Source organism: Pseudomonas sp. Leaf15, from assembly GCF_001421425.1.
Lineage (GTDB): Bacteria > Pseudomonadota > Gammaproteobacteria > Pseudomonadales > Pseudomonadaceae > Aquipseudomonas > Aquipseudomonas salomonii.
The window spans coordinates 1-51,095 of record NZ_LMKI01000017.1; the positions used below are offsets into that span (position 1 = coordinate 1).

The 51,095-nt window shown below is 60.4% G+C and carries 55 protein-coding genes; 35 read left to right on the forward strand and 20 right to left on the reverse strand.

Annotated elements, in window-relative coordinates; all coding sequences use genetic code 11:
- The 4 genes from ASE80_RS14780 to ASE80_RS14795 form a co-directional block, all read left to right on the forward strand.
- On the forward strand, positions 1–887 hold an 887-nt coding region (locus ASE80_RS14780), incomplete at its 5' end, for a ribonucleotide-diphosphate reductase subunit beta (protein ID WP_056859574.1).
- Between the two features lie 358 nt (positions 888–1,245).
- Positions 1,246–1,782 carry a BRO-N domain-containing protein gene (locus ASE80_RS14785; protein WP_177336524.1) on the forward strand — a complete coding sequence of 179 codons (537 nt, stop codon included), beginning with the start codon at positions 1,246–1,248 and terminating at the stop codon, positions 1,780–1,782.
- 99 nt (positions 1,783–1,881) lie between these two features.
- On the forward strand, positions 1,882–2,595 hold the full coding sequence (locus ASE80_RS30180) for an HNH endonuclease (RefSeq protein ID WP_082463626.1): 714 nt from the start codon (positions 1,882–1,884) through the stop codon (positions 2,593–2,595).
- A 72-nt stretch (positions 2,596–2,667) separates the two neighbouring features.
- Positions 2,668–3,312, forward strand: a complete 645-nt coding sequence (locus ASE80_RS14795) for an HAD-IB family hydrolase (protein ID WP_056859577.1) — start codon at positions 2,668–2,670, stop codon at positions 3,310–3,312.
- A gap of 219 nt (positions 3,313–3,531) precedes the next feature.
- Here ASE80_RS14795 and ASE80_RS14800 read toward each other — a convergent pair whose 3' ends face one another.
- Positions 3,532–4,491: a LysR family transcriptional regulator gene (locus ASE80_RS14800; protein WP_056859578.1), complete on the reverse strand. Its 960-nt coding sequence runs from the start codon at positions 4,489–4,491 to the stop codon at positions 3,532–3,534.
- Between the two features lie 193 nt (positions 4,492–4,684).
- Here ASE80_RS14800 and argH point away from each other — a divergent pair, with 193 nt between their 5' ends.
- From argH to ASE80_RS14835, 7 genes are all read left to right on the forward strand, one after another.
- Complete coding sequence (argH, locus tag ASE80_RS14805; RefSeq protein ID WP_056859579.1) at positions 4,685–6,112, forward strand: argininosuccinate lyase; 1,428 nt, start codon at positions 4,685–4,687, stop codon at positions 6,110–6,112.
- 158 nt (positions 6,113–6,270) lie between these two features.
- A complete protein-coding gene (locus ASE80_RS14810) occupies positions 6,271–7,149 on the forward strand; it encodes an amino acid ABC transporter permease (protein WP_017134649.1) in 879 nt (292 codons plus the stop codon).
- 24 nt (positions 7,150–7,173) lie between these two features.
- Positions 7,174–7,938, forward strand: coding sequence for an amino acid ABC transporter ATP-binding protein (locus tag ASE80_RS14815; protein WP_017134648.1), 765 nt, complete (start codon positions 7,174–7,176; stop codon positions 7,936–7,938).
- A gap of 25 nt (positions 7,939–7,963) precedes the next feature.
- Positions 7,964–8,785, forward strand: coding sequence for an ABC transporter substrate-binding protein (locus ASE80_RS14820; protein ID WP_056859580.1), 822 nt, complete (start codon positions 7,964–7,966; stop codon positions 8,783–8,785).
- 204 nt (positions 8,786–8,989) lie between these two features.
- Positions 8,990–10,165, forward strand: a complete 1,176-nt coding sequence (locus tag ASE80_RS14825; protein WP_056859581.1) for an MFS transporter — start codon at positions 8,990–8,992, stop codon at positions 10,163–10,165.
- A 94-nt stretch (positions 10,166–10,259) separates the two neighbouring features.
- A complete protein-coding gene (locus ASE80_RS14830) occupies positions 10,260–11,207 on the forward strand; it encodes a hypothetical protein (protein ID WP_056859582.1) in 948 nt (315 codons plus the stop codon).
- A 105-nt stretch (positions 11,208–11,312) separates the two neighbouring features.
- A complete protein-coding gene (locus ASE80_RS14835) occupies positions 11,313–11,693 on the forward strand; it encodes a transcriptional regulator (RefSeq protein ID WP_081321533.1) in 381 nt (126 codons plus the stop codon).
- Here ASE80_RS14835 and ASE80_RS14840 read toward each other — a convergent pair.
- The 4 genes from ASE80_RS14840 to ASE80_RS14855 all read right to left on the reverse strand — a co-directional run bounded on the left by ASE80_RS14840 (position 11,623) and on the right by ASE80_RS14855 (position 15,772).
- Positions 11,623–12,180: an AAA family ATPase gene (locus ASE80_RS14840; RefSeq protein ID WP_056859584.1), complete on the reverse strand. Its 558-nt coding sequence runs from the start codon at positions 12,178–12,180 to the stop codon at positions 11,623–11,625. The genes ASE80_RS14835 and ASE80_RS14840 overlap by 71 nt on opposite strands.
- 57 nt (positions 12,181–12,237) lie before the next feature.
- Positions 12,238–13,746: an amidase family protein gene (locus ASE80_RS14845; RefSeq protein ID WP_056859585.1), complete on the reverse strand. Its 1,509-nt coding sequence runs from the start codon at positions 13,744–13,746 to the stop codon at positions 12,238–12,240.
- Between the two features lie 125 nt (positions 13,747–13,871).
- A complete protein-coding gene (locus ASE80_RS14850) occupies positions 13,872–14,519 on the reverse strand; it encodes a hypothetical protein (protein ID WP_236708835.1) in 648 nt (215 codons plus the stop codon).
- 194 nt (positions 14,520–14,713) lie between these two features.
- Entirely contained in the window at positions 14,714–15,772 is a 1,059-nt protein-coding gene (locus ASE80_RS14855; protein WP_056859587.1) for an MBL fold metallo-hydrolase, read from the reverse strand.
- A gap of 139 nt (positions 15,773–15,911) precedes the next feature.
- Between ASE80_RS14855 and ASE80_RS14860 the strand changes: the two genes are divergently transcribed.
- The 4 genes from ASE80_RS14860 to ASE80_RS14875 all read left to right on the forward strand — a co-directional run bounded on the left by ASE80_RS14860 (position 15,912) and on the right by ASE80_RS14875 (position 19,966).
- A complete protein-coding gene (locus ASE80_RS14860; RefSeq protein WP_056859588.1) occupies positions 15,912–16,538 on the forward strand; it encodes a TetR/AcrR family transcriptional regulator in 627 nt (208 codons plus the stop codon).
- 190 nt (positions 16,539–16,728) lie between these two features.
- The gene (locus ASE80_RS14865) at positions 16,729–17,787 is read left to right on the forward strand and encodes a diguanylate cyclase (RefSeq protein ID WP_056859589.1); all 1,059 of its coding nucleotides are present in this window, start codon (positions 16,729–16,731) and stop codon (positions 17,785–17,787) included.
- A 263-nt stretch (positions 17,788–18,050) separates the two neighbouring features.
- Positions 18,051–19,370: a methyl-accepting chemotaxis protein gene (locus ASE80_RS14870; protein WP_056859590.1), complete on the forward strand. Its 1,320-nt coding sequence runs from the start codon at positions 18,051–18,053 to the stop codon at positions 19,368–19,370.
- Between the two features lie 77 nt (positions 19,371–19,447).
- Positions 19,448–19,966 (forward strand): DUF1003 domain-containing protein, encoded by a 519-nt coding sequence (locus tag ASE80_RS14875; protein WP_056859591.1) that lies wholly within the window; start codon positions 19,448–19,450, stop codon positions 19,964–19,966.
- A 228-nt stretch (positions 19,967–20,194) separates the two neighbouring features.
- On the opposite strand, the gene ASE80_RS14880 is transcribed toward ASE80_RS14875, so the two are convergent.
- Positions 20,195–21,073, reverse strand: coding sequence for a LysR family transcriptional regulator (locus ASE80_RS14880; protein WP_056859592.1), 879 nt, complete (start codon positions 21,071–21,073; stop codon positions 20,195–20,197).
- An 80-nt stretch (positions 21,074–21,153) separates the two neighbouring features.
- Between ASE80_RS14880 and ASE80_RS14885 the strand changes: the two genes are divergently transcribed.
- Positions 21,154–21,861: a CTP synthase C-terminal region-related (seleno)protein gene (locus ASE80_RS14885; protein WP_056859593.1), complete on the forward strand. Its 708-nt coding sequence runs from the start codon at positions 21,154–21,156 to the stop codon at positions 21,859–21,861.
- Complete coding sequence (locus ASE80_RS14890; protein WP_056859594.1) at positions 21,858–22,178, forward strand: antibiotic biosynthesis monooxygenase family protein; 321 nt, start codon at positions 21,858–21,860, stop codon at positions 22,176–22,178. Before ASE80_RS14885 ends, ASE80_RS14890 begins: the two co-directional genes overlap by 4 nt.
- A 378-nt stretch (positions 22,179–22,556) precedes the next feature.
- On the opposite strand, the gene ASE80_RS14895 is transcribed toward ASE80_RS14890, so the two are convergent.
- A complete protein-coding gene (locus tag ASE80_RS14895) occupies positions 22,557–22,880 on the reverse strand; it encodes a DUF2025 family protein (protein ID WP_056859595.1) in 324 nt (107 codons plus the stop codon).
- Positions 22,881–23,111: 231 nt separating this feature from the next.
- Here ASE80_RS14895 and ASE80_RS14900 point away from each other — a divergent pair, with 231 nt between their 5' ends.
- Complete coding sequence (locus ASE80_RS14900; RefSeq protein ID WP_056859596.1) at positions 23,112–24,239, forward strand: glycerophosphodiester phosphodiesterase; 1,128 nt, start codon at positions 23,112–23,114, stop codon at positions 24,237–24,239.
- Entirely contained in the window at positions 24,240–24,917 is a 678-nt protein-coding gene (locus ASE80_RS14905) for a helix-turn-helix domain-containing protein (protein ID WP_056859597.1), read from the forward strand. It begins immediately after the preceding gene.
- Here ASE80_RS14905 and ASE80_RS14910 read toward each other — a convergent pair.
- Positions 24,909–25,772, reverse strand: coding sequence for a sterol desaturase family protein (locus ASE80_RS14910; RefSeq protein ID WP_056859598.1), 864 nt, complete (start codon positions 25,770–25,772; stop codon positions 24,909–24,911). The genes ASE80_RS14905 and ASE80_RS14910 overlap by 9 nt on opposite strands.
- 154 nt (positions 25,773–25,926) lie before the next feature.
- On the opposite strand from ASE80_RS14910, the gene ASE80_RS14915 reads away from it, so the two are divergent.
- From ASE80_RS14915 to ASE80_RS14925, 3 genes are all read left to right on the forward strand, one after another.
- Entirely contained in the window at positions 25,927–26,232 is a 306-nt protein-coding gene (locus ASE80_RS14915) for a PepSY domain-containing protein (protein WP_017137880.1), read from the forward strand.
- A gap of 228 nt (positions 26,233–26,460) precedes the next feature.
- Positions 26,461–27,483: a transporter gene (locus tag ASE80_RS14920; RefSeq protein ID WP_017137881.1), complete on the forward strand. Its 1,023-nt coding sequence runs from the start codon at positions 26,461–26,463 to the stop codon at positions 27,481–27,483.
- A 250-nt stretch (positions 27,484–27,733) separates the two neighbouring features.
- Entirely contained in the window at positions 27,734–29,350 is a 1,617-nt protein-coding gene (locus ASE80_RS14925) for an inorganic phosphate transporter (protein ID WP_056859599.1), read from the forward strand.
- A gap of 120 nt (positions 29,351–29,470) precedes the next feature.
- Here the strand turns inward: ASE80_RS14925 and ASE80_RS14930 are convergent, their stop codons facing one another.
- The 3 genes from ASE80_RS14930 to ASE80_RS14940 all read right to left on the reverse strand — a co-directional run bounded on the left by ASE80_RS14930 (position 29,471) and on the right by ASE80_RS14940 (position 32,148).
- A complete protein-coding gene (locus tag ASE80_RS14930; RefSeq protein WP_056859600.1) occupies positions 29,471–30,445 on the reverse strand; it encodes a biotin-dependent carboxyltransferase family protein in 975 nt (324 codons plus the stop codon).
- Positions 30,442–31,320 (reverse strand): 5-oxoprolinase subunit B family protein, encoded by an 879-nt coding sequence (locus ASE80_RS14935; RefSeq protein ID WP_056859601.1) that lies wholly within the window; start codon positions 31,318–31,320, stop codon positions 30,442–30,444. Before ASE80_RS14935 ends, ASE80_RS14930 begins: the two co-directional genes overlap by 4 nt.
- Before the next feature lie 69 nt (positions 31,321–31,389).
- A complete protein-coding gene (locus ASE80_RS14940; protein ID WP_056859602.1) occupies positions 31,390–32,148 on the reverse strand; it encodes a 5-oxoprolinase subunit PxpA in 759 nt (252 codons plus the stop codon).
- Positions 32,149–32,766: 618 nt separating this feature from the next.
- Here ASE80_RS14940 and ASE80_RS14945 point away from each other — a divergent pair.
- Positions 32,767–33,684, forward strand: a complete 918-nt coding sequence (locus ASE80_RS14945) for a LysR family transcriptional regulator (RefSeq protein ID WP_056859603.1) — start codon at positions 32,767–32,769, stop codon at positions 33,682–33,684.
- On the opposite strand, the gene ASE80_RS14950 is transcribed toward ASE80_RS14945, so the two are convergent.
- On the reverse strand, positions 33,681–34,577 hold the full coding sequence (locus ASE80_RS14950) for a LysR family transcriptional regulator (protein WP_056859604.1): 897 nt from the start codon (positions 34,575–34,577) through the stop codon (positions 33,681–33,683). The genes ASE80_RS14945 and ASE80_RS14950 overlap by 4 nt on opposite strands.
- 107 nt (positions 34,578–34,684) lie before the next feature.
- Here ASE80_RS14950 and ASE80_RS14955 point away from each other — a divergent pair, with 107 nt between their 5' ends.
- Entirely contained in the window at positions 34,685–35,443 is a 759-nt protein-coding gene (locus ASE80_RS14955; RefSeq protein WP_056859605.1) for an SDR family NAD(P)-dependent oxidoreductase, read from the forward strand.
- Positions 35,444–35,493: 50 nt separating this feature from the next.
- On the forward strand, positions 35,494–36,399 hold the full coding sequence (locus tag ASE80_RS14960) for a LysR family transcriptional regulator (protein WP_056859606.1): 906 nt from the start codon (positions 35,494–35,496) through the stop codon (positions 36,397–36,399).
- Here the strand turns inward: ASE80_RS14960 and ASE80_RS14965 are convergent.
- Complete coding sequence (locus ASE80_RS14965) at positions 36,386–36,826, reverse strand: multidrug/biocide efflux PACE transporter (RefSeq protein ID WP_056859607.1); 441 nt, start codon at positions 36,824–36,826, stop codon at positions 36,386–36,388. The two genes, ASE80_RS14960 and ASE80_RS14965, sit on opposite strands and share 14 nt — an antisense overlap.
- A gap of 88 nt (positions 36,827–36,914) precedes the next feature.
- Between ASE80_RS14965 and ASE80_RS14970 the strand changes: the two genes are divergently transcribed.
- Complete coding sequence (locus ASE80_RS14970) at positions 36,915–37,769, forward strand: LysR family transcriptional regulator (RefSeq protein ID WP_056859608.1); 855 nt, start codon at positions 36,915–36,917, stop codon at positions 37,767–37,769.
- A gap of 129 nt (positions 37,770–37,898) precedes the next feature.
- Here the strand turns inward: ASE80_RS14970 and ASE80_RS14975 are convergent, their stop codons facing one another.
- The 4 genes from ASE80_RS14975 to ASE80_RS14990 are packed head-to-tail and all read right to left on the reverse strand — an operon-like array spanning position 37,899 to position 40,430.
- Positions 37,899–39,119 carry an RNA polymerase sigma factor gene (locus ASE80_RS14975; protein WP_056859609.1) on the reverse strand — a complete coding sequence of 407 codons (1,221 nt, stop codon included), beginning with the start codon at positions 39,117–39,119 and terminating at the stop codon, positions 37,899–37,901.
- Positions 39,116–39,592 carry an SRPBCC family protein gene (locus tag ASE80_RS14980; protein ID WP_056859610.1) on the reverse strand — a complete coding sequence of 159 codons (477 nt, stop codon included), beginning with the start codon at positions 39,590–39,592 and terminating at the stop codon, positions 39,116–39,118. Before ASE80_RS14980 ends, ASE80_RS14975 begins: the two co-directional genes overlap by 4 nt.
- A gap of 31 nt (positions 39,593–39,623) precedes the next feature.
- Positions 39,624–39,968 carry a YciI family protein gene (locus ASE80_RS14985; protein ID WP_056859611.1) on the reverse strand — a complete coding sequence of 115 codons (345 nt, stop codon included), beginning with the start codon at positions 39,966–39,968 and terminating at the stop codon, positions 39,624–39,626.
- A 42-nt stretch (positions 39,969–40,010) separates the two neighbouring features.
- Positions 40,011–40,430 (reverse strand): YybH family protein, encoded by a 420-nt coding sequence (locus tag ASE80_RS14990; RefSeq protein ID WP_056859612.1) that lies wholly within the window; start codon positions 40,428–40,430, stop codon positions 40,011–40,013.
- A gap of 147 nt (positions 40,431–40,577) precedes the next feature.
- Between ASE80_RS14990 and ASE80_RS14995 the strand changes: the two genes are divergently transcribed.
- Both ASE80_RS14995 and ASE80_RS15000 read left to right on the forward strand, forming a co-directional pair.
- Positions 40,578–41,066, forward strand: a complete 489-nt coding sequence (locus ASE80_RS14995) for a GNAT family N-acetyltransferase (RefSeq protein ID WP_056859613.1) — start codon at positions 40,578–40,580, stop codon at positions 41,064–41,066.
- A 20-nt stretch (positions 41,067–41,086) separates the two neighbouring features.
- On the forward strand, positions 41,087–41,692 hold the full coding sequence (locus ASE80_RS15000; RefSeq protein ID WP_056859614.1) for a pyridoxamine 5'-phosphate oxidase family protein: 606 nt from the start codon (positions 41,087–41,089) through the stop codon (positions 41,690–41,692).
- Positions 41,693–41,735: 43 nt separating this feature from the next.
- On the opposite strand, the gene ASE80_RS15005 is transcribed toward ASE80_RS15000, so the two are convergent.
- The gene (locus tag ASE80_RS15005) at positions 41,736–42,218 is read right to left on the reverse strand and encodes a GyrI-like domain-containing protein (protein WP_056859615.1); all 483 of its coding nucleotides are present in this window, start codon (positions 42,216–42,218) and stop codon (positions 41,736–41,738) included.
- Positions 42,219–42,413: 195 nt separating this feature from the next.
- On the opposite strand from ASE80_RS15005, the gene alaC reads away from it, so the two are divergent.
- Positions 42,414–43,625: an alanine transaminase gene (gene alaC / locus ASE80_RS15010; RefSeq protein ID WP_056859616.1), complete on the forward strand. Its 1,212-nt coding sequence runs from the start codon at positions 42,414–42,416 to the stop codon at positions 43,623–43,625.
- Between the two features lie 128 nt (positions 43,626–43,753).
- Here the strand turns inward: alaC and ASE80_RS15015 are convergent, their stop codons facing one another.
- On the reverse strand, positions 43,754–45,106 hold the full coding sequence (locus ASE80_RS15015; RefSeq protein ID WP_056859617.1) for a GntP family permease: 1,353 nt from the start codon (positions 45,104–45,106) through the stop codon (positions 43,754–43,756).
- A gap of 84 nt (positions 45,107–45,190) precedes the next feature.
- Positions 45,191–45,724 carry a gluconokinase gene (locus ASE80_RS15020; RefSeq protein ID WP_056859618.1) on the reverse strand — a complete coding sequence of 178 codons (534 nt, stop codon included), beginning with the start codon at positions 45,722–45,724 and terminating at the stop codon, positions 45,191–45,193.
- Between the two features lie 211 nt (positions 45,725–45,935).
- Here ASE80_RS15020 and ASE80_RS15025 point away from each other — a divergent pair, with 211 nt between their 5' ends.
- The 6 genes from ASE80_RS15025 to ASE80_RS15050 form a co-directional block, all read left to right on the forward strand.
- Entirely contained in the window at positions 45,936–46,967 is a 1,032-nt protein-coding gene (locus tag ASE80_RS15025; protein WP_162238850.1) for a LacI family DNA-binding transcriptional regulator, read from the forward strand.
- A gap of 302 nt (positions 46,968–47,269) precedes the next feature.
- A complete protein-coding gene (locus ASE80_RS15030; RefSeq protein WP_056859619.1) occupies positions 47,270–47,509 on the forward strand; it encodes a DUF6124 family protein in 240 nt (79 codons plus the stop codon).
- A 189-nt stretch (positions 47,510–47,698) separates the two neighbouring features.
- Positions 47,699–48,331, forward strand: coding sequence for a glutathione S-transferase family protein (locus tag ASE80_RS15035; protein ID WP_056859620.1), 633 nt, complete (start codon positions 47,699–47,701; stop codon positions 48,329–48,331).
- A gap of 15 nt (positions 48,332–48,346) precedes the next feature.
- Positions 48,347–49,084 (forward strand): NAD-dependent epimerase/dehydratase family protein, encoded by a 738-nt coding sequence (locus tag ASE80_RS15040; RefSeq protein WP_056859621.1) that lies wholly within the window; start codon positions 48,347–48,349, stop codon positions 49,082–49,084.
- A 9-nt stretch (positions 49,085–49,093) separates the two neighbouring features.
- Positions 49,094–50,503: an MFS transporter gene (locus ASE80_RS15045; protein WP_056859622.1), complete on the forward strand. Its 1,410-nt coding sequence runs from the start codon at positions 49,094–49,096 to the stop codon at positions 50,501–50,503.
- Between the two features lie 133 nt (positions 50,504–50,636).
- Positions 50,637–51,095, forward strand: a 459-nt coding sequence (locus tag ASE80_RS15050; protein ID WP_056859623.1) for a hypothetical protein, incomplete at its 3' end; no start/stop codon positions are given.

Consider the following 51,095-nt stretch of genomic DNA (forward strand, 5'->3'; position numbering starts at 1 on the left):
GATCGGCACAGCGGTCGGTGCCCGCCCTGTGGAAAAACCCCGAAGGCCTCACCGACGACGAACGCCGCATCGTCATGCGCAACCTCGGCTTCTTCTCCACCGCCGACTCCCTGGTTGCCAACAACCTGGTGCTGGCCGTGTACCGCCTGATCACCAACCCGGAGTGCCGCCAGTACATCCTGCGCCAGGCCTTCGAAGAAGCGATCCACACCCACGCTTATCAATACTGCATCGAATCGCTGGCCATGGATGAAGGCGAGATCTTCAACATGTACCACGAGATCCCATCGGTCGCTAAAAAAGCCGCCTGGGGCCTCAAATACACCCGTTCGATCTCCGATCCGAAGTTCGAAACCGGCACCGTCGAGACTGATAAAGAGCTGCTGCGCAACCTGGTCGCCTACTACTGCGTTCTGGAAGGCATCTTCTTCTACTGCGGCTTCACCCAAATCCTGTCCATGGGCCGTCGCAACAAAATGACCGGCGTGGCGGAACAGTTCCAGTACATCCTGCGTGATGAATCGATGCACCTGAACTTCGGTATCGATGTGATCAACCAGATCAAAATCGAAAACCCGCATTTGTGGGATGCCGAGATGAAGGAAGAAGCGACCCAGATGATTTTGCAGGGCACGCAGCTGGAGATCGAGTACGCGCGTGACACTATGCCGCGTGGGGTGTTGGGGATGAATGCGGCGATGATGGAGGATTACCTCAAGTTCATCGCGAATCGTCGTTTGTCGCAGATTGGTCTTAAAGAAGAGTACCCAGGGACGACTAACCCGTTCCCTTGGATGAGCGAAATCATGGACTTGAAGAAGGAGAAAAACTTCTTCGAAACCCGCGTGATCGAGTACCAGACGGGTGGTGCGCTGAGCTGGGATTGATTCCTAAGCCTCGCAACATTAAGAAGCCCTGAATTGTTCAGGGCTTTTTTATGCCCCCTTGATCTGTATAGGAGCCGTCTTACACCAAAATCATCCATCGAAAGGTTGATACGAATTTCGATGCTGACTAGCCTCGTCTACCGGTGCCTAAGAAACGCCCAACGTAGCTGCTAGCCTCACTCACACAGTCGAGAAATCGCATGGCTAATCATGCGAAATGAACACTGTATCGAGGCCAAGCAAGTTGGAGCTTCTTAAAACCCGCTCTCTACGTTGGGTTTCCACCCTTCTTTAAATCACGTAGAGGTCATAGGAAGTGTCTAGTCAATATCTACTCAACTTGCCTAACGCTGAAGGTATGCTCACATCCGAGCTTTCAATCGCCTTAGTTTTTACTCGTCATAATCTTCAATTACATGCCCTCCTTCTAGAAAACCAAGCGTGGTTCTGTGCGCGTGACCTTGGACGTTTGATGGGGTGGTTCTTAGATGAGCGCACGACTCGCAAGCTTGATGAAGACCAACGAAAAACCGTCAAACTGCTATTCCATGGTCAACCGGAAGAAATGCTGATGATCAGCGAATCCGGTGCTTACGCGCTGTTGGTCTATCACTACACACCGGGGAATCGCCTTCTGCGTAGTTGGCTCACTCATGAAGTCGTTCCGACGCTGCGGGACGAACGTCAGCCAAGGACGGTGGAACGCCCATTGTTGAGCATGCTGGATTGGCCGGAGATGTCGTTAAACCTGCTGCATTGGCAGGATGAGGGCTGGATACGGCTTCGGGATATGCCGTATTTGCTGGTTAATCGGACGTATCGTAGAGAGTCAGCAAAAAATCCGTGGTGGCGAAAGCTCACCCAACCTTTCCGAATGAAGCAGCGAATGTACTGACGCAAACGAACGGCAAATCCCACCGACTCGTAGGAAATTTCATAGACGCATTAATGGCTACTCAGTATCGTCCGAGGGTTTTCAACCCTCGGCGGCTGTATGGATACGAAAAGAAGTAATACCGGATGGAGCGATCAGGAGCTTGAAGCGTCCGTCGATGCCTACCTGAAAATGTGGACGCTTGAACGAAGTGGGCAAGCCTTCAAAAAGTCAGATGAGAACCGGTTACTGCGAGAGGGTCCACTCAACCTGCGCAGCGCTTCGTCAATTGAATATCGCATGCAGAATATCTCTGCGGTATTTGAACAGCTGGGTTTGCAACGTATCACTGGCTATATGCCTGCGAAAAACATCGGCGCCGGTGTGAGTGAACGTATTCGCAAGGTGCTAGCAACAAAACCTGGCCTGCACGCTGAGCTTGGTCTGGCAGCCGTAGATAAGCCACTGCCCGGCGAGCGCCCGACTTTTTCGAAGCCTTTCCTTGTAATCGAGCCACAAGGCATTCTGAATCCACGGCAGTTGTTTACTGTCAGTCTTTCTTACGCACGCGCCGATCATGTACGTAAGCTGGTTCGACAGTTTGCGAACGGGGTCTGCGAAGGTTGCGATTCGCCAGCGCCTTTCGCTGGGATTGATGGCCAGCCATTTCTTGAAGTACATCACGTCAGGCACCTCGCCCAGAAGGGTTCGGATCGCACGACCAATGCTGTAGCCTTGTGCCCCAATTGCCATCAGCGTTGTCACCGGTCGAGTGACCGGGAGGATTTCACTGAGGGGCTTTACTCCAAAGTCGGAAGATTGGCACGGGAGTAAACTCCAGTGGTCACACCTGATGAACGCTCAAAAAACACTAGATAGGACCGAGGCCAACCCGTGAACCCAGACATGCTCGAAGCCGGCCCCATCGACGCCAAAGTACTCTCCGTCTTTGACTTCGACGGCACCCTCACCCACCACGACAGTTTCGTGCCCTTCCTCAAATTCGCCTTCGGCCCCGGCGAGTTTTACGGCCGGATGGTCAAACTCGCCGTGCCTGGGCTGCGCTTTTTGCTGCAGCAGATCAGCCGGGATGAGTTGAAGGCGCAGTTGATCCGCACCTTTATGACGGGCTTGGAGAAGGCGTGGGTGCAGCAGCAGGCTGAGGCGTATTGCCAGCGTTATTGGACCAAGCTGATGCGTCCCAAGGGCTTGCAGTCGGTGGAAGATGAGGTGAAGTCCGGGGCGGTGGTGACGCTGTGTTCGGCGTCGCCGGCGTTGGTGTTGCAGCCGTTTGCGAATCGACTGGGGATCAAGTTGATCGGCACTGAGCTTGAGGTGGTCGACGGGGTGTTGACGGGCAAGCTCACGGGGAATAATTGCCGTTGTGAGAACAAGGTGCTGCGTCTTGAGGCGGTGTATGGGGATTTGGGCGAGTATCGGCTAAGGGCCTGGGGCGATACGCGTGGGGATCGGGAGTTGTTGGCGGCGGCGCAGGATGCGCATTTTCGGCATTTTCATTCGAAGAAGAAGCGCGCCAAGTTGCAGCGGTGATGCGGGTGGGTGGGGTCGGCGGGTGGACCGAGGCGATCCTATCGCTGCCTCGCTGGGGCTCGAGAGCCCCCACATTGGGATCGGCTTCAGGCTGGGAAGCGCACTAGCATGGGGTGCTAGGGGTCGATGCAGATGGATGTGCTCGAAGGCTGGACCGAGGCGATCCCATCGCTGCCTCGCTGGTGCTCGAGAGCTCCCACATTTGAACATTGTTGAGGCTTAGGCCGGCGTCTTCAGGTCCACGCCCAGCGCTGTTGCAAAGGCTTTTACCATCGGGCTTCTCGGCGCGTTATGGCGCAGGATCAGGTTGAATGCCGTGCTCAGGTGAACCTGTTCCGGGCACAGTGCGCGCAGGCGCCCTTCCCTGACCAATGGCGCGGCGTAATGTTCCGGCAGGAAGCCCAGGAAGCGGCCGGTGAGGATCAGGATGGCCACGGCTTCCACCTGGGAGGCCGAGGCGGACTGGCTGTCGTAGGTGACGAAGTTGGCTTTGTCGCGGTGGATCGCGTACCGGTGGTTGACCACTTCGTATTGGCGCAGCACCTCTGGCGTGAGGTCGCTCGCGTTGAACAGCGGGTGTCCTACGGCGCAGTAGGCGTGGGTCTTTTCTTCATACAGCGGGAAGTAGTCGAATTCTTCGCGGCGCTGGTACACCGGCACGATGCCGACGATCAGCCGCCCTTCCACCACGCCGCGCTCAACTTCGTCCAACTGCGAGGCATGCAGGCGCAATCTAATTTTTGGCGATTCGCTGTGTAATTTGCCCAGTGCGGTTATTAGCGGGGAATTAACGTCGGACACGGTGTTATCAATAACGCCGACACTAAGGTCACCAATCAGCTCGTTTTGCGCCGAACTAAGCTTGTCGCGAAAACTGTCTACCGAGGTAAATAACTCGATGGACGCTTGATACACCAATTTGCCTTCTTCGGTCAGGCCGAACCCTTCGCGGCCCCGCGTACACAGGCGCATGCCAATGCGAATTTCGAGGTCGGAGATCTGTTTGCTGATGGCCGCCAGGCCCACATTCAGCTCGTTTTGCGCGGCGCTGAAGCCGCCGGCTTCGACCACGGCCATGAATACGCGCAGCAGTTTGAAGTCCAGCCCACTCAGTTGCAGGGGCGGTCGTGTACCGGGTTTGGGCGGTATGTTTCCAGAAGTGGAAAGTGGAGTTTCCATAATACGCGTTGACCTCAAGTGCCATATTCAACAGGCTTCAACCCAGTCCTTGAACATAGCCAGGCGGCGATAATGAACATAAACATCCGCCCTTGGCAACCTTGAATACGGCGCGTCAGACGCTGGTTCAGTCTAGTTGAAATCTTATTTTTACTGCCTCCGACTCTTCTAAAAACAAGCGTGAGGAATACCGATGTCCCAGCCCACCGACCGCCTTTGGGGCGCTCGTTTCAAGACCGGTCCGTCTGCTGCCTTGGCGGCGTTGTCCCGCTGCCCCGAGCGCTATTTCCGCCTGACGCCCTACGACCTGGCCGGCTCCCGTGCCCATGCCCGTGAGTTGCAGCGCGCCGGTTTGCTGGATGAGTCGGAGACCTTGCGCACCCTCGAGGCCCTGGACCGTATCGGTGACGATTTCGCCGCCGGGCGCCTGCATCCAACCCTGGATGACGAGGACGTACACACCTTTATCGAACGCGTATTGACCGAGCGCCTGGGCGCCTTGGGCGGCAAGTTGCGCGCCGGGCGTTCGCGTAACGACCAGACGGCCAATGACCTGCGCCTTTTCCTGCGCGACCATGCGCGCACCCTCACCACCGAGGTGTTAGGTTTGCAGCAGGCACTGGTGGAGCAGGCCGAGCAACACATCGACAGCATCTGCCCAGGGTTCACCCATTTGCAGCAGGCGCAACCGATTGTGTTCGCCCACCACTTATTGGCGCACGCCCAGTCGATGTTGCGTGATGTGCAACGGTTGGTGGATTGGGACGCGCGCACGGCGTTGTCGCCGTTGGGTGCGGCGGCGATGGCCGGTTCTGCCATTGCACGCCAGCCGGAGCATTCGGCCAAGGAAATGGGCTACACCGGGCCGTGCGAAAACTCCATTGATGCTGTCGCCAGCCGTGACCATGTGGCGGAATTCCTGTTTGTGGCGGGCATGCTCGGGGTGAATATTTCGCGGCTGTCGGAGGAGTTTTGCCTGTGGTCGTCGCGCCAGTTTCGCTGGGTGGTGCTGGACGATGCCTACGCCACTGGCAGCTCGATCATGCCGCAGAAAAAGAACCCGGACATTGCCGAATTGGCGCGGGGCAAGGCTGGGCGTTTGATTGGCAACCTGACCGGGTTGATGTCGACGCTTAAATCCTTGCCGCTGTCGTACAACCGCGATTTGAGTGAAGACAAACACAGCGTGTTGGACAGCGTCGACACCTTGCTGCTGGTGCTGCCGGCGATGGCTGGGATGGTGGCGACCATGCAGGTGCAGGTCGAGGAGCTGCGCAGGCAAGCGCCGATGGGCTTCACCTTGGCGACCGAGGTGGCGGATTGGTTGGCCACCCGTGGCGTGCCGTTTAAAGAGGCGCATGAAATTACCGGCGCGTTGGTGCAGGCCTGTGAGCAGCATGAGATTGAGTTGTGGGAAGCCTCGCCGGCGATGTTGGCGCAGGTGGATGCTCGTTTGTTGCCTGAGGTGCGTGAGTGCCTGACCCTGGAGGCGGCGATTGCGGCGCGCAGTGGGTGGGGTGGGACGGCGCCGGAGCGGGTTCGAGAGCAGATTGGGCGGTTGAAGGTGGCGCTGGCGGCTCAGCAAAAATGGGCTGAGAGTTACACCGGATTCCGAATCTGATCGTTCCCACGCTCTGCGTGGGAATGCCGCCCAGGACGCTCCGCGTCCCGTTGCATGGCTCCAATTCTGCGCAATGGTGACGCGGAGCGTCACGGGATGCATTCCCACGCAGAGCGTGGGAACGATCGTGCAACACCTATATTTTTTGGAGTAGCACCATGAACCAAACCCCGGCGGAGCGCTTGGAAGCCGAGCGCAAGTTGTCCGAGAACCAGTTTGATATCACCCAGTACGAGCACGTGCCGCGGCGGTATTACGGGCGGATGTTTTTTGCCACCTTGATCGTGATCGCCCTGGCCGCGCTGCTGCGCGCATTTGCCAATGGCCAGATCGAATGGTCCTACATCGGCCAGTTCCTCACGTCTGAAGCCATCCTCTGGGGCCTGGTCAACACCATCGTCATGTCGATCCTGGCGATGGCGTTGGGCGTGGTGATCGGGGTGATCACGGCGATCATGCGCATGTCGGCCAACCCGATCCTGCGTTATGTGGCCATCACTTACACCTGGCTGTTCCGGGGCACGCCGCTGATTTTGCAATTGCTGCTGTGGTTCAACCTGGCGCTGATTTTCCCGGTGATCGCGATTCCCGGCCTGTTCAGCATCGACACCGTCGACCTGATGACGCCGTTCGTGGCCGCCCTGCTCGGCCTCAGCATCAACCAGGGCGCGTACACCGCCGAAGTGGTGCGTGCCGGTTTGCTCTCGGTCGACACGGGCCAGTATGAAGCCGCCAAGTCCATCGGCATGCCGAGCCTGCAAGCACTGCGCAGGGTGATTCTGCCGCAGGCCATGCGGGTGATCATTCCGCCTGTAGGCAACGAGTTCATCAGCATGGTGAAAATGACCAGCCTGGCCAGTGTGATCCAGTACTCGGAGCTGCTGCACAACGCGCAAAACATCTACTACGCCAACGCACGGGTCATGGAGCTGCTGATTGTGGCCGGTATCTGGTACCTGGCGGTGGTGACTGTTCTTTCATTTGGTCAAAGCCGCCTTGAGCGTCGTTTTGCCCGCGGCGCCGGCAAGCGTTCGTAAGTTTGGGTTGAGGAGATTTGCCCCATGAGAAGCATCGTCAAGGCCGTCAACCTGAACAAGTATTACGACCAGTATCACGCGTTGCGTGACATCAATATCGAGGTCGAGCAAGGCGAAGTGATGTGCATCATCGGCCCGTCCGGCTCGGGCAAAAGCACGCTGCTGCGTTGCGTCAACCAGCTGGAAAAAATCGACAAGGGCGGCCTGTGGGTCGACGGCGAGCTGGTCGGTTACCGGGTGGTCGGCAACAAGCTGCATGAGATGAATGAATCGCAGATTGCCCGCCAGCGCCTGGCCACCGGCATGGTGTTTCAGCGCTTCAATTTGTTCCCGCATATGACCGTGTTGCAGAACATCATCGAAGGTCCGGTGCAGGTGCTCAAGCGCTCGCCCAAGGAAGCCATCGAAGACGCGCTGGAGTTGCTGGCACGCGTGGGGCTGGCAGACAAGCGCAATGCATACCCGGTGGAATTGTCCGGCGGCCAGCAACAACGAGTGGCCATTGCCCGCGCCTTGGCGATGCGCCCCAAGCTGATGTTGTTTGACGAACCCACGTCAGCCCTCGACCCGGAGCTGGTCGGCGAAGTGCTGTCGGTGATGCGCGACTTGGCCACCACCGGCATGACCATGATCGTGGTCACCCATGAGCTGGGCTTCGCCCGCGAAGTGTCCAACCGCATGGTGTTTATGGATGCCGGCCAGATTGTGGAAGCCGGCAGCCCCGAAGAAATTCTAATAAGCCCACAAAACCCGCGTACCCAAAGCTTTATTTCTGCCGTTCGCACTTAACTAAAAAACTAACGAGAACGCCCCCATGAAAAAATTGTTTATCCCCACGTTGCTCGCAGGCCTGATGGCCTCCACGTTTGTGTTCGCGGCATTGCCGGCGGCAATCAAGGACAAGGGTGAGATCAGCGCGGCCATCGTGCCGAACTACCCGCCGATGGACTTCAAGGACACCGCCACCAACAAGCTCACCGGCCTGGACTTTGACCTGGGCAACGCCCTGGCCGAGCGCCTGGGTGTGAAGATCAAGTGGCAGGAGACCGGCTTCGAGCAGATGCTCAGCGGCCTGACCACCAAGCGCGTCGACATTGTGCTGTCGGGCATGAGCGACACCGCCGAACGCCAAAAGGCCGTGACCTTCATCGACTACTTCACCAGTGGCCCGCAGCTGTACACCCTGGCCAAGCGTGAAGACCTCCAGGCATTGACTGACCTGTGCGGTAAAAAAGTCGGCACCAGCCGCCGTACTACCTGGCCATCGGAAATTGCCGCGTGGAGCAAGGAAAACTGCGAAGCGGCCGGTAAGCCAGCCATCGTGGTGATCGGCACCGAAGGCTCGGCTGATGCGCGGGCGCAGTTGCAGCAGAACCGTCTGGATGCGGCGATGCAGGGCAGCGAGACGATTCCTTATTTGATGTCGCTGGATAAGGGCAAGTACAAGCCGGTGGGTCTGGCGATTTCCAAGCAGTTCACGGGGCTGGGGATTGAGAAGAGCAACACTGAGCTGGTGACGGCGATCAGTGAGGCGCTGCAGGGCATGCTTGATGATGGTACGTACGGCAAGATCCTCAAGAAGTGGGATCTGGAGCAGGGTGCGGTGGAAAAAATCAGCATCAATGCCGGCCAATAAACACAGGATCTAAAAATGTGGGAGCTGGCTTGCCTGCGATAGCGGTGGGCCAGTGAGAAATACTCAAGCTGACCCACCGCTATCGCAGGCAAGCCAGCTCCCACATTAGCTCTGTATTCACATTGGCTCTGTGTTCACTGTTGATCTGTTCTCACCGTAGATCTGTGTTGTCTTGAAGCAATAACAAGGACGCTCACCCCCACCGTGGCCACCTACTCCCTGGTAATCCGCCGTCTGATGATCTGCTCGGTGACCATTGTGGTCAGCCGCGCCATGACCAGCCCATTGCTGGCCTTGCTCTTGAGTACCCGCTTGGGCCTCAACCAGCAGGACATCGGCCTGTTGATGGGCATTGCCGTGTTTATCGCCACGTTGCTGGGCCTGTATGGCGGCTACATCATCGACCGCCTGGAAAAGCGCAAGCTGCTGATCCTGGCCATGCTCTCCAGCTCCATCGGTTTTCTGTTGCTGACGTTTGCCAGCAACCTCTATCTCACCACCCTGACCCTGGTGATTACCGAAGCCGCCTCGGCGCTGTTCCTGATTGGCTCCAAAGCCATCATCAGCGAGAACCTGCCGGTGGGTGATCGCGCCAAGGTGTTTTCCCTGCGTTACACCCTGACCAACGTTGGCTACGCCACTGGGCCGATGATCGGCGTAGTGATTGCCGGGCATATGCAATTGGCGCCGTTCTTGATCGCCAGCGCCATTGCGTTTGGCAGCCTGTTCCTGATGATCGGCATCCCACCGACGCAACGCGATGACAGCCACAAACCTTTGAGTTTCCTCAGCACCCTGCGCACCTTGCGCAGCGACCGCACGCTGATCCTGTTCACCAGTGGCAGCCTGTTGAGCACCATTGTCCACGGGCGCTACACCCTGTATCTGTCGCAGTTTCTGCTGGTGGCCTACAAACCCGCCGAGGCGCTGAAGATTTTGTCGGCAGTGCTGGCCTGCAACGCCATCACCGTGATTGTGATGCAGTACCAGATTGGCCGGTTTCTCAAGCGCGAACAGTTGCGTTACTGGATCGTACTGGGCACGTTGCTGTTCATTGCCGGGCTGGTCGGTTTCAGCCAGGCTCACAGCCTGCTCACGTGGTGCCTGGCGATGTTCGTGTTTACCCTGGGCGAGATGATCATTTACCCGTCGGAATTCCTGTTTATCGACACCATCGCCCCTGACGCATTGCGCGGCAGTTACTACGGCGCACAAAACCTGGCGGCGTTTGGCGGAGCGCTGAGCCCGGTGATTTGCGGCTATTTGCTGATCAACGCTGCGCCGACCAGCATGTTCTATGCGTTGGGTGCACTGACTGCGATGGGCGGCACTTTGTGTTTCTTGAGCGGCCGACGTGTAGCTGGCACACCGCTTATCTAAGGTGGGAGCTGGCTTGCCTGCTCCCACATTTTGCTCTCAGTAATGTCTGATATTTGCGTAGTATCCAGCTATTCAACTCACGGACCCGAGCCCCATGAAATTCGACACGGCCTACAGCCTGAGTCTCGACGACAAGCTGTCGATCTACGACGTTCGAGACCTGAATTTCGACGAAACCGCCGACTTCGACTCCGATAAGGACAGCTTCCTGTGCCCCAACGATGAATGCCGCGCAGCATTCGAAACGGGCAATACGCTGAGCACGTTCAACGCGAAAAACGTCAATTATCAGCGCACGCCCCACTTCAAGAACAAGACCAGCACCCGGCATATCGACGGCTGCCGCTATGCCAGCACGCATAAGACGGCAACCGGTGAAAATGACGACGAGCGCGAGGACAACTTCCCATCGGAATTTGTACTGACCCGGCGTCAGTACCCGCGCAACACTGTGCTTGTCGGCAGCGAGGGAAGCGTCCCACAAGATTCAGCGAAGGCGCCTTCGACAAGTACCCGCTCATCCCACGTCGCCAGCGACACAACCCCAGACAAAACCAGCGTCTTCGCACACCCGGTCGAGTGCTATGTGTCCAATATCGACGACAAGGACAAGCTCAAGTCCATGCCGCTGAAGGTTGGCGAGCACTCCGCTACCTATTGGACGTTTTTCAAGAAAATCGAATACCTGCAAGACAATAAAGGCCTCATCTACTGGGGCAAGATCAAAGCGATCAAGGATTACACCAGCAGCTTTCGCATCGACTTCGAAAAAAAGGTGTGGCTCGACAAAAAGCCTTATTCAGTGAATGTCTACCTGAGCAAAAAACTCATCGAGAACTACCGCAAGCGCACGGCGTTCCTGGAGCAGATCAAGGCGGCCGCCAGTAGCGAACGGGCCTTGTATTGCTTCTTTTACGGGGTGACGCCGGCGCTTAAACAGGTGCCGAGCAAGAAGAACCCCGAGCAGACATTCGGGGTGTTCAGCGCCAATATCGAGAACCTGGACCACTTGATCATTCGTGAGGCACCGGGGTTGGAGTAATGGCTCGCTTGGCAGCCATCAAAAAATCCAGTTGATGAACGGCGCAAACAACTGTACAAAAACACAGTATAGTTTGCCTTCCCCCGTCGAACCTGGAGAAACCCCATGTCCTCTCTGGCAATGAGCTCTTTCGTAGAACAGCAGATCGTCCTGCACCAATTCACCGCCAAACACAGCGCACAGGCCCGCGTGATGCTGGGCTGGAGCCGTGAAGACCTGGCCCGTCAGGCCGGTTTGGCGGTGGAGGTGGTTCAGCGTTTTGAAAGCCTGGGTGAGGTGGAGGATCAAGCTCGGCTAGCCCTCGCGTTCCGGCTGGAGGCTGAAGGCCTGGTGTTTTTTCCAGGGTTTGCGCCGGGCTGGGGCATGAGCGCACGCAGGTTTGAGGCCGCCCCAGCCGAGCCCGCCGCACCGGGCCTCATCTCGCGGTTGATGGGCTCAGCAGCGGCATCAAATGACTCACCAACACCTCAGCCGAATGGTGCGTAGAGTCCAGCCGGATCACCGGGCAGGTCAACGGTTTCAACCAGCTTTCATGCCGACGCAGGCTGCGTAGGCTGTGGTTGCCGCCATCGTAACGAGCGGCCCAGGCCAGGAATGCGACACTGTTGGCGTGGCGGCTGCCGCCTTCCAGAATCTGCTCGCCGTAGCGTTGCACTTCGCGCAGTTGCAAGCGTTTGAGCCGCACGAGTGGGTCCAGGCGCAGGAACACCACATGGGTGAACTGCGCAATCATGGCATCGCCCCACCCGCACAAAGAGCCGGACAGTACCCAACCTTCAAGGCCGGCAGTCTGTTCCTGCAGCAGGCGGATGCGTTCATCCTTGGGCCGGGCGACCGTGAAAGGCTCTGATGTTTGTTGCCAGTAGAAATAGTCGGAGTCGAAATAGGCGACACCCAGGCGTTTGGCCAGGGCCTGGCCCAGGGTTGAGGTACCCGCGCCAGCAGCGCCGAGAATGTGAACTTTGTAAGCCATGCATGCCCTCCATGGCATTGAGTGTAATCGCTCGGATGTGCACTGCGCCGTGAGCCGTTAAAGCCCAGGTCTTGTGCCCGCCTGGGCCGCCTGCTCGTACCCATAAGCCAACGCCAACAGGGTGGGTTCGGCCCAGCGGGTGCCGAAGAAGTAGGCGCCGGTCGGCAAGCCCTCCTCAGTTGTCCCCGAAGGCACGGTGAGCCCAGGGTAACCTGCGGCGGCAACCCCGAAATAGCTGTTGGTATCGAAGTCCGACACCATGGCATCCAGGTTTTGCGCTTTGATCGGGTCGTCGATGGTGCTGCGAAAATCCTGGATAAGCGCCTCCCACAGCGTCTTGCGTTGTTGCGGTGTGAGGTGGGAGGCGTTGACGTCCTCAAGTACCGGCTGGTGATCCGATTCCGTTCCATCACGGTCCTGGTTGAAGGCAATCAACTCGGCCAGTGATTTGACCGGCAGGCCGGGGCGCTTGGCCAAGTAGGCATTGAATGCTTCTTTCACGTCCGAGAGCAGCAACTCGTCATAACGTGAAGCATCTGCCAGCCGCACGTTGATCGGCACCAGAATGGCACCCTGCTCGCGGAGTACTTCCAGTGTTTTGCCAAATTGCACGCTGTTTTCCACCGTCAAGCTTTCACCGTTGGCTGTAAACATCGCAGGATAGCCAATACGTTTACCCTTCAATGCACCCGGCACCAGCAGTGCGGTGTAGTCGATGCCTTGCGGCGCCCCTTGGCTTTCGGGGTCGCGTGGGTCATGGCCCGACATGGCGTTGAGCATCAATGCCACGTCATACACCGAACGCGCCATGGGGCCAGGTGTGTCTTGCCGTGGGCTGGCGGGAATAATCCCGTTGCGATCCAACAGGCCGACGCTGGGTTTGAGCCCCACCACCCCGTTGAGCGCCGCCGGCACGATGATCGAACCATTGGTTTCCGCACCGACCGCCAAGGGTGCCAACCCGGCCGCTATCGCTGCGGCAGAGCCTGAGCTGGAGCCGCCGACGTCGGCCTGCGGGTGGTGAGGGTTACGTGTTTGCCCGCCCCGGCTGCTCCAGCCATCGGGGCCACCGCGAAAGCCTGCCAGTTCGGTCATATTGGTTTTACCCAGGATCACCGCACCTTGCCTGATCAGGTAATCCACAAGCGGGGCATTCCTGTCGGCAGCCATCCCCACCAGCCCGAAGGCACCTGCACTGGTTTGCATACCCGTGGTTTCGATGGTGTCTTTGAGCAAAACAGGGATGCCATGCAGCGGGCCGCGCACCTTGCCACTCGCGCGTTCACGGTCCAGCTCGCGCGCGGCCTCGAGTGCCTCGGGGTTGAGTTCGATGACCGAGCGCAATTGAGGGTCGAGCGTGCGGATGCGCTCTTGCAGGAAATTCACCAGATCGACCGACGTGAGCCCCTGCGGCCGAGCCATGTGTTCGCCCAGTTCGCGAACGCTGGCGTATTCAACCCCTGGCGCCACGGGTTTCGGCGCTGCTGGCTCCTCAGCCGGGGGCTGCGCCGACACGGTTTGCGCAGCCTGTCGGATAATCGAATACACGCCGTAAGCAACCGTCATAAAGGTCTCTCCTGAGTTCAAAAATCATGCGGGATAACGTCCGCCATTCTAAGAACCCCGGCTGCTCAAGACCTTCAGCCAACCTCTACACACATCGTAGGAGCGTTCTGTGCACTCCGTAGCTGTTACGCGCGCCCAGGCGCGCAGGCGTTGATCTGGCGATAGGCACGCAACAACAGCGGCAATGCATCACGCGACCACTGCGCGCCGTAAAACCACAGCTTCGCCCCGCCCCCCAAGGGTTCGCAAAGTGAGGGATAGCCGCTGACGCAAGCACGGTGAAAGGCGACGCTCTCGCTGTCAGACACCAGCGCATCCAAGCGATGTGCAGTCACCAGATCATCTATTTCGTTGCTTTGCAGGGTAAATTGCAGGGAATGGTTTTCGCGACGCGCGTCCACCGGCACCAGTTGTGCGCCGGCCTGGCGCAGGATGTCAAAGGCTGCACACAAGGCTTCGCTATGCTCGACGCCTTCGCGGTGCTCACCCTGCACATAGCGGTCAGCAAAGCCGATACGCCAACCCGATAGCAACTGGCTAGCCGCGACGCTGGTGTTATTCAGCACCAGGGGCACTTCCACCATCACTGGCCCAGTGGGGTCGATACCGCTTAAAGCCGTGAGTGATAACGCGGGATCCCGCGCGGGTTTTGCCGGCAGTGCCGGCGCGTTATAGCCGGGAATGGGCGCAACGCCCACCGCGTGCGCGGCGCCGAACACAATACCTGCGGGGCTCGGGCTCTCGGGTTTGGCAGGGGCCGGCTCGGGCTTCACACAGCCCCCGTCCCCAGCCACAAGCAAGGAAAGCTCCGGGCGACAAGGGCTGCCCAATCGCCAATGTTCCCTACAGTTTTTTTCCATCAAAACCCGATCCCCAACAATTAATTGCGCGGGATCATCGCACCCTTATCTGGCGTTTGTCGCAGCCCTGAAACACCCTGAAAATCCTTTTTCCAGGCGGCAATGCTTCAACCCGCGGCGTGTTCTTTTACACCTTGAGTTTCCACCTCCAGCCACCACGCATGCCCGCGCTCCGGCTGGTTCAGGCTGAACGCCTGCCCCATCGCCGGCGTGGTGATCGACACGTTGCGCTCCCAGGCCAGGGCCATGATGCGGTCGAACGGTTCGTGCCAGGCGTGGAAGGCCAGGTCGAAAGTGCCGTTGTGGATCGGCAGCAGCCAACGACCTTTGAGGTCGATGTGTGCTTGCAGGGTTTGCTCAGGCTGCATATGCACATGGGGCCAGTCGACGTTGTAAGCACCTGTTTCCATCAGCGTCAGATCGAACGGGCCGTAGTGTTCGCCAATGCGTTTGAAGCCGTCGAAATAACCGGTGTCACCGCTGAAAAAGATCCGCCGGGCGCCGTCGATCATCACCCAGGAACACCACAAGGTCTGGTTGCCGTCAAACAGGCCACGCCCGGAAAAATGCTGGGCCGGCGTAGCAATAAAACGGATGCCGTCGACCTCGGTGCCTGCCCACCAATCCAGTTGGCGGACTTTGCTGGCATCCACACCCCACTTGACCAACGTGTCGCCCACACCCAGCGGCGCGAGAAAATAGCGGGTCTTGTCGGCCACTTGCATCACCGCATTGCGGTCAAGATGGTCGTAGTGATTGTGGGAAAGGATCACCGCTTCCAGTGGCGGCAGCTCTTCAAGACTGATCGGCGGCTGATGAAAGCGCTTTGGCCCGGCCCAACTGAAAGGCGAGGCACGTTCAGCAAACACCGGGTCGGTGACCCAGAACTTGCCGCGCATTTTCAGCAGCACGGTGGAATGCCCCAGGCGATACACACTGTGATCGGGCGCCGCCAACAGTTGCTCACGCGTCAGCGGTTGCACCGGGATCTTGCCTACCGGGCGCGTGCTGCGTGGCTTGTTGAACAGCATGTTCCAGAAAATGCGCAAGGTTTTGCCAAAGCCACCATGCTGCACCGGAGCATCGTTGCTGAAATGCCCTGGCGCTTGCTCGGCAGCCTTTGGCGCAGCAGGCGCGGGATCGAGACGGGTTGAGATCGTGGCCATTGCAGAGTGGCTCCAGGGTCGGCTCATAAAATACACCGCGCAGACCAATTACACTGCACAGTGTAGTTTCTAGATTGCAACAAAACCCTGAGCAAGTAAACTACCGAGTGTAATTTCCTTTAGAGCCTTAGAGCCGACCATGACTGCACCCCTGCGCCTCACCGACCGTAAACGCGAAGCCATTGTGGCAGCCGCTATCGCCGAGTTTCGCGCGAATGGGTTCGAGGTCACCAGCATGGACAAAATCGCCGCCACCGCCGGCGTTTCCAAGCGCACGGTGTACAACCATTTCCCCAGCAAGGAAGAGTTGTTTGCTGAAATCCTCCACCAGTTGTGGGCCAGCAGCGTTGCCCAACTGGACGTGAGCTACGCCAGCGACCGCCCGCTGCGCGAGCAATTGCGCGGGCTGCTGGAGGCCAAGATGCTGATGATGTCGGACGCCAACTTCCTCGACCTGGCCCGTGTCGCGATTGCCGCCACCATCCATTCGCCGGATCGCGCACAAGACATGGTCAACCGCCTGAGCAAGCGCGAAGAAGGCTTCACCCAGTGGGTGCGCGCTGCGCAGGAAGACGGCCGGCTGTCCTGCACCGACCCCGCCTTCGCCGCCCACCAGATACAAAGCCTGCTCAAGGCCTTCGCGTTCTGGCCGCAGATCACCCTGGGCCAACCTGTGCTGGACGCTGCCTGCCAAGCCAGCGTGATCGAGTCGGCCATCGACCTGTTCCTGGCCGGTTACGAAGTGCGCGCACCCGGGCCGCAATAAACCCTGTTGCAGGCGCGACATTCCAGGTCGCTTTTGGCGTATTCCCACGCGGTGCTGCGCAAATGGCCTGGAAGGACACTGATTATTCCCACGCGAATAACTGACAATATTCACCGTTAATATCCGATCAACGGTTCTACCCGCTGACGCACGCTGTCGTACCCGCAAAACAGAGCTGACCCGGAACACTATGGAAAACAGACGAGGCAAAGGGCTTTCATTTGCCAGACGTATCTACAAGCCAAGGATCATCGGCCTGGGTATCGGTTGTATCAGTGTGGCCGGCGCCCTTTACCCCCTGGCGATGCCGGGCTGGGTGTGGGCGTTCCTGCTGTTCAATGGCTTTGTCTGGGCGCATGTGGCGTATCAACTTTCAGCCCGATCGCAGTTTCCCTATCAGGCTGAACAGCGCAACCTGCTCTATGACTCGTTGTTCGGCGGCTTCTGGGCCGCCGCCACCCAGTTCACGCCCCTGACGGCCGTGACCGTGCTGTCGATGATGACCATGAACAACGTCGCCGCCGGCGGCAAGCGCCTGTTTCTGCGCGGGCTGCTGGCGCAAGCGGCGGGTATCGCGGTGGCATGGGGCCTGTTCGGGGTCAAGTTCAACCCCACTGTCAGCCTCAGCCAGGTCTACACCTGCTTGCCGATGCTGACGCTCTACCCGATGGCCATTGGTCTGGTCTGCTATCAGTTGGCAATCAAGCTCTCGGAACACAAACGCGCCCTCAGCGCCCTGAGCCGCATCGACAGCCTCACCGGCCTGCTCAACCATGGCTCGTGGAAAGACCTGCTCCACCTCAAGTTCCATAAGTGCCAGCAGCAAGGCAGCCACGCCACCGTCGCGCTGATCGACATCGACCACTTCAAGCAGATCAATGACACCTACGGCCATATCGTCGGTGATGCGGTGTTGCGCCAACTCAGCCAGGAATTACGCCGGCACCTGCGGGAAAACGACTTGGCCGGCCGCTATGGCGGCGACGAGTTCTGTGTGATTTTGCCGCAAATGCCGCTGGAAGAAGCCGCGCAAGTCATGGAACGCATGCGCGAAACGTTCGGAAACTATCGCAATACCCAGATCCCGGAACTGCGCGTGAGCCTGAGCATTGGCCTGGCCGATTTTCAACGGTTGTTCAGCGATGCCGCGATGTGGCTCAACGCGGCGGACCGTGCGCTGTACACCGCCAAGGAAACCGGGCGTAACCGGGTGAATGTCAGCGATTACGTGGTCGCCCATTCCGCCTGAGTTGTCTGATAACACCTCGTCTGAATCTTCCGCTCGCGCCTCGCAGCGATAGCATAATGCCGCCACTGGTCGCCTGCCCAATAATGGTCCTGCCCTAACGGCGAACTTCTTGGCAGGCTGATCACTCTGAACCCCTTGTTCCGCCCCCTCTGTCAGCACCAGGAAGCTGACAATGAGCAAGTCAACCGTAAGGCCCAGGGCCATACGGGGTCAGGCGCCTATTCATGGATACCTCTGACGCGTGCTTCCCCGAGCTCTCGAACATGCTATTCAACGCCCATAAAAAAACTATCAGTACCCTGCAACACACCAATGCCCAGCAGGCCAGCCTTCTCGACGCGATTGAGCGCTCCATGGCCGTGATTGAATTCGACCTGCAAGGCAGCGTGCTGCGCGCCAATGACAACTTCCTCAAGACCATGGGCTACCGCGCCGAGCAGATCCTGGGGCAGCCCCATCGGATGTTCTGCACACCCGCGTTCGCCCGCAGCGCCGAGTACAACCAGTTGTGGACGCAACTGCGCAACGGCCAATTCCAGTCCGGCACCTTTGAGCGGCTGGCCGGCAATGGCCATTCAGTGTGGCTGGAAGCCAGCTACAACCCGGTGCGCGACGAGGCCGGCCAAGTGGTCAAAGTGGTGAAGTACGCCATGGACGTCACCCCACGCCTGCAAGCCGAAAGCGAAGCCAACGCCAAGCTGGGCGCCATTGACCGGGCCATGGCAGTGATCGAGTTCAACCTCGACGGCACCATCATCACGGCCAATGACAATTTCCTGCAGCGCATGGGCTACAGCCTGGCGCAGATCCAGGGCAAACATCACCGCCTGTTCTGTACGCCGGAACTGGCCAACAGCACGGCGTACAGCGAGTTCTGGAAACGCCTGAACCAGGGTGAACTGTTCAACGGCCAGTTCGAGCGTGTCGATAAACACGGCCAGATCCTGTGGCTCGAAGCCAACTACAACCCGGTATACGACGCCAGCGGGCGCCTGTGCAAAGTGGTCAAGTTCGCCTCGGACGTCACCGCCAGGGTGCAGCAGCACGCTGCCGACGCCGCCAGCGCGGCCCAGGCTTATCATATTTCCCTGAACACCCGGGATGTGGCGGAAAAAGGCGCCGACGTGATCCAGCAAACTGCCAGCGGCATGCGCGAAATTGCCGCCGACATCGACACCTCCTCGCAACTGATCGCCAAGCTGGGCGAGCGTTCGCAGCAGATCACCGCTATCGTCAACACCATTCGCGGCATCGCCGACCAGACCAACCTGCTGGCCCTCAACGCCGCCATCGAGGCGGCACGCGCGGGTGAGCAAGGCCGTGGTTTTGCCGTGGTGGCTGACGAAGTGCGGCAACTGGCAGCCCGCACCAGCGGCTCGACGGCGGAAATCTCCAGCATGATCGCGATGATCCAGGACGAAACCCGCCAAGCCATCGAGAGCATGGACAGCACCCGCGACCGCGCGGCGCTCGGGGTCGACCTGGCCAACCGTGCGGGCACGGTGATCCTGCAGATTCGCGAAGGCACCACCGAGGCGGTGCAGGCGGTGAGTGCGTTTGCCAACGAGCGCGGCAACACCTGACCGGTTCTTCATGTGTCTGTCGGGGGGGCGCGGTCTATAGTGCTAGCTTGTCTTAACGCTTAGGATTCGAGCCCGCCATGACCCCCGACAAGCCAGAAGCCGTACCTGTCGATCACCTGCGCTTCCACCGCGGCCACGCCCATCTGGCGCCAACCTTTGGCAACGACACCTTTGCCCTCAAGGCCGAAGCCTTCGCACGCTTCTTTGGCACGCCGACCTTTCTCGGCGCGCAAACCGCGATCGTGGTGTTGTGGGTGGTGCTGAACATCACCGGCGTCACGCACTTTGACGTGTACCCGTTCATCCTGCTCAACCTGGCATTCAGCCTGCAGTCAGCCTACGCCGCGCCGCTGATCCTGCTGGCCCAGACACGCCAGGCCGCCCGCGACAAAGCCCAGTCCGACGCCGATGCGCAGCACCGCGAAGCCCTGGCCATCGCCAATACCGAACGCCAGGCCCAGGCCGCGCAAACCACCAAACAGTTGCTGGAGTTGCTGGAGCAGAACACCCGGCTGACAGAAATGACCAAGCAACTGACCGAGCGTATCGAGACGTTGACGTGCGAGATGCATGAGCAGTTTGTGCGAAAAACCTGAAACGTCTGCCAGAGGAGCTCTCCTGGGGCTGGTAGGCTTGTTGTGGCGAGCGGGCTTGCCCCGCGTTGGGGCGCGCAGCGGCCCCAAAACCAGACGCCGCGTTTTTTGCTTTAAGGACCGCGTCGACTTTATTGGGGCTGCTGCGCAGCCCAACGCGGGGCAAGCCCGCTCGCCACAACAAGCTCCCTCGCCACAGGTATCCGGTTCATCCTTGGTTGATAGCCCAGTTCAAGGCAACCGAATATGCCGCCCCAACTCATCAAACAAGGTCACCACCGAGCGCAGTGCCCGGCAGTCCGGGCGTGTCAGCAACCATAGCGCGGTCTCACGCCCTGCCAGTGTGGGGCCGATCGGTTGCAAACCCTCTTGCAACAGAAAGTCCGGCAACGCTGCCACGCCCAGACCTGCCCGCACCAACTCGGCGACCGACAACATGCTGTTACAGCGATAACTGGGGCGCACGCCCGGCAGGTGCTCACGCCGCCAGGCCACGGTGGAGTGATCGGGCAAAAAGTCATCCGGCGCGATCCACGCCAGTTCGGCCAACTCACGCCCCTGGTTTTGGCGGGCATAACCGGCGCTGGCGTACACCTGATAAGCCACGCTGCCCAGGCGGCGGCCTACCAGGTGCTCCGGCGGCGTCTTGGTCAGGCGCAGGGCAATGTCCGCGTCGCGGCGGCTGAGGTTGGCAAAATCATTGGACGTGCTCAATTCCAGGGTCAACGCCGGGTAGGCCGGCATGAACTGCGCCAGCGCCGGCAACAGCAAACCCTGCAACACCGAGTCGGTGCAGGTCAGGCGCACGGTGCCGCTGATCACTTCGCCGCCCTGCTCCACCCCGATGCGCGCAGCTTCCAGCGCCTGCTCGGCCTGTTCCGCCTGCTGCGCCAGGTGGCTGGCCAAACTGGTGGGCAGGTAGCCGGCGCGGCTTTTTTCGAACAGGGTCTGGCCCAGGGCCGCCTCCAGCCTTCGCACGGCACGGAACACCGTGGACACGTCCACCCGCAGCAGCGCCGCCGCCCGCGCCAGGGTGCCGCCACGCACCAGGGCGAGAATCAGCGACAGGTCCGGGTAATCGAGTTGATAGTGCGTGGCTGCATTGAGCATGTGGGCAAACGCCAATTTTGATTGCGTGAGCGCCAATCTATAGTGCACCTCAGGACACCACAAGCCATGGGACGTACACGATGAAAACCACCCTGCTGCAACTCGCCCTGATCGGTGATTACAACCCTGACGTAACGGCCCACCAGGCCATCCCCGTGGCACTGCAACAGGCTGCCGACACCTTGGGCCTGAGCGTGCAGTTGCACTGGCTGGAGACCGACTCGATCACCCCGGCCACCGAGCTGCATGCCTTCGACGGCTTCTGGTGCGTGCCCGCCAGCCCCTACCGTGATGCCGACGGCGCACTGCGGGCGATTCGTTTTGCCCGCGAGCAAAAACGCCCATTCCTGGGCACCTGCGGTGGTTTTCAACACGCGGTCATCGAATATGCCCGCAACGTGCTGGGCTGGACGGATGCGGAGCATGGCGAACTGGCGCCCGCGGCCAAGCGCGCGGTTATCACACCGCTCGCGTGTTCCCTGATCGAGGCCACCGGCAGCATCCGCCTGGCGCCCTACACGCGCATCGCCGAGGCCTACGCCAGCCTGGACACCCACGAAGGTTACCGTTGCAGCTACGGCATCAACCCCGCGTTCGCCCATGCGTTGCTCGAAGGCGACCTGATCCCCAGCGGCCACGATTCGGCGGGCGATCTGCGCGCCGTCGAACTGCTGGACCACCCGTTTTTCGTCGCCACCTTGTTTCAGCCCGAACGCGCGGCACTTAAGGGGCTCACGCCGCCACTGGCGATTGCCCTGCTCAACGCCTGCCGGGCGCAATCGGTATGATCGCCAACACGCCCGCCCCACCCTACTACGCGGTCATCTTCAGTTCCTTGCGCACCGAGGGCGATCAAGGTTACGGGCAGGCTGCCACGCGCATGCTGGAACTGGCGCGCGAGCAACCGGGTTTTTTGGGTGTTGAGTCAGCGCGGGAAGACGGCTTGGGCATCACCGTTTCCTACTGGGCAAGCGAAGCGGCGATTCTGGCCTGGAAGCAACACGCCGAACACAGCCAAGTACGCGAACAAGGCCGCGCCCATTGGTACTCGGCGTTTAATACCCGCGTATGCAAGGTCGAGCGGGCTTACACCTTCCAGCGCTGAAACACAGCCTCAAGCCCCCCTGCAAAACCCTGTGGGAGCTGGCTTGCCTGCGATGACCATAGGTATCTACACAACCGGTTAACACGAAGTCTGTGGCCAGTGGGCTGTTGTGGCGAGCAGGCTTGTCCTGCGTTGGGCTGCGAAGCAGCCCCAAACCCAGACACTGAGTTCTTTCAGGAAAATTGCAGTGCCTTTACTGGGGCCGCTTCGCGGCCCAACGCAGGACAACCCTGCTCGCCACAGGAGAAATTGGCTGCCTTCAGAAGTTGTGTAGATACCTATGCTGCGATGACGGCAGGTCAGTCAGCCTTGTGTTGCCTGGCACACCGCAATCGCAGGCAAGCCAGCTCCCACAGGTGGATATTCACTTGCCTGGACCTAACTCACCAAACTGCGCAACGCGCTGATCTGCGGGATCTCCACCCGGCGCATATACACGCGCAACGGCTCGGTGATGTTGATACGGTCATCGATATTCTGGTCCAGCAGCAACTGCAGGCGCTCGCGCGACAGGGTCATGGTGTGGTCGGCGGCCGGCAGCCAGACGAATTCTGCGGTGGGGATGATGCCGTCATCGGCCACGTCCATGCCGAAGGCGTCTTCGCTGAAACGCACGATGTAGTGGCCGGTTTTGCGGTTCAGGCCGACAAAACCCTGGAGTTGGTCGGCGGCCTGGCAGATAAGTTCGGAAGTGATGCGCATGGTAAACCTCACTGAAAAGTCCCACAGGGACTGGAAAGATGGTTTACACGCGTGGCAGAAATTACTGCCCTCTGACGGGGCAGCTTCAGCCAAGAATACTGCAACGCAGCACAAAAAAGCCCAAAAATAGCCTCGTGAGTACCTTAATGTCGGTTTGGTGATAGCGCCTTTCGCAATCAATTGTTAAAAAGGACGCCTTCTCAAAGTTACCTCCACGAAAGGACTTCGCATATGCCTGTAACGTTTACCAAGAGCGCCCTGCTGCTCGCTCTGATGCTCGGCCTTGGTCAGGCACAGGCTGCCGACCCGATCAGCCCGGCTGAATTGGCGACAAACGAAGGCATTCCGTACCCGGCTGTCATTGCTCACCGTGGCGCATCCTACGACGCCCCCGAATCCACCGCCGCTTCCTACAAGCTCGCCCGCGACCTGGGTGCCGACTACCTGGAAATGGACCTGCAACGCAGTAAAGACGGCGTGCTGTTCGCCTTGCACGACAACAACCTGCAACGCACCACCGACGTGGCCACCAAGTTCCCCGAGCGTAAAGACGCCCCGGCCAACGAGTTCACCTGGGCCGAACTGCGCACCCTGGACGCCGGCAGCTGGTTCAACGCCGCTTACCCGGACCGCGCCCGCCCGGCGTTTGTCGGCCTGAAAATCCAGAGCCTGGACGAGATCATCAAGATCGCCGAAGGCAACCCGCAGCACAAACCTGGCCTGTACATCGAGACCAAGGAGCCCAAGCAGTTCCCGGGCATCGAAGCCGATCTGAAAAACAAGCTGCTGGATAAAGGCTGGTTGAGCTCCGCCGGTTCCAAGCTGGGCAAAAGCAACACCGGCGTGGGCCAGGGAAGAGGCCGCGTGGTGCTGCAGACGTTTGAAAAAGACAGCTTGAAAGAGCTGCAAAAAGAAATGCCCAACACCCCGAAAATCCTGCTGTTGTGGGTCGGCCCAGGCAGCATCGAGCCTAAATCGGCACAAACCTTCGCCGAATCCGGCGAAACCACCAAGGCCGCCTACTACGCCAAGCAAGAGCCAAAAGACGCCGCCGAGTTCGAAAAATGGGTGGACGAAGCCAAGAGCCTCGGCGCCATCGGCACCGGCCCTTCGGCCGAGCTGACCAACCATGGCGACCAGAGCTACACCGACCTGGTCAAACCTGAAATGAACAAGCTGACCCACGACAAGGGCCTGCTGGTGCACGTCTACACCGTCGATGAGCCAGTAGACTTCGAAAAAGTCATGAAGGCCGGCGTTGACGGCATCTTCACCAACCGCGCCGCCGAACTGCTGAAGTTCTACAAGCGCTGGCCTTCGTCGAGCGTGCAGGACCTGCTCAAGGACAACGGCTACTGAGTGAAACCCGAATGGTCAGGTCGCCTGTGGTTGGGGCATGACTACGGCCTGATCTTCGGCGAGCTGGGGCGTACCGCGCCCCATGCGCACTATGCCCATCAGTTGGTGTTGTGCCCCGGCAAGCCGGTCACGGTAAGCCTTGATGGCCGTGTCACCACGGCCCATCGCCTGTTTATACCGTCACTCCAGCCCCACGCCATTCTCGCCAGCGACGGTGACGTGCTGGTGCTGTATGCCGAACCCGCCGCCTTTGCCGCCCCGATCCTGGAACGTCTACTGCTGGACGCGCAGCCGTGCCTCGAGACGCTGCAATCGCAACTGGGCCAGCTACCCCGGCGTGCCTTCATCGACCCGCGCGTGGAACGGGCACTGGCGGCCCTGGATCAACAGCTTGCCGGCAAGGTTTCAGCCCAGGCATTGGCCGAAGCCGCGCACCTTTCATTGAGCCAGTTGGAACGCCTGTTCACCCATCAGTTGGGCGTGCCCGTGCGCCGCCTGGTGGTATGGCGGCGCTTGCGGGTAGCGCTGCAATTGGCCCTCGGCGGCAGCACGTTGACCGAGGCCGCCCACGCGGCGGGGTTTGCCGACTCGGCGCACTTTTCGCGCACCATGAAGCAGTTGTTTGGGGTGACGGCCGGCGCGTCATTGCGTCAGTTGGACGTGCGGCTGCTAACGTAGCGCGTCCGGCAACGGCGGTTCTTTGCTCAAGCGCGCCGGCATGAACGGGTCACGTATCTGCGCCGCATACGCCACCGGAAAGTCCGGCCGGCTGCCAATACCGAGATCGCCAGGCCCCATGTGATAGTGCTCGCGATAAAACGCCGTGCCCAACAACCAGTCCCATAGATTGAAGAACAAACCGAAATTCACATCCCCGGCCCGCCCGTACTTCATGTGATGAAAACGGTGCACCGGCGCCCAGGCGAATACCCAACGCAATGGCCCTAGACGCATATCGACGTTGGAATGCTGCAACAACAGCTGGATCGCAATCGCCAGGGCCAGCAACTGCGCAACCTCCACTGGAATACCCAAGAGCACCAGCGGCAGCAACCCCGCCGTCGCCTCCAGCATCTGATGCAAAGGGTGTTTCATCAGCCCATTGAACCCATAGAGCCTTTGCACACTGTGGTGCACCGCATGCAGGCGCCAGAGGGGCGCAACGCGATGGCTGGCGTAATGCATCAGGGTAATGCCGGCATCGGCCAACACGATCGACAGCAGCAGTTGTGCCCACACCGGCCAGCCGCGTGGCCAAATGCCTTCGAACGCCAACAGCGCCGTGAGCCCCGGCAGCATCAACAGGCCCAGGGCATTCAGGCTCTCGTTGACCAACGCGTGGAGCGTGTCCCGGCGCCGGTCCCCGAGGCTGCGATTCCATTGCGGTTCATAGGGCAGCCATTGCTCCATCACAAATGACACGGCCACGGCTGTCGCAAATACCACCACCAGCCAACCGGGTTTCCACAGCCCCCAGGCTAAAAAACCCACCAGGAATACAGGCGCGTAAAGCCAAGCCACTAAACGTTTCATCCGAGTCTCCCTTCCAGTGAGCCCCCAGCATGAAACCCGCCACACGCAGCGAATTGAACAAACGGCGCAACCGTTTGAATTAATTAAGGGTGAATTAAGTTGCGCTCGATAACCTGAGGCCACTTAAACAGCTCACCGAAGAAGGACACACACTATGAAAACCCTGACCGCCCTGTTCGCCGCCACCGCCCTGACCCTGACTGCCGGGTTGGCCCAGGCGGATGTTCGCCCGGACCACATTGAAGGTTTGCTCAAGTCCGGCGCCGTGATGCCGTTCGAAAAACTCAACGCCGCCGCCGTGGCCAAACACGCCGGTGCCAGCATCACTGACACCGAGCTGGACCACAAAAATGGTGTACTGGTGTACGAAGTTGACCTGACCGACACCGCCGGCAAACGGTTTGAAGTGAAGCTCGACGCCAAGACCGGCGCCGTACTGGAAGACAAACTGGACACCTGAGTCATAGTTTAAAAAAACCGCGCCACGTTTAAAGTGGCGCGGTTTTTTTATGCCTGCTCGCCAGCCATCACGGAGGGTTAATCAAATTACACCGACAAAGCGCAGGCCTGCGCCTGGAAACCCGCTGAGCGAGTTTTCAAACTGTCACAAAATCGTCATCCCAGCTTGCAATGATTCGCCCACGCGAACCTGTGAAACGTCCTACAGGCGCTTTCTCTGCGAGCCGCCATGAACCACAGCATCGACCACAGCCACCAGGATCCCGATCTGTTTGGCTTGCTTTACGGTTTTCGTTTTCGGCCCGGTGAAAAGGGCGAGCAGATTGATTCAGCGACCGCGCTGGCCGCGTTAAAAGCGCCGCAAGACCCGGAAGAATTCCTGTGGCTGCACCTGAACCTGGCCCACGCCGCCTGCGAGCGCTGGATGCAGGCGAACCTGTCATTGCCCGACGAGTTTTTCGAAGCCCTGCACGAAGGCTCGCGCTCCACGCGTATCGAACACGTCGACTCGGCCTTGCTGGCGGTGGTCAACGACGTGGTGTTCAACTTCAGCAGCATGGTTTCGTCGGATATCTCCACCCTGTGGGTGTGCGCTCGCAGCCGTTTGCTGGTGAGCGCACGCCTGCAACCGTTGCACTCGGTGGATAAACTGCGCTCGTCGGTAAAGGCCGGTGAACGCTTTCGCTCGCCATTGGAGCTGCTGGTGCATTTGCTGCGCGACCAGGGCGAAGTGCTCACGCAGATCGTGCGTAAAACCAGTATCAGCGTCGACCATATCGAAGACCAGTTGCTGTCCTCACGCCTGTCCACCAACCGCGCCGAACTGGGGGCTGCGCGCCGGGTGCTGGTGCGCCTGCAACGCCTGCTGGCACTGGAGCCGGGCTCGCTGCTGCGCCTGCTGAACCGCCCGCCGCAGTGGCTGCAAAAAGAGGACGTGAAGGAGTTGCGCAAATCCACCGAGGAGTTTGCGCTGATCATCAACGACCTCACGGCCCTGGGCGAACGCATCAAGTTGTTGCAGGAAGAAATCGCCGCCAACCTCAACGAACAAAGCAACCGCACGCTGTTCACCCTCACGGTGGTGACGGTACTGGCGTTGCCGATCAATATCATCGCCGGTTTTTTCGGCATGAACGTGGGCGGCGTGCCGCTTTCCACCGACCCGGAAGGGTTCTGGATCCTGGTAGCGCTGGTGGCAACGTTCACCTTGATTGCCGGGCGCTGGGCGTTCCGTAAACGCAAAGATTACTAACCCTGAAATACGGTCAAAATGTGGGAGCTGGCTTGCCTGCGATAGCGGTGTATCAGGCATTGAAAAGTTGGCTGATAGATAGCCATCGCAGGCAAGCCAGCTCCCACATTGATTGCACTCTGCCATTAGCTTTGCGGGGTTTTATAGATCAACGGTAGGCTCAATTCCTTAAACACTGACCTGCCGCAGCATCTCTGTAACATTCTGCAATGATCATCAGGAGCATCCTCAACACACTGGATGCTCCGGCATGGCCACCCCTTCCCTGACTGCTTCCAACACCGCCACACCCGCAGACCCCAAACCACGGCTGGATACGAAACCCGGCCTGCTCACGGTGATCATGTTCTTCGCCGTGCTCGCCATGGGCTTGTTGTTCACCGCCTACAGCCTGATGCACGACATGCACGAACTGGGCACGGTGGTCACCACCTGGACGCCGTTCCTGCTGCTGGGCGTGGCGCTGTTGATCGCCCTGGGCTTCGAGTTCGTCAATGGTTTCCACGACACCGCCAACGCCGTGGCGACGGTGATCTACACCAACTCGCTGCCGCCGCATTTTGCAGTGGTGTGGTCGGGTTTTTTCAACTTCCTCGGCGTGCTGCTGTCCAGCGGCGCGGTGGCATTCGGCATCATCGCCTTGTTGCCGGTCGAGCTGATTTTGCAGGTCGGTTCCTCGGCCGGCTTCGCCATGATCTTTGCGCTGCTGATCGCGGCGATCCTGTGGAACCTCGGCACCTGGTGGCTGGGCCTGCCGGCCTCGTCGTCGCACACTTTGATCGGCTCGATCATCGGCGTCGGCGTCGCCAATGCCCTGATGCACGGGCGTGATGGCACCAGCGGTGTGGATTGGGGCCAGGCGACCAAGATCGGCTATGCCCTGCTGCTCTCGCCATTGATCGGTTTTGCGTTTGCCGCCCTGCTGTTGCTGGCCCTGCGCGCCTTTGTCAAAAACCGTTCGCTGTACAAGGCGCCCAAGGGCGACACCCCGCCGCCGTGGTGGATTCGCGGCGCGTTGATCGCCACCTGCACCGGTGTGTCGTTCGCCCACGGCTCCAACGACGGGCAAAAAGGCATGGGCCTGATCATGCTGATTTTGGTGGGTACGCTGCCGATGGCTTACGCGCTGAACCGCACCATGCCTGCCGACCAGTCCCTGCAATTTGCGGCAGTCGCGGAAGTCACCCAGGCCGCGCTGGTCAAGTCGGCGCCGCAACCGGCCCCGGCCGATTCACGCGCGGTCCTCTCGACCTACGTGCGCACCAAGGAAGCGACCCCGGAACTGGTGCCTGCACTCGCCGCCATCACCGGCCATATCGGCGCAGAAGTAAAAGGCTACGGCTCCCTCGCCGCCGTGCCGGCCGAAGCCGTCGGTAACGTGCGAAACGACATGTACCTGACCAGCGAAAGCATCCGCTTGATGGACAAGGGCAAGGTCGGCAACTTCGACGCCGACACCCAAGGCAAGCTCAAATTGTTCAAAGACCAGATCGACGCGTCCACGCGCTTTATCCCGCTGTGGGTGAAGATCGCCGTGGCCATCGCGCTCGGGCTGGGCACCATGGTCGGCTGGAAGCGCATCGTGGTCACGGTGGGCGAAAAGATCGGCAAGACCCACCTGACTTACGCCCAAGGCGCTTCGGCCGAGACGGTGGCGATGCTGACCATCGGTGCGGCGGATATGTTCGGGTTACCGGTGTCGACGACCCATGTGTTGTCGTCGGGTGTGGCAGGCACCATGGTGGCCAATGGCGGTGGCTTGCAGATGAAGACCATCCGCAATCTGCTGATGGCCTGGGTGCTGACGTTGCCGGCGGCGATTCTGCTGTCGGGCAGCCTGTACTGGCTGTTCACCAAACTGTTCTGACCTGACACCGTTGATCGTTCCCACGCTCTGCGTGGGAATGAAGCCCCGGACGCTCCGCGTCCCAAAGCGTGACGCAGAGCGTCACAAGAGGCATTCCCACGCAGAGCGTGGGAACGATCCTTAGTGGCTGAACAGCCCAGCCATGGCCTTCAAGCGCTTTTTGTAGATCCGCCGCGCCTCCAATGCTTGCTCCAACGTCACCGCCACAAACCCCGCCCGCTGGTTCGGCTGCATCTGCCCGATCAAGTCCAGGTCGGCACTGATCACTGTGCCGATCATCGCGTAGCCGCCACCCGACACCGCATCGCGGTGCAGCACAATCGGTTCCAACCCCGCGGGCACCTGGATCGAACCGATCGGGTAGCAACTGTCGACGATATTCGAGGGATCCGAGCCCGCGCCAAACGGTTGTTCGCGCGCCTGAAAACTCAAGGCACTGCCACCCTTGAAGCGATAGCCGATGCGATCCGCCTCGGAGCCCACTGTCCACGGTTCGGCGAAAAAGCTGCTTTTTGCCGCATCCGTCAGGCGCTCGTAATACAGCCCCGGCACCACGCGCAGGGTCACGTCGCCACCGACCGAACGGCGTAAGGCCATGGGCAAACTATTGCCCGCGCGGCCTGTTCCACTGGCGTCACCGATCGGCAGCTCATCGCCTTCCTGCAAGCGTCGCCCTTCAAACCCACCGAGCGCGCCGAGGGTGTACGTCGAGCGGCTGCCGAGCACCAGCGGCACGTTGATGCCACCGGCCACCGCCAGGTACGTGCGCGCACCGGCCTTGGGAAACTCAAAGCGCAGCACTTGCCCGGCGCGGACCTGAAAGGCGGTGTCCTGATGCACCACTTCGCCGTCCAGACGCGGCGACATCAGCGCACCACTGAGCGCCACCAATGCATCCTGGCGAAACTCCAGTTCCGGGCCGATCAGCGTGCATTCCAGACCCGCCGCACCGGCTGGGTTGCCGACCAAATGGTTGGCCGCACTCAACGCGTACTGATCCAGGGCGCCCGAAGGCGGAATGCCCAGGTGGTAATAACCTTCACGGCCCAAGTCCTGCACGGAGGTGGCGAGGCCGGGTTTGAGCACCTTGATCATGCCAGCGCCTCCTGCAGGGTTTTCGGGTAGCCGATGGGGTCGGCGAGAAACGCATCCAGGGAAAACTCCACCGGGCGGATACGCAGGTCGAAACGCCCTGCCTCCACTTCGGCCACCGCCAGGTCGTAGGCGTCGCGGTCCATCGGTTTGAACTGCACGATGTCACCCGGGCGGAAAAACACCATGTGTTCCTTGAGGTACGCCAACTGCTGCGCCGGGTCGTAGATCGGCGCCGGGGTCACGCCAAACATCTGGTAACCACCCGCGCCGCGCACCGAGTAAATACATCCAAAACAACCGCCATGGCCGAGGGTCAGTTTGGGCGTGTCGGTGCGCGGGCGCAGGTACTTGGGCACCTGCAATTGTCGCTCGCGCTCGACCATCTGGAACATGAACGGCAGGCCCGCCACAAAGCCGACCATCGACACAAACCACGGCGCGCCACTGTGAGCGGCGATAAACGCGTCCACATCGGCCAGGCCGTTGATGCGTGCGGCGTATTCCAGGTCGGTGCCGCTGGGGTCTTGGTGGCGGTCGCGAAAGCGCATCAGGGTTTCGTGGGTCCAGGGATCGTTGTAGAGCACCGGAATTTCGATGATGCGCGTGTGCAAGGTGCGTTCGGCCACGGCCTGGGCTTCGGCGCTTTGCACCGCGTCAAGCAACACATGCGGCGCGATGCGGTCGGGGTCGAAGCGAATCTGGAACGATGCATTGGCCAGGCACACGTCCAGCACGCCCTCCAACGCCAGGCGCTCCACGGCGCGGGTCACGGCCATGCCTGTGAAAAAGGCTTCCAGGGACATGCTGTCGCTGACCTCGGCAAACAGGTGTTCATCACCGCCGAAGCTGTAGCGGATGGGGGACGTTTGAGCCATGTCTGTTCCTCTTGGAATCATTGTAGAAAGGCAGGCAAAAAGTGCTGTTTGGATATCTTTATTGGGTTCTTATTGAGGTGATCTGACTTCAATCCCGGCCTGGTCGAGGGCTTCGCGGGTGGCTTCCACCAACTCCAGCGCACCGGGCGTGTCGCTGTGCAGGCAGATGGAATCGAATTCGATCAACAGGTCTTCGCCTTCTACGGTTCGCACCCGGCCGGTCTGACAAGCACGCAGGACACGCGCCGCAACGGTTGCAGGGTCATGTGCGCGCACATTGCGGGTAAACACGATGGAGCCGCTCAAGTCGTACTCACGGTCAGCGTAAAACTCGCGCACCACCGGTTGCCCCAACTCCTTGGCCACGCGCCAGATCACCGAGTTGGGCATGCAATAGAGCAACAGCGTCGGCTCGATGATTTGCAGGTTCTGCACCAGCAGCCGCGCGGCTTCTTCGTCGCGGGCCAAGTGCATATAGAGCGCGCCGTGGGGCTTGATGTGTTGCAAGACCAAACCTTGGGCGCGGGCGATTTCGCGCAGCGCGCCGAGCTGGTAGAGGATGTCGTCCACCAGTTCGTGGGCCGGGGCGTTGATGTGCCGACGGCCGAACCCCACCAGGTCACGAAAGCCCGGATGCGCGCCAATGCCCACACCCAGTTGCTTGGCGCGCTCGACGGTGCGGCGCATGGTGCCGGGGTCGCCGGCGTGGAAGCCGGTGGCGATATTGGCCGAGCTGATATAGGCCATCAGGTCAAAGTCGACGCCATCGCCGATGGTCCAGGGGCCGAAGCCTTCGCCCATGTCCGAATTGAAATCCACTGCCTGCATCGAGGTCGCTCCGCCAAAAGAAGATGACTGAAAGTAGGCTGGGGCTTGACCCCTTGGGAAGATCTATTATCAGATGGCCCATCTTCTGAAAATCAGATACCCAAAGATCGTTCCCACGCTCCGCGTGGAAATGCAGCCCGGGACGCTCCGCGTCCCAAAGCGTGACGCGGAGCGTCACAAGAGGCGTTACCACGCAGAGCGTGGGAACGATCGGAGACCCAAAGAGCGTTCCACAAAGATCGTTCCTACGCTCTGCGTGGGAATGCAGCCCAGGACGCTCCGCGTCCCAAAGCGTGACGCAGAGCGTCACAAGAGGCGTTACCACGCAGAGCGTTGGAACGATCGGAGACCCAAAGAGCGTTCCACACAGATCGTTCCCACGCTCCGCGTGGGAATGCAGCCCGGGACGCTCCGCGTCCCAAAGTGTGACGCAGAGCGTCACAACAGGCGTTACCACGCAGAGCGTGGGAACGATCGGAGACCCAAAGAGCGTTCCACAAAGATCGTTCCCACGCTCTGCGTGGGAATGCAGCCCAGGACGCTCCGCGTCCCAAAGTGTGACGCAGAGCGTCACAACAGGCGTTACCACGCAGAGCGTGGGAACGATCGGAGAAAGCCATGTCCCTGACCCTGCGCCAAGTGCGCTACTTCGTCGCCACTGCCGAAATCGGCCAGATTTCCCAGGCCGCCATTCACCTGAACATCTCCCAGTCGGCGGTGACCACCGCGATCAAGGAGCTGGAGGCGATGCTTGGCGTGCAACTGTTCGTGCGCTCGGCCCAGGGCATGAACCTCACCGACGCCGGGCGGCATTTTCTCAACCGCGCCTATGTGATCGTGCGCAGCGTGGACGACGCCCTCAACAGCCCGCTGCCCGACTACCGCGCCAGCGGCGTATTGCGCATAGCGGCCAGCTACACGGTGTTGGGTTACTTCCTGCCCCACCACCTGCAACGCATGCAGCACTGGCACCCGGACGTGACCATCGACGTCTTCGAGCAGGAACGCCAGGCCATCGAACACGGCCTGCTCGACGGCCAGTTCGACATGGCCGTGGTGCTCACCGCCAACCTCACCCACCCGGATATCATCTCGGAAATTCTGTTCAATTCGGAACGCCGTCTGTGGCTGCCCAGCCATCACCCATTATGCGAACGCGGTGCCGTGAGCCTGGCAGATGTGGCGCAAGAACCTTACATCCTGCTGACCGTCGACGAAGCCGAGCACAGTGCCATGCGCTACTGGGAACAGGCCGGGCAAACGCCCAACGTGCGGCTGCGCACCAGTTCGGTGGAGGCGGTGCGCAGCATGGTCGCCAATGGCAGCGGCGTGGCGATTTTGTCGGACCTGGTGCACCGGCCGTGGTCGCTGGAAGGCAAGCGCATCGAAACCCTGACCGTTACCGACCCGGTCACGCCCATGAGCGTCGGCCTGGCCTGGCACCGCGAGCGCGCATTCACCCCGGCGATGCAGGCGTTCCGCGATTACTTCCACGACGCCTTCCTGGCGCCGCAGCAGTTGTCAGCGCGGCGTTAAATATGGGCCTGCAAGGTCGCCGCCAGCCACTCCATGAACACCCGCACCCGCAACGGCAAATGCCGCTGGCCGGCGTAGAGCATGGAGACGTCCAGGGGCGGCGCGAGGTAGTCCGCCAACACCGAAACCAACTCGCCACGGGCCAATAAATCGCGAACGCCGAGCAGCGGCACCTGGATAATCCCCAAACCGCCCAGACACGCCGCCTGGTAGGCATCGGTGCTGCTGACGGTCACGCGCCCGGCCATGGCCACGCGCAGCACCTTGTTGCCTTGCAGGTATTCAAACCCGGCCGAGCGCGCACCGAGCGGGCGCACGTAGTGCACCAGTTGATGCTGCGCCAGGTCGGCAAGGGTTGCGGGCATGCCATAGCGTTGCAGGTACGCGGGGCTTACGCAGTTGACCATCGGCATGCTGCAGACCTTGCGTGCAACCACGCTTTGGTCGGGCTGCGCGCCCACGCGCACCACGCAATCAAAGCCCTCAGCAATCACGTCCACCTGGCGATCCGAACTGCTGATTTCCATCTCCACCAGCGGGTGGCGCGCCATGAACGACGGCAGCTGCGGCATCACCACGCCGCGCGCCATGGCATTGGGCATGTCCACCCGAATGCGCCCGGCCAATTGCGCTTCATCCTGGCGAAACAGGCCTTCGAGCTCTTCCATGTGCGCGAGCAAATCCTTGCTGCGCTCATACAGCACGCGGCCGTCCTGGGTGGCTTGCACGGTGCGCGTGGTGCGCTGCAACAGGCGCGCGCCCAGCAACGCTTCCAGCGCCTGCACATGCTCGGACACGGTGGAGCGCGGCAGGCCCAGGCTCTCGCCGGCCTGGGTGAAACTCGACAGCTCGGTGACGCGCACGAAGGTGCGCAACAGCTCAAGTTTGTTCATGGGATTGTTCGCCTTATCCGGCCAGTGATTCCGATATCAGCCTGTTTATCACGTTACGGGCGGACAAATACACTCAGTCCCACTGATCACCCAATGAGGACTACCCCATGACTCGTAAAATCGCACTTATCACCGGCGCCAGCCGTGGCCTGGGCAAAAGCGCCGCTTTGCACCTCGCCGCCCAGGGCGTGGACATCATCGGCACCTACCACAGCGCCGCAACCGAGGCCCAAGCGGTGGTGGCACAGGTTGAAGCGCTGGGCGGCCGCGCCGCCATGCTGCAACTGGACGTCAGCCAGAGCGGCAGCTTCGAGGCTTTTGTCGGGCAAATCGCTACGGTGCTCAAGGACGTTTTCGCCCAGCAACGTTTCAATTTCCTGATCAACAACGCGGGCATCGGCGCTCACGCCAGCTTTGCCGACACCACGGAAGAGCAGTTCGACAAACTGGTGGCCATTCACTTCAAGGCGCCGTTTTTCCTCACCCAGAAACTGCTGCCGCTGATCAGCGATGGCGGGCGCATCATCAACATCTCCAGCGGCCTGGCGCGATTCAGCCTGCCGGGCTACGCCGCCTATGCGTCGATGAAAGGCGCCGTGGAAGTGCTGTCGCGTTATCAGGCCAAAGAACTCGGCCCGCGTGGCATCACCGTCAACACCCTCGCACCTGGCGCGATTGCCACCGATTTCAGCGGCGGCGCAGTGCGCGATAACCCGCAGCTGAATGCGATGGTGGCCAACAATACTGCCCTGGGCCGTGCCGGTTTGCCGGACGATATTGGCGGCGCCATTTCGAGCCTGCTGGCCGATGGCAGCAACTGGATCACCGGGCAGCGCATCGAAGCCTCGGGCGGCATGTTTCTGTAAGCATTCTGCGCTAGCATCAATGCCTTCAGATCACTGACGGGCAATCACCGATGAGTTTTGATCCAGGCTTGGCCGGCGGCATGGGCGTATTGGCCGCCGTAGTCGACAGCGGCAGCTTTGCCCGCGCCGCCAACAGCCTGGAGATGACGCCTTCGGGGGTCAGCCGGGCAATTTCCCGCCTGGAAAAACGCCTCGGCATTCGCCTGTTCGACCGCACCACCCGCTCGGTGCAATTGACCGACGAGGGGCGACGTTTCTACCAGGAAATCGCCCCGCTGTTGGCCGGGCTGCAAGAGGCGGCCAATTCGGCGGCCGACAGCGCCCTTACCGTGCGCGGGCGTTTACGGGTGAACATCGACCCGTATTTTTCGCGACTGGTACTCGGTCCAGTACTCGGCGACTTCATGCGCCAATACCCGCAACTGCAACTGGACCTGCACACCCGCGACCAACTCGGCGACCTGGTGGCCGACGGCTTTGACTTGGCCATTCGCTTCGGCATCCCACAGTCCTCCTCGCTGATCGCACGCAAGCTGATGGAAGTGCGCGTGCTCACCGTGGCCTCCCCCGCTTACCTCGAGCAATACGGCCGACCGACGATCCCGCAAGACCTGGAAACCGGGCACATGTGCCTGGATTTTCGCGACTCGCAAACCGGTCGCCCGTTTGCCTGGGAATTCCATCGCCCCGGCGAGCAAGTGATGGTGCGCACCAACGGTCGCCTGGTGGTCAACGACGCCAGCACCTTGTACAGCGTGTGTGAACACGGGCATGCCGTGGCGCAGATGCTCGACCTCGGCCTGGACTCGGCAATCCAGGCCGGCAGCCTGGTGGAGCTGTTTCCCGACTGGCCGGACGAGCGTTTCCCGTTGTACGCCTATTACCCGTCGCGGCACTTGCCCGCCGCCAAGGTGCGGGCATTTCTGGAGTTTGTGGCCTCGCTCAAGCTTGGCTAGGTACACGGGACTGTACGAATTTTTCCCGCAGCACGTCATACCCCCAGTGGTACAGGTAGGTGTACGGCAGGAAGAACAACAGCACACCGATGTCGAGGATGAAGGCTTCCAACAGGCTGATCTTCATCAACGCAGCAATTAATGGCACCGCCAGGATGATCAGGCCGCCTTCGAACAACAGCGCATGCACCACACGAGTCCAGCCACCGCTGGTCAGTTGCAGGCGGGTTTTGAGGCGGTCGAACAAGCTGTTAAAAATCACGTTCCAGCTCAGCGCCAACAGGCTGATGCCCAGGGTCACCGCGCCCATTTCCAGGGCCGGCCTGCCGGTGATCCAGACCAGCAGCGGTGTACAGATCAACAAGGCCAGCCCTTCAAAACCAATGGCCTGGCACACACGTTCAGTAATCGACTTGGTAGGGTTCATGACCCGGCTCCTTGAGTGACGATGGTTGCCATGATTACCCGTTGACTCGATACTTCATAACTAATAACCATCGATAAAGGCGATAGTCATGGCCTCCAATGAAGTGCTGCAGGCGTTTGTGCAGGCGGCTACCCAAGGCTCTTTTTCGGCGGCGGCGCGCAAGCTGGGTAAAAGCCAGTCCACCGTAAGCGCGGCCGTGGCGAGCCTGGAGATTGACCTGGATGTGGTGCTGTTTGACCGCAGCAGTCGCAAGCCGACGCTCACGCCAGCCGGCCATGTGTTGTTGCAGCGCGCCGAGCAGGTGCTGGAGGCCAGTAGCCGCCTGGAGCTGACGGCGAGCCAGTTGTCACAGGGTTTGGAACCCAAGCTGACCATCGCCATGTCCGATACTTACCAGTCCGACCGCTTTGAAGTCGCCCTCAAGGCCTTTGAACAGCGCCACCCGGACCTTGAGCTGGAATGCCTGATCGCCGAATGCGAAGACCTGATCGCCCTGGTGCAAAGCGGCCGGGCGCAGATTGCGTTTATCGAAAAACAAGACACTTACCCGCCCGACCTGACCGGCGCGCCGGTCGAAGAACGTACCGAAATTGCCCTGTTCGCGGCGCCCACGCACCCGTTGGCCAAGCTGAAGAACATCCCGGCGCAGACCTTGCAGCAACACCGCGAATTGCGCCTGGCCAGCATCATCAACCCCACCGAAACCCGACCGAGCGGGCGGGTATGGTCGGCGCCCAGTTACTTGATGCTGATGGAGATGGCGCAGCTGGGGTTTGGCTGGGCACCGATTCCGCGCTGGTTGGTGGAGCGTTTTGGCGGCGACCACCTGGTCGAACTCAAGGCCCGCAGCTGGCCGCGCTCGGTGGCGGTGGATGCGCTGTGGTCAAGGCACCACCCACCGGGGCCGGCGGGGAGTTGGTTGCTGGGCAAGATGCTGGAGTGATGACCTCCAAACAATGAAGATCAAAACTGTGGGAGCGGGCTTGCTCGCGAATGCGGAGTGTCAGTAGATACATCTGGCACTGAAACACCGCATTCGCGAGCAAGCCCGCTCCCACAGTTTGCCCTGCGCTTATCCGGGAGATTTGAGTTCGGCCAGGCGGCGTTCGAGGAAGCGTTTTTCTGGGGTTTGCTGGGTGAGTGAGAGCGCTTTTTCATAGGCTTCCCGCGCGTCTTCAACCCGCCCCAACTGCCGGCAAAACTCCCCGCGTGCCGAGTGCGCCAGGTGATAATCCAGCAACTCCCCGCGCTGCAAAATACCCTCCACCAATTGCAACCCCGCCAACGGCCCCTGCCCCATTGCCACCGCCACCGCCCGGTTCAGCTCGATCACCGGCGACGGCACTTCGCGCAGCAACACATCGTAAAGCCCGACAATTTGCAGCCAGTCCGTGTCTTCAGCGTCGGGCGCTTCGGCATGCACCGCCGCAATCGCCGCTTGCAGGCAATACGGGCCAAAGCGTCGTGTATTCAATGCCTGCTCCACCAGCGCGCAGCCTTCAGCAATCAAGGACGCGTCCCACACTGCGCGGTTCTGTTCATGCAATAACACCAACTCACCGTCGGCCGAGGTGCGCGTTGCTCGGCGCGACTCATGCAGCAGCATCAGCGCCAGCAGGCCCATGACTTCCGGTTCGGGCAGCAACTCCAGCAGCAAGCGCCCCAAACGAATGGCTTCGCGGGTCAGGTCTTCGCGGGTGAGGTCGGCGCCCATGGACGCCGAATAGCCCTCGTTGAACACCAGGTAAACCACGCGCAATACGCTGTCCAGACGCTCGGGCAACGCGTCCAGGGTTGGCACCTGATAGGGGATTTTTGCTTCGCGGATCTTGCCCTTGGCGCGCACGATGCGCTGGGCAATGGTGGTGGGCGTGGCCAGAAAGGCGTGGGCGATTTCTTCGGTGGTGAGGTCGCAGATCTCGCGCAAGGTCAGCGCCGCTTGGGCGTCGGGCGCCAGCGCCGGGTGGCAGCAGGTGAAGATCAGGCGCAGGCGGTCGTCTTCCACGTCTTCCTCACTCCATTCAGCCGCTTCCAGCGTGTCGGCCTGCTCCTGTAATAACGGGGTGAAACGTGCCTGACGGCGCAGGCGGTCGATGGCTTTGAAGCGGCCGGTGGAGACCAGCCAGGCCCGAGGATTGTCCGGCACACCGTCTTGCGGCCAGCGCTGCATGGCAATTAAAAACGCCTCGTGCAGCGCCTCTTCAGCCAAGTCGAAATCACCCAGCAAGCGAATCAGCGTCGCCAGTACGCGGCGTGATTCACTGCGGTAAATCGCCTCGACCTGCGGGGTCAATCGGGCATGCCCTGGGTCACCAGCGTCACCAGGCGGTCGAGGCTCTGGCCCCAGCCGTCGTGAAAACCCATGGCTTCGTGGGCCTGCTTGTCGGCTTCGCTCCAATGCCTGGCGCGGGCGGTGTAGCGGGTCTTGCCGTCGACGGCTTCGAAGGTCACTTCGGCGGTCATGAACGGCTTACCCGACGGGACCCAGCCAGGCGCATAGGCATCGGTAAACACCAGCCGGCTCGGCGCCTGGATTTCCAGGAACACGCCGGAGGTCGGGTACTCGGCGCCATCCGGCGCACGCATCAAGGTGCGAAACAGGCCACCGACCCACAGGTTCATTTCGCACTCCGGCGTGGTCATGCCGTGTGGCCCCCACCATTGCTGCAACAGCTCGGGCGTGGTCCAGGCGCGAAACACCTTGCTTGGCGGTGCGTCGATCAGACGGCTGATGGACAGTTCAAATTCAGCGGGTTGGGTATTCATGGGTAAACCTCCTGTCTTGTGGTTGTTGTGTTCAGAGATTCAATTGACGCACGGGGCGCACTTCCACACTGCCGACCCGCGCCGCCGGTATGCCGCCAGCGACCTGGATCGCTTCGTTCAGGTCCTTGGCCTCGATCAGGTAAAACCCGGCGAGTTGCTCCTTGGTTTCGGCAAACGGCCCGTCGGTGATCGACAGCTTGCCATTGCGCCTGCGCACGGTGGTGGCGGTGCTCACCGACTCCAGCGGCTCGGCGGCGAGCATGCGGCCGCTGGCCTGGACGGCCTCGGCGTAGGCAAAACACTCCGGGTCCGCAGGGCTGTCGGGCGAGGTGTGCAGCACCTCTTCGTCGCTGTAGATCAGGCAGAGGTATTTCATGGCGCTCTCCGTTTTCGGACTACTGACTATAGTTCGTGGCGGTCAAGGTTTCAGGTCGAACAATGCCGTGCCGCTTTCCATGTCGAACGGCGCCGACCAGTGCTCATGCACCACCTTCCACTGCCCGTTGATACGCTGGTAGCCGGCAGTCACGCGCATCCAGCACGCCTTCACCACACCCTCCGGCCCGGCGCCGCCGCAGTGCGCCAGCCAGTGGGCAAACGCGCTGTCGGGCGCCTCGACGATATGCAGCTCATGAAACTCGAAAATGCCTGGGCCAGGGCAATGCTTCATACATTCATCCCAATGGGCGCGGTAGGCGGCTTTACCTTTGAATTGCAGTGCGGTGACGGCATCGAACGAGACGATATCGTCGGCGTAATAGCTGACAATTTTTTCGATATCACGATCAAGTATGGCTTGTTTCCATTGCTCGATCAGGGTGGTGATTGCAGTGCTCATGGCGATACTCCTGGGGGTTGGAAATCACAAAGGACACCCTTAGTCGAACGGCCTCAGCGCAAATCGACAGGCCACTGAAAAATAATTTTGCCTGCGGCAAACCCGCTAGAATCCCCACCTCTTTGTAGGATTTCGGATGCGCCCCCGATGGAAACCCGCCTCGTCGCCTATGAGACGCTGAGCCTTGTGCAAAAACAGCAGCTCGACACCCTGCAAGTGCACCCCGAGCAACTGGCGTATTCCGGCGATATCTACTGCGCGCTCAACAGCCTGCTGGTCAACCCCAAGCCCGGCGCAATCAAAGGCTTTGCCCTGCTGGCCGACGAAACGCCCGTGGCCTTCCTGCTGCTCAAACGCCCGCCCTGCCTGCCCCATTGGGCCGATGAACACAGCGCCACGCTGCATGCGTTGCAGGTGGACCGGCATCAGCAGGGGCGCGGGTTTGGCAAAGCGTGTTTGCAAGCATTGCCGGCGGCGGCCCTGCAGGCGTGGCCGCAGATCAAGGCGCTGGAGTTGTCGGTGGACACGGACAATGTGGCGGCGATGGGGTTGTATCTGGCGGCTGGGTGGGTGGACAGCGGGGAGGCGTATAAGGGGCGGGTTGGGTATGAGCGCCGATTGGCGTTAGTGTTTTGAACGATAAGGAGGTGGTGAAGATGCTGACAACCCTCGAACAACTCGAAACCCTCTACGGCCTCCCCCACGAGCGGGCGGTGCGCAAGGAGATCGCGTTTCTCAACGAGGATTACCAGGCCATGGTGCGGGCGTCGCCCCTGGTGGTGGTGAGCTCATCCGGGCCGGACGGCATTGACGGCTCGCCGCGCGGTGATGTGCCGGGGTTTGTGCGGATTGTGGATGAGCGCACCCTGGCGATCCCGGATCGGCCGGGCAATAACCGGGTCGATACGTTGCGCAATCTGCTGCAAGACCCACGCATTGCCTTGCTGTTCATCATTCCGGGCATTGGCGAGACGTTGCGCGTCAATGGCCGCGCGCAGATTTCCATCGAGCCCGAGTTGCTGGAGAGTTTTGCGGTAAATGGCAAACCGGCGCGCTCGGTGATTCTGGTACAGGTGGAGTCGGCGTTTTTCCACTGCTCCAAAGCCTTTGTGCGCTCGGATTGCTGGAACCCCGAGAAGCACCTGGACCGCTCGGCACTGCCGTCGGCCGGGGCGTTTCACAAGCGGCTCAATGCGGGGCAGTTTGATGCCGAGGCCTATGACCGAGAGATGCCGGAGCGGGTCAAAAACACGCTGTATTGATACGTCTGGCGGCGCCGTCTTGTCGGCGCCGCCAGCACCGCCGTCAGCCCTTTTCGCCAACCGGCAGCCAGATCTCCACCGTCCCCGTGCCCTTGCGCGCGTCGAAATCGGCGCTGTAGCGTTCGAAATCCGCGCCCATCACCTTGTAGCCCGAGTGCGGCAACCACTCGAACATGATGCGTTCGTAGGTTTGCTCAAGTGCCTGCACCGGCCCGTAATGCGGGAACACGGCATAGTTGAGCGGCGCAATTTCGATAGATTCAAAGTTGCTCGGCACGTCGCTTTTAGTCGGGACTTCAACCCCGGCCATGTAGTCGAATTCACCATGGTGGGGGTTATGGCACACACCATACGTCACGCGCCCGACGCGCTTCTCAATGTCTTTGATGCAGGTGTCGAACAATTCCCACAGCTTTGGGATATCACCCACTGTGGCCTTTGAATAACGCCCTTGCACTCCAGCGATTACCAGGGCTTTACCGGCTTCCATGCGTGGCTCTAACGGTAGTTTTGCCTGCTGATCCATACGAACAGTCTCCTTCTTATGAGGGAACAAACCCGCGTCGAGTATAGGGGCATATCCACGCTTCACTCCAAGTAGAAATTTTTCCTACGCATCTGGACAACTGGCCATCATCGACCGTATTGTCTGCCCCGCAGGCCACCGCAGTGGCCGACGTCGCTCGGACGGTTCCGGGCGCTTACGTACCTCGAGGCAACAATGGCAGACCAAGGTTCGCCGCGCCGCTTTGCGCGCATAGATCGACTCCCCCCTTACGTTTTTAATATCACTGCCGAGCTGAAGATGGCTGCGCGTCGGCGCGGCGAAGACATCATCGACTTGAGCATGGGTAACCCTGACGGCGCCACGCCTCCACATATTGTGGAAAAAATGGTCACCGTCGCCCAGCGTGAAGACACCCACGGTTACTCCACTTCCAAAGGCATTCCGCGTCTGCGCCGGGCGATTTCGCGCTGGTACAAAGACCGCTACGCAGTGGATATCGATCCGGAAACGGAAGCCATCGTCACCATCGGTTCCAAGGAAGGCCTGGCGCATTTGATGCTGGCCACCCTCGACCAGGGCGACACCGTGCTGGTGCCCAACCCGAGCTACCCGATTCACATCTACGGTGCCGTGATTGCCGGCGCCCAGGTGCGTTCGGTGCCGCTGGTGCCGGGCGTGGATTTCTTCGACGAACTGGAACGGGCGATTCGTGGCTCGATCCCCAAGCCGAAGATGATGATCCTCGGCTTCCCGTCCAACCCCACCGCGCAGTGCGTGGAACTGGACTTCTTCGAACGCGTAATCGCCCTGGCCAAACAGTACGACGTACTGGTGGTGCACGACCTGGCCTACGCCGACATCGTCTACGACGGCTGGAAAGCCCCCTCGATCATGCAAGTGCCGGGCGCCAAGGACATTGCGGTGGAATTTTTCACCCTGTCCAAGAGCTACAACATGGCCGGCTGGCGCATTGGTTTTATGGTCGGCAACCCGGAACTGGTCAACGCCCTGGCGCGGATCAAGAGTTACCACGACTACGGCACCTTCACCCCGCTGCAAGTGGCGGCGATTGCCGCGCTGGAAGGCGATCAGCAGTGCGTGAAAGACATTGCCGAGCAGTATCGCCAGCGCCGTAACGTGCTGGTCAAAGGCCTGCATGAGCTGGGTTGGATGGTGGAAAATCCCAAGGCGTCGATGTACGTCTGGGCCAAGATCCCTGAGCAGTATGCGGCCATGGGCTCGCTGGAATTTGCCAAGAAGCTGCTGCTGGAGGCGAAGGTGTGTGTGTCGCCGGGGATTGGCTTTGGTGAGTATGGCGATGATCATGTGCGCTTTGCGCTGATCGAGAACCAGGACCGGATTCGCCAGGCGGTACGCGGGATTCGCGGGATGTTCCGGGCGGATGGGTTAGTCACTAAAGCCTGAGGTGCAATGATCGTTCCCACGCTCCGCGTGGGAATGCAGCACGGGACGCTCTGCGTCCCAAAGCATGACGCAGAGCGTCACAAGAGGCATTCCCACGCGGAGCGTGGGAACGATCAACTTGTGTGGTGTTACACCACCAACGACAGCAACATGATAAAGATCAGCGCCACCACCGACAGAATGGTCTCCATCGCCGTCCAGGTCTTGAACGTCTCGACCACGGTCATATTGAAGTACTGCTTCACCAGCCAGAACCCCGCATCGTTGACGTGAGACAACACCAACGAACCCGCCCCTGTCGCCAACACCAGCAGCTCACGGTTAACCCCTGGAATCATGCCCACCACCGGCACCACAATGCCTGCGCCGGTAATGGTCGCGACCGTCGCTGAGCCTGTGGCCACACGAATCACCGCCGCCACCAGCCACGCCAGCAGAATCGGGTTGATCTGCGCGTTCACCGCCATATGGCCGATCACGTCGCCCACGCCGCTGGTCACCAGCATCTGCTTGAAACCACCACCGGCGCCGATGATCAGGATGATCGCGGCGGTCGGCGCCAGGCTGGCGTCGAGCAGCTTGAGGATTTGCTTGGAGTGAATGCCCTGGCGATGGCCAAAGGTGTACAGCGACAGCAGCAACGCCAGCAGCAGCGCAGTGATCGGGTGACCGATCATGTCCATCCAGTTGCGGATGGCGTGGCCGTCCGGCAGCGCGACGTCGGCGAAGGTTTTGAGCAGCATCAGGAACACCGGCAGCAGCACGGTGATCAGGGTGATGCTGAAGCTCGGCAAGCTTTTGGATTCCGGCTCGCGGGCCAGTTGGTCGACCAGTTCCTGGGACGGGTTGCCCGGAATGTACTTGGCGATAAACGTGCCGAAAATCGGACCGGCAATGATGGCGGTCGGCAGTGCGACGATCAGGCCGTACAGGATGGTCTTGCCGATGTCCGCGCCAAACACGCCGATGGCCAGCAGCGGGCCAGGGTGCGGTGGCACCAGGCCGTGTACCGCCGACAGGCCGGCGAGCAGCGGGATGCCGATCTTGATCAGCGACACGCCGGTACGGCGCGCGACGATAAACACCAGCGGAATCAGCAGTACAAAGCCGATCTCGAAGAACAGCGGGATGCCCACCAGGAACGCGGCGAACATCATGGCCCACTGGACTTTGTCTTTGCCGAAGGCGCGGATCAGCGTTTGCGCGATCTGATCGGCACCGCCGGATTCGGCCATCATTTTGCCGAGCATCGTGCCCAGCGCGAGGATGATGCCGACAAAACCGAGCACGCCGCCAAAACCGTCCTGGAACGCCTTGATGATCTTGTCCACGGGCATGCCCGAGGTCAGGCCGAGGAAGCCGGCCGCGATGATCAGTGCAATGAACGGGTGCACTTTGAACTGGGTGATCAGAACGATCAACCCGATGATTGTGACCACTGCGTCTAGCAGCAGGTAGGACTCGTGGGACATGCCAAACATGGGGGGTCTCTCCTGTTTGTTGTTGTTATTAAAGCCGGTATTGAATCTTTCGCCGGGGGTAGCGCTACCTTTTCCGGCAAAAAATTAATGAGCAGGTTCAAAGCCGTGTTGCAGCCACCAGGCATTGGTTTGCTCGGCCAAGTCCTCGACGCTGTCTTCGCTGGCGTTGAGCGCCAGGGTCAGCGGCTCGCCCACGGGCGATTCAAGGGTGGCGAACTGGCTGTCTATGAGGCTTGCCGGCATGAAATGGCCGGGGCGATGGGACACGCGGTCGGCGGCCACGGCGCGGGTCAGCTCCAGGAACACAAAGCCCAGGCCCGGCGCGGCTTCGCGCAGGTGGTCGCGGTATTTCTTTTTAAGCGCTGAACAGGTGAGCACCGGATGCTCGCCGGCTTTGAGCGAGCGGCGCAGTTCATCGCAGAGGATGTCGAGCCAGCCGGCGCGGTCGTCGTCGTTGAGGGGGTGGCCGGCGCTCATCTTTTCGATGTTGGCGGCAGGGTGAAAGCTGTCGCCTTCAATGGCGGTGGCGCCGTTCAGGCGGCACAGGGCTTCGCTGACACTGGACTTGCCACAGCCGGAAACACCCATGATGACCAGGGCGGTAACAGGTTGACTCATGAAACACCTCAGGACGCAGATAGCGCTACCTTTGCACGCTGTAAGGCTAGTGCAAAAACAGGCTTTTCCCGCGCCGACTTGTCATTTTTATGGAGTGACGCGTGCATCCTCTCCAACCGTTTGAACAGGATCAGGCAACCCAACGTTCAAGTATTTGCAGCTGTTTGGAGACAGCGCTACCTTAGTGCCTCGATTTTTGTTTGGCAACAGCCTGATGACCTCCAAGAACGATAAAAAATTACGCACCACCGGTCGCCCGACCCTCAATGAAGTGGCGCGCCTGGCGGGCGTCAGCCCGATTACCGCCTCCCGCGCACTGCGTGGCGTCAGCACGGTTGCTACCGAGCTGGTGGAAAAAGTGCAACGGGCCGCCGCCGAACTCAACTACGTCGTCAACCCCGCCGCCCGCGCCCTGGCCTCGGCGCAAAGCCATTCGGTGGTGGTGATCGTGCCGTCGCTGTCCAACCTGTTGTTTATCGAAACCCTCGAAGCCATCCACGCAGTGCTGCGGCCCAAGGGCTTTGAAGTACTGATCGGCAACTCGCACTATTCGCGTGATGAAGAAGAAAACCTGCTGCGCAACTACATGGCCTACCAGCCACGCGGTTTGCTGCTGACCGGGTTTGATCGCACCGAAAGCGCACGGCGGATGGTCGAGGCCAGCAATGTGCCCTGTGTGTATATGATGGATCTGGACCCGAACGCGGGCGTGAATTGCGTGGGGTTTTCGCAATTGAGCGCAGGCGAGACAGCGGCAGCGCATTTGCTCTCCCGTGGGCGCAAGCGCCTGGCGTATATCGGCGCGCAGTTGGACCAGCGCACGTTGCTACGCGGTGAAGGGTTCCGCCGTGCCCTGCAGCAGGCGGGTCTGTACGACCCGGCGCTGGAACTGCTGACGCCGCGTCCCTCCTCAGTGGGGTTGGGTGGCGAATTGTTTTTGCAGCTGCTGGCGGCGCATCCGGATGTGGACGCGATTTTCTTCGGTAACGACGACCTGGCCCAAGGCGCGCTGCTGGAGGCCATGCGTCACGGCATCAACGTGCCGGAGCGCGTGGCGGTGCTGGGCTTTAACGATTTGCCGGCATCGTCTTTTATGGTGCCGCGTTTGAGCAGCATCAGCACGCCACGGGAAGCGATCGGGCGGCGCTCGGCGGAGCATTTGTTGACCATCATGGCGGGTAACAAGATTGCCAAGCCGGTGGTGGATATGGGGTTTGCGTTGCAGGTGCGCGAAAGTACTTAACGTGCTCGTTCCCACGCTCTGCGTGGGAATGCCTCTTGTGACGCTCTGCGTCACGCTCTGGACGCAGAGCGTCCTGGGCTGCATTCCCACGCGGGAGCGTGGGAACGATCGGAGTGGTGTGGGACGCCTGTAGGAAGCGGCTGACATTGCCGTAAGCGCCTTGCCCGGTTGCCTACGCTTACGTCAGAATCCGCCGGCTTGTGCGCTTGGGTGGGTGGAAACTAAGGTGGGTCGGTCGCTGAATTTCTCGGCGATCGGGTTTAGTAGCCCACTTTTGGACCTCCTAAACCAGGAGCACTGCAATGATCAAAGAAATTGAAAAACCTGCAACTACGATCTTGACCCTCACACCCGACACACCCCTCGAATCCCTACTGATCAACAGCTACGAAACCGTGTGCTCCGTCAGCACCTTGCTGCTCGACCTGTCCAACGACCTCACCGGCAAACACCGCGACGTGGCACTCGCCATTCATCAACTCAGCGAGTTATCAGTCTTGATGGTCGGCAAAGCCATGGACCAGCAAACACCACGCACCTAAAGCCTTACTCGGTTAAAAATGTGGGAGCTGGCTTGCCTGCGATGGCGGTAGACCTGTCGGCACATCATTGCCCGACACACCGCTATCGCAGGCAAGCCAGCTCCCACATGTTGTCCGTGCCCACTTAAGATATCGCCGTAAAGTCCTGCCCCTGCTAGATTGACCACTCGCCATCGTCAGGGAAGCACCATGGGACACTCACTGAAAATCCTCGGCCGCACGTCCTCCATCAACGTGCGCAAAGTGCTCTGGACCTGCCAGGAACTGGGCATCGACTACGTGCGCGAAGACTGGGGCATCGGCTTCAAGCCCACCCAGTCCCCCGAATTCCTGGCCCTGAACCCCAACGCCCAGGTGCCGGTGCTGATCGACGACCACGGCGTGTTGTGGGAATCCAACACCATCTGCCGCTACCTTGTCGGCCTGTACCAACGCACCGACCTGCTCCCCGCCGAACCGGCGCCACGGGCGCGGGTCGAGCAATGGGTGGACTGGCAAGCCGTGGAACTCAACCGCGCCTGGGGCGATGTCTTCACCGCGCTGGTGCGCAATAACCCCGACAACCTCGACGCGGCGCAGATTGCCGCCGCCGTGCAGGTGTGGAATGACAAGATGGGCCTGCTGGAACAACAGCTGGCCAAAACCTGCGCCTATGTGGCCGGCGATGAATTCACCCTCGCCGATATTCTTATAGGCCTTTCGGTGCACCGCTGGCAGAACACGCCCATGCAGCGCCCGCCCTACCCTGCCATTGCGGCGTATTACCAACGCCTGAGCCAACGCCAGGGCTTCAAGACCTTCGCCCTCGACGGCCATAACTAAAACAAGGACTTCACCGTGAACGGACTCAACGTACTGCTTACCGGCGCCTGCGGCAGAATTGGCAAGACGTTTTTCGAAGCCTCGAAAGACCGCTACCGCTTCACCCTCACTGACCGCATCGCGCCGGCGTTTGACCTGGGCGAGCACCGTTTCGTCCACGCTGACCTGAGTGACAAAGCCAGCCTGGCCGCGCTGCTCGACGGCATCGACGTGGTGGTGCACCTGTCGGGCATCCCCCACGCCAGCGCTTCGTTCGACGAGTTGCTGCCGAACAATATCCTCGCAACGACTTACCTGTTCGAAGCCGCCGTGGCCGCCGGCGTGAAGCGTTTGGTATTCGCCAGCAGCGCACAAACCATCGAAGGCTACCCGGTGGACCGGCAGATCACGCCGGGCATGCAGGTGATGCCCGCCAACCTGTACGGCGTGAGCAAATGCTACGGCGAGGCGCTGTGCGGCTACTACGCGGCCAAGACGCCGCTGTCGACCATTGCCCTGCGCATCGGCGCGTTTGAATTCCCCGAAACCCACGACCTGAACAACGCCCGCGACCTCAGCGCCTGGCTCAGCCCACGGGACGCAGTGCAATTGCTGCAACGCTCGGTGGAAGCAGAAGGCGTGAAGCACCTGATTGCCCATGGCATTTCCAATAACCGTTTCAAGCGCCTGGACCTCGGCGAAACCACGCGGGTGTTGGGTTACCATCCGGTCGACGATGCATTCCAAGCATTTGAAATCCCGATTACTTATTGAGTTATGCCCATGCCCGCACTCTCCACCGCCGACGGCATCGACCCGATCCGCGCTGCCTACATCAGCGCGCGCATTGACCGCCTGCCGGCCGTCGCCACCGTCTGGCGCCTGGTGGCGCTGCTGTCGATCGGTGGTTTTTTCGAGCTGTATGACCTGTTCCAGACCGCCTATATCAGCCCTGGCCTGATCAGCGACGGGATTTTCCACACCGGCAGCGAAGGCGTGTTTGGCTTCTCGGACCAGGCCGCGTTCGCCTCGGCGACCTTTCTGGGCCTGTTCCTCGGCGCCAGCCTGCTCAGCCCCATCGCCGACCGTTTCGGGCGCCGGGCGATCTTCACCTTTGCGCTCATCTGGTACACCGTCGCCACGGTGTTGATGGGCATTCAAACCTCGGCGCTGGGCATCATCTGCATGCGCTTTCTGGTGGGCATTGGCCTGGGGATCGAGCTGGTAACCATCGACGCCTACCTGTCGGAACTGGTGCCCAAGCGCATGCGCAGTTCGGCGTTTGCCTTCGCGTTTTTTATCCAGTTTCTATCGGTGCCGGCGGTGGCGTTGATGTCGTGGTGGCTGGTGCCCCAGGCGCCGTTCGGGGTCTCCGGCTGGCGCTGGGTGGTGCTCAGCAGCGCAGTGTTTGCGCTGTTTATCTGGCAACTGCGCAAGCGACTGCCGGAATCACCGCGCTGGCTGGCGCAAAAAGGCCGCTTTGATGAAGCCGGGCAAATCATGGACAACCTGGAGGCGCGCTGCCAAAAGGATCACGGCAAACCGCTGGATGAACCCGAGCCGCAGGCCCTCAGCGTGCAAGGCAGTGGCCGTTTTGCCGATATCTGGCAACCGCCGTACCGCCGTCGTGCGTTGATGCTGATTGTGTTTCATGTGTTCCAGGCCATCGGCTTTTTCGGCTTCGGCAATTGGTTGCCGGCGTTGCTGTCGGGCCAGGGCGTGAGCGTGACCCACAGCCTGATGTACGCCTTTATCATCACCCTCGCCTACCCGCTGGGGCCGTTGCTGTTTGTGAAGGTGGCCAACCGCTTCGAAAACAAATGGCAGATCGTCGGCTCGGCCATGGGTGCGATGATCTTCGGCAGCCTGTTCGCCCTGCAAACCACGGCCGTTGGGCTGGTGATCTGTGGCGTAATGATCACCTTCTGCAATGCCTGGCTGAGCTTCAGTTATCACTCGTACCAGAGCGAGTTGTTCCCGACCAACATCCGCGCACGGGCGGTGGGGTTCTGCTATTCGTTCAGCCGCTTGTCCACGGTGTTCAGCAGCTTGTTGATCGGTTTTATTCTGGAGCACCTGGGCACGCCGGGCGTATTGGCGTTTATTGCCAGCAGCATGTTGATTGTGATGATCACCATTAGCTGGTTCGGGCCACGCACACGCAATTTAGCGCTGGAGAATATCGCGCACTGACGGCAACAGTTGGCCGCCTGCGGGACAATAATTGCCGCGACGATCGCGCCATCCCCAACAAAACCGGGGGTGGTGCACTCGGCATGCTATTTGCTCCAGCTGTGGCACCGAACATTTCCACAGGTGACCGATCATGCTGGTTAATAACAACGCCCAAGCCGTATCGACCGTGCAACAGCTCAAGCGTCCCGACATGGACCCGGCCAATGCGGCCGCCAGCACGCTATACAGCGGCGCCCTGCAAGCGGCGCAGCAAAGCGTGACCGTACCGGCCGCGCAAAAGGATTTGGACAAGACCAACGACCGCATCGACGAAGCCTTCGCCAAGACCCGCGTGCAGTTGCAGGCCTCCACCGCCGCCCCTACGGCATCGACGGATGTACCGGCAGCCGGTTCGAGCACCAGCACTGCGCGTGCTGATTTCACCGACTACATGAACAAATCCCCGGCCGAACGCATCCGCGAGCAGTTGCTCAAGGAGCAGGGTTTGACCGAGGCGCAAGTGCAGGCGATGCCGCAGGAAAAACAGGACGCGATTGCCAAGCAAGTGGCTGAGCGGGTGAAGCAGCAGCAAGAGCAGCAGGTAGCGGCG

Coding starts and splice junctions, on each gene's coding strand:
- ASE80_RS14785 (WP_177336524.1), top strand. CDS start 1,246: ATGCTCACATCCGAGCTTTCAATCGCCTTAGTTTTTACTCGTCATAAT.
- ASE80_RS30180 (WP_082463626.1), top strand. CDS start 1,882: ATGGATACGAAAAGAAGTAATACCGGATGGAGCGATCAGGAGCTTGAA.
- ASE80_RS14795 (WP_056859577.1), top strand. CDS start 2,668: ATGCTCGAAGCCGGCCCCATCGACGCCAAAGTACTCTCCGTCTTTGAC.
- ASE80_RS14800 (WP_056859578.1), bottom strand. CDS start 4,491: ATGGAAACTCCACTTTCCACTTCTGGAAACATACCGCCCAAACCCGGT.
- argH (WP_056859579.1), top strand. CDS start 4,685: ATGTCCCAGCCCACCGACCGCCTTTGGGGCGCTCGTTTCAAGACCGGT.
- ASE80_RS14810 (WP_017134649.1), top strand. CDS start 6,271: ATGAACCAAACCCCGGCGGAGCGCTTGGAAGCCGAGCGCAAGTTGTCC.
- ASE80_RS14815 (WP_017134648.1), top strand. CDS start 7,174: ATGAGAAGCATCGTCAAGGCCGTCAACCTGAACAAGTATTACGACCAG.
- ASE80_RS14820 (WP_056859580.1), top strand. CDS start 7,964: ATGAAAAAATTGTTTATCCCCACGTTGCTCGCAGGCCTGATGGCCTCC.
- ASE80_RS14830 (WP_056859582.1), top strand. CDS start 10,260: ATGAAATTCGACACGGCCTACAGCCTGAGTCTCGACGACAAGCTGTCG.
- ASE80_RS14835 (WP_081321533.1), top strand. CDS start 11,313: ATGTCCTCTCTGGCAATGAGCTCTTTCGTAGAACAGCAGATCGTCCTG.
- ASE80_RS14840 (WP_056859584.1), bottom strand. CDS start 12,180: ATGGCTTACAAAGTTCACATTCTCGGCGCTGCTGGCGCGGGTACCTCA.
- ASE80_RS14845 (WP_056859585.1), bottom strand. CDS start 13,746: ATGACGGTTGCTTACGGCGTGTATTCGATTATCCGACAGGCTGCGCAA.
- ASE80_RS14855 (WP_056859587.1), bottom strand. CDS start 15,772: ATGGCCACGATCTCAACCCGTCTCGATCCCGCGCCTGCTGCGCCAAAG.
- ASE80_RS14860 (WP_056859588.1), top strand. CDS start 15,912: ATGACTGCACCCCTGCGCCTCACCGACCGTAAACGCGAAGCCATTGTG.
- ASE80_RS14865 (WP_056859589.1), top strand. CDS start 16,729: ATGGAAAACAGACGAGGCAAAGGGCTTTCATTTGCCAGACGTATCTAC.
- ASE80_RS14870 (WP_056859590.1), top strand. CDS start 18,051: ATGCTATTCAACGCCCATAAAAAAACTATCAGTACCCTGCAACACACC.
- ASE80_RS14875 (WP_056859591.1), top strand. CDS start 19,448: ATGACCCCCGACAAGCCAGAAGCCGTACCTGTCGATCACCTGCGCTTC.
- ASE80_RS14880 (WP_056859592.1), bottom strand. CDS start 21,073: ATGCTCAATGCAGCCACGCACTATCAACTCGATTACCCGGACCTGTCG.
- ASE80_RS14885 (WP_056859593.1), top strand. CDS start 21,154: ATGAAAACCACCCTGCTGCAACTCGCCCTGATCGGTGATTACAACCCT.
- ASE80_RS14890 (WP_056859594.1), top strand. CDS start 21,858: ATGATCGCCAACACGCCCGCCCCACCCTACTACGCGGTCATCTTCAGT.
- ASE80_RS14895 (WP_056859595.1), bottom strand. CDS start 22,880: ATGCGCATCACTTCCGAACTTATCTGCCAGGCCGCCGACCAACTCCAG.
- ASE80_RS14900 (WP_056859596.1), top strand. CDS start 23,112: ATGCCTGTAACGTTTACCAAGAGCGCCCTGCTGCTCGCTCTGATGCTC.
- ASE80_RS14910 (WP_056859598.1), bottom strand. CDS start 25,772: ATGAAACGTTTAGTGGCTTGGCTTTACGCGCCTGTATTCCTGGTGGGT.
- ASE80_RS14915 (WP_017137880.1), top strand. CDS start 25,927: ATGAAAACCCTGACCGCCCTGTTCGCCGCCACCGCCCTGACCCTGACT.
- ASE80_RS14920 (WP_017137881.1), top strand. CDS start 26,461: ATGAACCACAGCATCGACCACAGCCACCAGGATCCCGATCTGTTTGGC.
- ASE80_RS14925 (WP_056859599.1), top strand. CDS start 27,734: ATGGCCACCCCTTCCCTGACTGCTTCCAACACCGCCACACCCGCAGAC.
- ASE80_RS14930 (WP_056859600.1), bottom strand. CDS start 30,445: ATGATCAAGGTGCTCAAACCCGGCCTCGCCACCTCCGTGCAGGACTTG.
- ASE80_RS14935 (WP_056859601.1), bottom strand. CDS start 31,320: ATGGCTCAAACGTCCCCCATCCGCTACAGCTTCGGCGGTGATGAACAC.
- ASE80_RS14940 (WP_056859602.1), bottom strand. CDS start 32,148: ATGCAGGCAGTGGATTTCAATTCGGACATGGGCGAAGGCTTCGGCCCC.
- ASE80_RS14945 (WP_056859603.1), top strand. CDS start 32,767: ATGTCCCTGACCCTGCGCCAAGTGCGCTACTTCGTCGCCACTGCCGAA.
- ASE80_RS14950 (WP_056859604.1), bottom strand. CDS start 34,577: ATGAACAAACTTGAGCTGTTGCGCACCTTCGTGCGCGTCACCGAGCTG.
- ASE80_RS14955 (WP_056859605.1), top strand. CDS start 34,685: ATGACTCGTAAAATCGCACTTATCACCGGCGCCAGCCGTGGCCTGGGC.
- ASE80_RS14960 (WP_056859606.1), top strand. CDS start 35,494: ATGAGTTTTGATCCAGGCTTGGCCGGCGGCATGGGCGTATTGGCCGCC.
- ASE80_RS14965 (WP_056859607.1), bottom strand. CDS start 36,826: ATGAACCCTACCAAGTCGATTACTGAACGTGTGTGCCAGGCCATTGGT.
- ASE80_RS14970 (WP_056859608.1), top strand. CDS start 36,915: ATGGCCTCCAATGAAGTGCTGCAGGCGTTTGTGCAGGCGGCTACCCAA.
- ASE80_RS14980 (WP_056859610.1), bottom strand. CDS start 39,592: ATGAATACCCAACCCGCTGAATTTGAACTGTCCATCAGCCGTCTGATC.
- ASE80_RS14985 (WP_056859611.1), bottom strand. CDS start 39,968: ATGAAATACCTCTGCCTGATCTACAGCGACGAAGAGGTGCTGCACACC.
- ASE80_RS14990 (WP_056859612.1), bottom strand. CDS start 40,430: ATGAGCACTGCAATCACCACCCTGATCGAGCAATGGAAACAAGCCATA.
- ASE80_RS14995 (WP_056859613.1), top strand. CDS start 40,578: ATGGAAACCCGCCTCGTCGCCTATGAGACGCTGAGCCTTGTGCAAAAA.
- ASE80_RS15000 (WP_056859614.1), top strand. CDS start 41,087: ATGCTGACAACCCTCGAACAACTCGAAACCCTCTACGGCCTCCCCCAC.
- ASE80_RS15005 (WP_056859615.1), bottom strand. CDS start 42,218: ATGGATCAGCAGGCAAAACTACCGTTAGAGCCACGCATGGAAGCCGGT.
- alaC (WP_056859616.1), top strand. CDS start 42,414: ATGGCAGACCAAGGTTCGCCGCGCCGCTTTGCGCGCATAGATCGACTC.
- ASE80_RS15015 (WP_056859617.1), bottom strand. CDS start 45,106: ATGTTTGGCATGTCCCACGAGTCCTACCTGCTGCTAGACGCAGTGGTC.
- ASE80_RS15020 (WP_056859618.1), bottom strand. CDS start 45,724: ATGAGTCAACCTGTTACCGCCCTGGTCATCATGGGTGTTTCCGGCTGT.
- ASE80_RS15030 (WP_056859619.1), top strand. CDS start 47,270: ATGATCAAAGAAATTGAAAAACCTGCAACTACGATCTTGACCCTCACA.
- ASE80_RS15035 (WP_056859620.1), top strand. CDS start 47,699: ATGGGACACTCACTGAAAATCCTCGGCCGCACGTCCTCCATCAACGTG.
- ASE80_RS15045 (WP_056859622.1), top strand. CDS start 49,094: ATGCCCGCACTCTCCACCGCCGACGGCATCGACCCGATCCGCGCTGCC.